The organism is Streptomyces tauricus (assembly GCF_014650955.1).
GTDB lineage: Bacteria > Actinomycetota > Actinomycetes > Streptomycetales > Streptomycetaceae > Streptomyces > Streptomyces tauricus.
Window position 1 is genome coordinate 1 of sequence record NZ_BMVY01000005.1, and the last position, 57,671, is coordinate 57,671.

The 57,671-nt window shown below is 71.8% G+C and carries 45 protein-coding genes, 1 tRNA gene and 2 pseudogenes; 24 read left to right on the forward strand and 24 right to left on the reverse strand.

The annotated features are described in order from the left end of the window. Positions 1–302 precede the first annotated feature (302 nt). The 7 genes from IE278_RS10470 to IE278_RS10500 all read left to right on the forward strand — a co-directional run bounded on the left by IE278_RS10470 (position 303) and on the right by IE278_RS10500 (position 9,650). Positions 303–860 carry a phage tail protein gene (locus tag IE278_RS10470; protein ID WP_189771033.1) on the forward strand — a complete coding sequence of 186 codons (558 nt, stop codon included), beginning with the start codon at positions 303–305 and terminating at the stop codon, positions 858–860. Then, positions 857–2,482 (forward strand): NADase-type glycan-binding domain-containing protein, encoded by a 1,626-nt coding sequence (locus tag IE278_RS10475; RefSeq protein WP_189771035.1) that lies wholly within the window; start codon positions 857–859, stop codon positions 2,480–2,482. The genes IE278_RS10470 and IE278_RS10475 overlap by 4 nt, the downstream gene beginning before the upstream one ends. Before the next feature lie 242 nt (positions 2,483–2,724). Continuing rightward, positions 2,725–4,032 carry an FG-GAP repeat domain-containing protein gene (locus IE278_RS10480; protein WP_189771037.1) on the forward strand — a complete coding sequence of 436 codons (1,308 nt, stop codon included), beginning with the start codon at positions 2,725–2,727 and terminating at the stop codon, positions 4,030–4,032. Beyond that, positions 4,032–5,510: an FG-GAP and VCBS repeat-containing protein gene (locus IE278_RS10485; RefSeq protein WP_189771039.1), complete on the forward strand. Its 1,479-nt coding sequence runs from the start codon at positions 4,032–4,034 to the stop codon at positions 5,508–5,510. The genes IE278_RS10480 and IE278_RS10485 overlap by 1 nt, the downstream gene beginning before the upstream one ends. Positions 5,511–5,789: 279 nt before the next feature. Beyond that, the gene (locus tag IE278_RS10490; protein WP_246570241.1) at positions 5,790–7,253 is read left to right on the forward strand and encodes an FG-GAP-like repeat-containing protein; all 1,464 of its coding nucleotides are present in this window, start codon (positions 5,790–5,792) and stop codon (positions 7,251–7,253) included. A 27-nt stretch (positions 7,254–7,280) separates the two neighbouring features. Next, entirely contained in the window at positions 7,281–8,303 is a 1,023-nt protein-coding gene (locus IE278_RS10495; RefSeq protein WP_189771043.1) for a Yip1 family protein, read from the forward strand. A gap of 192 nt (positions 8,304–8,495) precedes the next feature. After that, positions 8,496–9,650 carry a sulfite oxidase gene (locus IE278_RS10500; RefSeq protein WP_189771045.1) on the forward strand — a complete coding sequence of 385 codons (1,155 nt, stop codon included), beginning with the start codon at positions 8,496–8,498 and terminating at the stop codon, positions 9,648–9,650. Between the two features lie 84 nt (positions 9,651–9,734). Here the strand turns inward: IE278_RS10500 and IE278_RS10505 are convergent, their stop codons facing one another. Next, positions 9,735–10,385, reverse strand: a complete 651-nt coding sequence (locus IE278_RS10505) for a hypothetical protein (protein ID WP_189771047.1) — start codon at positions 10,383–10,385, stop codon at positions 9,735–9,737. 19 nt (positions 10,386–10,404) lie between these two features. Continuing rightward, positions 10,405–11,340, reverse strand: coding sequence for a DMT family protein (locus IE278_RS10510; protein ID WP_189771049.1), 936 nt, complete (start codon positions 11,338–11,340; stop codon positions 10,405–10,407). Between the two features lie 229 nt (positions 11,341–11,569). Here IE278_RS10510 and IE278_RS10515 point away from each other — a divergent pair, with 229 nt between their 5' ends. Next, positions 11,570–12,466, forward strand: coding sequence for an AraC family transcriptional regulator (locus tag IE278_RS10515; protein ID WP_189771051.1), 897 nt, complete (start codon positions 11,570–11,572; stop codon positions 12,464–12,466). Between the two features lie 23 nt (positions 12,467–12,489). Here the strand turns inward: IE278_RS10515 and IE278_RS10520 are convergent, their stop codons facing one another. Together IE278_RS10520 and dcd are read right to left on the reverse strand one after the other, a co-directional pair. Continuing rightward, complete coding sequence (locus IE278_RS10520) at positions 12,490–12,987, reverse strand: phosphoribosyltransferase (RefSeq protein WP_189771514.1); 498 nt, start codon at positions 12,985–12,987, stop codon at positions 12,490–12,492. 38 nt (positions 12,988–13,025) lie between these two features. Beyond that, positions 13,026–13,601 (reverse strand): dCTP deaminase, encoded by a 576-nt coding sequence (gene dcd / locus IE278_RS10525; protein ID WP_189771053.1) that lies wholly within the window; start codon positions 13,599–13,601, stop codon positions 13,026–13,028. A 604-nt stretch (positions 13,602–14,205) separates the two neighbouring features. Between dcd and IE278_RS10530 the strand changes: the two genes are divergently transcribed. Further along, positions 14,206–14,279, forward strand: a tRNA-Gly gene (locus tag IE278_RS10530). Positions 14,280–14,432: 153 nt separating this feature from the next. Here the strand turns inward: IE278_RS10530 and IE278_RS10535 are convergent. Together IE278_RS10535 and IE278_RS10540 are read right to left on the reverse strand one after the other, a co-directional pair. Continuing rightward, positions 14,433–14,831: a PIN domain-containing protein gene (locus IE278_RS10535; RefSeq protein ID WP_189771055.1), complete on the reverse strand. Its 399-nt coding sequence runs from the start codon at positions 14,829–14,831 to the stop codon at positions 14,433–14,435. After that, on the reverse strand, positions 14,828–15,109 hold the full coding sequence (locus IE278_RS10540; protein WP_189771057.1) for a hypothetical protein: 282 nt from the start codon (positions 15,107–15,109) through the stop codon (positions 14,828–14,830). The genes IE278_RS10535 and IE278_RS10540 overlap by 4 nt, the downstream gene beginning before the upstream one ends. A gap of 454 nt (positions 15,110–15,563) precedes the next feature. Between IE278_RS10540 and IE278_RS10545 the strand changes: the two genes are divergently transcribed. Next, entirely contained in the window at positions 15,564–16,184 is a 621-nt protein-coding gene (locus IE278_RS10545) for a hypothetical protein (protein ID WP_246570242.1), read from the forward strand. 384 nt (positions 16,185–16,568) lie between these two features. On the opposite strand, the gene IE278_RS10550 is transcribed toward IE278_RS10545, so the two are convergent. Next, complete coding sequence (locus tag IE278_RS10550; protein ID WP_189771059.1) at positions 16,569–18,623, reverse strand: PA14 domain-containing protein; 2,055 nt, start codon at positions 18,621–18,623, stop codon at positions 16,569–16,571. A gap of 184 nt (positions 18,624–18,807) precedes the next feature. Here IE278_RS10550 and IE278_RS10555 point away from each other — a divergent pair, with 184 nt between their 5' ends. Beyond that, entirely contained in the window at positions 18,808–19,890 is a 1,083-nt protein-coding gene (locus tag IE278_RS10555) for a DUF6215 domain-containing protein (RefSeq protein WP_189771061.1), read from the forward strand. A gap of 53 nt (positions 19,891–19,943) precedes the next feature. Here IE278_RS10555 and IE278_RS10560 read toward each other — a convergent pair whose 3' ends face one another. Together IE278_RS10560 and IE278_RS10565 are read right to left on the reverse strand one after the other, a co-directional pair. Next, positions 19,944–20,558 (reverse strand): hypothetical protein, encoded by a 615-nt coding sequence (locus tag IE278_RS10560; RefSeq protein ID WP_189771063.1) that lies wholly within the window; start codon positions 20,556–20,558, stop codon positions 19,944–19,946. Between the two features lie 60 nt (positions 20,559–20,618). Next, positions 20,619–21,365 (reverse strand): hypothetical protein, encoded by a 747-nt coding sequence (locus IE278_RS10565; protein WP_189771065.1) that lies wholly within the window; start codon positions 21,363–21,365, stop codon positions 20,619–20,621. Between the two features lie 502 nt (positions 21,366–21,867). On the opposite strand from IE278_RS10565, the gene IE278_RS10570 reads away from it, so the two are divergent. Then, positions 21,868–22,629 (forward strand): polysaccharide deacetylase family protein, encoded by a 762-nt coding sequence (locus IE278_RS10570; RefSeq protein ID WP_189771067.1) that lies wholly within the window; start codon positions 21,868–21,870, stop codon positions 22,627–22,629. Between the two features lie 64 nt (positions 22,630–22,693). Here IE278_RS10570 and IE278_RS42175 read toward each other — a convergent pair whose 3' ends face one another. Next, positions 22,694–25,381 (reverse strand): hypothetical protein, encoded by a 2,688-nt coding sequence (locus tag IE278_RS42175; protein WP_246570243.1) that lies wholly within the window; start codon positions 25,379–25,381, stop codon positions 22,694–22,696. Between the two features lie 262 nt (positions 25,382–25,643). Between IE278_RS42175 and IE278_RS10580 the strand changes: the two genes are divergently transcribed. The 3 genes from IE278_RS10580 to IE278_RS10590 all read left to right on the forward strand — a co-directional run bounded on the left by IE278_RS10580 (position 25,644) and on the right by IE278_RS10590 (position 28,087). Further along, positions 25,644–26,201: a DUF4232 domain-containing protein gene (locus IE278_RS10580; protein ID WP_189771069.1), complete on the forward strand. Its 558-nt coding sequence runs from the start codon at positions 25,644–25,646 to the stop codon at positions 26,199–26,201. Positions 26,202–26,390: 189 nt separating this feature from the next. Beyond that, positions 26,391–27,074 (forward strand): DUF4232 domain-containing protein, encoded by a 684-nt coding sequence (locus IE278_RS10585; protein ID WP_189771070.1) that lies wholly within the window; start codon positions 26,391–26,393, stop codon positions 27,072–27,074. Positions 27,075–27,178: 104 nt separating this feature from the next. Beyond that, positions 27,179–28,087 (forward strand): peptidoglycan-binding protein, encoded by a 909-nt coding sequence (locus IE278_RS10590; RefSeq protein ID WP_189771071.1) that lies wholly within the window; start codon positions 27,179–27,181, stop codon positions 28,085–28,087. 32 nt (positions 28,088–28,119) lie between these two features. On the opposite strand, the gene IE278_RS10595 is transcribed toward IE278_RS10590, so the two are convergent. From IE278_RS10595 to IE278_RS10620, 6 genes are all read right to left on the reverse strand, one after another. Continuing rightward, on the reverse strand, positions 28,120–29,439 hold the full coding sequence (locus IE278_RS10595) for a phosphatase PAP2 family protein (protein ID WP_220451675.1): 1,320 nt from the start codon (positions 29,437–29,439) through the stop codon (positions 28,120–28,122). 179 nt (positions 29,440–29,618) lie between these two features. Continuing rightward, complete coding sequence (locus IE278_RS10600; protein ID WP_213089716.1) at positions 29,619–29,993, reverse strand: hypothetical protein; 375 nt, start codon at positions 29,991–29,993, stop codon at positions 29,619–29,621. A gap of 186 nt (positions 29,994–30,179) precedes the next feature. Then, positions 30,180–32,135, reverse strand: a complete 1,956-nt coding sequence (locus IE278_RS10605) for an NHL repeat-containing protein (protein ID WP_246570244.1) — start codon at positions 32,133–32,135, stop codon at positions 30,180–30,182. A 201-nt stretch (positions 32,136–32,336) separates the two neighbouring features. After that, positions 32,337–33,353, reverse strand: coding sequence for a TAXI family TRAP transporter solute-binding subunit (locus IE278_RS10610; RefSeq protein ID WP_189771073.1), 1,017 nt, complete (start codon positions 33,351–33,353; stop codon positions 32,337–32,339). Then, positions 33,350–34,804 carry a sensor histidine kinase gene (locus IE278_RS10615; protein WP_189771074.1) on the reverse strand — a complete coding sequence of 485 codons (1,455 nt, stop codon included), beginning with the start codon at positions 34,802–34,804 and terminating at the stop codon, positions 33,350–33,352. The genes IE278_RS10610 and IE278_RS10615 overlap by 4 nt, the downstream gene beginning before the upstream one ends. Before the next feature lie 10 nt (positions 34,805–34,814). Further along, positions 34,815–35,504 (reverse strand): response regulator transcription factor, encoded by a 690-nt coding sequence (locus IE278_RS10620; protein ID WP_189771076.1) that lies wholly within the window; start codon positions 35,502–35,504, stop codon positions 34,815–34,817. Positions 35,505–35,748: 244 nt separating this feature from the next. Here IE278_RS10620 and IE278_RS10625 point away from each other — a divergent pair, with 244 nt between their 5' ends. Genes IE278_RS10625 through IE278_RS10635 form a run of 3 tightly spaced genes read left to right on the forward strand, consistent with a single transcriptional unit; the run spans position 35,749 to position 39,084 of the window. Next, on the forward strand, positions 35,749–36,780 hold the full coding sequence (locus tag IE278_RS10625) for an amidohydrolase family protein (protein ID WP_189771078.1): 1,032 nt from the start codon (positions 35,749–35,751) through the stop codon (positions 36,778–36,780). Between the two features lie 5 nt (positions 36,781–36,785). Further along, complete coding sequence (locus tag IE278_RS10630; protein ID WP_189771080.1) at positions 36,786–37,724, forward strand: amidohydrolase family protein; 939 nt, start codon at positions 36,786–36,788, stop codon at positions 37,722–37,724. Position 37,725: 1 nt separating this feature from the next. Continuing rightward, on the forward strand, positions 37,726–39,084 hold the full coding sequence (locus tag IE278_RS10635; protein WP_189771082.1) for an MFS transporter: 1,359 nt from the start codon (positions 37,726–37,728) through the stop codon (positions 39,082–39,084). Positions 39,085–39,323: 239 nt separating this feature from the next. On the opposite strand, the gene IE278_RS10640 is transcribed toward IE278_RS10635, so the two are convergent. The 4 genes from IE278_RS10640 to IE278_RS42180 form a co-directional block, all read right to left on the reverse strand. Beyond that, positions 39,324–41,267 carry a glycoside hydrolase family 5 protein gene (locus IE278_RS10640; RefSeq protein WP_189771084.1) on the reverse strand — a complete coding sequence of 648 codons (1,944 nt, stop codon included), beginning with the start codon at positions 41,265–41,267 and terminating at the stop codon, positions 39,324–39,326. A gap of 72 nt (positions 41,268–41,339) precedes the next feature. Then, positions 41,340–41,681, reverse strand: a complete 342-nt coding sequence (locus IE278_RS10645) for an SCO4225 family membrane protein (protein ID WP_189771086.1) — start codon at positions 41,679–41,681, stop codon at positions 41,340–41,342. Next, complete coding sequence (locus tag IE278_RS10650; RefSeq protein ID WP_189771088.1) at positions 41,678–42,376, reverse strand: response regulator; 699 nt, start codon at positions 42,374–42,376, stop codon at positions 41,678–41,680. The genes IE278_RS10645 and IE278_RS10650 overlap by 4 nt, the downstream gene beginning before the upstream one ends. After that, positions 42,373–44,982: a sensor histidine kinase gene (locus IE278_RS42180; protein WP_246570245.1), complete on the reverse strand. Its 2,610-nt coding sequence runs from the start codon at positions 44,980–44,982 to the stop codon at positions 42,373–42,375. The genes IE278_RS10650 and IE278_RS42180 overlap by 4 nt, the downstream gene beginning before the upstream one ends. Positions 44,983–45,255: 273 nt before the next feature. Here IE278_RS42180 and IE278_RS10665 point away from each other — a divergent pair, with 273 nt between their 5' ends. Then, positions 45,256–45,705 carry a DUF5707 domain-containing protein gene (locus IE278_RS10665; RefSeq protein ID WP_189771090.1) on the forward strand — a complete coding sequence of 150 codons (450 nt, stop codon included), beginning with the start codon at positions 45,256–45,258 and terminating at the stop codon, positions 45,703–45,705. A 34-nt stretch (positions 45,706–45,739) separates the two neighbouring features. Here the strand turns inward: IE278_RS10665 and IE278_RS10670 are convergent, their stop codons facing one another. Beyond that, positions 45,740–47,047 (reverse strand): PucR family transcriptional regulator, encoded by a 1,308-nt coding sequence (locus tag IE278_RS10670; protein WP_189771092.1) that lies wholly within the window; start codon positions 47,045–47,047, stop codon positions 45,740–45,742. 255 nt (positions 47,048–47,302) lie between these two features. Here IE278_RS10670 and IE278_RS10675 point away from each other — a divergent pair, with 255 nt between their 5' ends. Then, complete coding sequence (locus IE278_RS10675; RefSeq protein WP_189771094.1) at positions 47,303–48,178, forward strand: DUF4394 domain-containing protein; 876 nt, start codon at positions 47,303–47,305, stop codon at positions 48,176–48,178. 88 nt (positions 48,179–48,266) lie between these two features. On the opposite strand, the gene IE278_RS10680 is transcribed toward IE278_RS10675, so the two are convergent. The 3 genes and pseudogenes from IE278_RS10680 to IE278_RS10690 form a co-directional block, all read right to left on the reverse strand. Beyond that, complete coding sequence (locus IE278_RS10680) at positions 48,267–48,947, reverse strand: response regulator transcription factor (protein ID WP_189771096.1); 681 nt, start codon at positions 48,945–48,947, stop codon at positions 48,267–48,269. 251 nt (positions 48,948–49,198) lie between these two features. Then, a pseudogene (locus IE278_RS10685) lies at positions 49,199–50,458 on the reverse strand (sensor histidine kinase); the annotation flags it as partial. Positions 50,459–50,586: 128 nt separating this feature from the next. Further along, positions 50,587–52,797, reverse strand: a complete 2,211-nt coding sequence (locus tag IE278_RS10690; RefSeq protein WP_189771099.1) for an MMPL family transporter — start codon at positions 52,795–52,797, stop codon at positions 50,587–50,589. A gap of 392 nt (positions 52,798–53,189) precedes the next feature. Here IE278_RS10690 and IE278_RS10695 point away from each other — a divergent pair, with 392 nt between their 5' ends. The 4 genes and pseudogenes from IE278_RS10695 to IE278_RS10710 all read left to right on the forward strand — a co-directional run. Continuing rightward, entirely contained in the window at positions 53,190–54,515 is a 1,326-nt protein-coding gene (locus tag IE278_RS10695; RefSeq protein WP_189771101.1) for a lipase family protein, read from the forward strand. Between the two features lie 399 nt (positions 54,516–54,914). Beyond that, entirely contained in the window at positions 54,915–55,118 is a 204-nt protein-coding gene (locus IE278_RS10700; RefSeq protein ID WP_107017975.1) for a cold-shock protein, read from the forward strand. A 337-nt stretch (positions 55,119–55,455) separates the two neighbouring features. Beyond that, positions 55,456–56,979, forward strand: coding sequence for a DEAD/DEAH box helicase (locus IE278_RS10705; protein ID WP_189771103.1), 1,524 nt, complete (start codon positions 55,456–55,458; stop codon positions 56,977–56,979). 207 nt (positions 56,980–57,186) lie between these two features. Continuing rightward, positions 57,187–57,483 (forward strand): annotated as a pseudogene (locus tag IE278_RS10710) (SCO5918 family protein); the annotation flags it as partial. Positions 57,484–57,671 lie beyond the last annotated feature (188 nt).

Genomic DNA, 57,671 nt, shown 5'->3' on the forward strand with positions numbered 1-57,671 from the left:
GCGACCGCCTGGTCGATCCGGGCGGTTGGGCGGACCGGGGCGAGGAGCGCCGCCGCGCGGGCAGCCGTGGCACGGAGCGCCCGGATGCGGGACGCCCAGATGCGGGGAACCCGGCTGCGGACCGCGCCCGCCGGGATCCGCCGCCCCGGCACCGCCCCGACGCGCCCCACGGGCCGTACGGCTCGTCCCGGGTGCCCGGATCATCCCGCCCGCGCGGTCCGCCCCACCGGGGCCGGCGCGCGGGCTGTCGTCGGGGCCTCCGGTGTCTGCGGCCGTCCCGCGCAGGTGAGGGGGGACCGGTCATGAGGGGGTCCATCGACGGGCTGGGATCGTCCGCGCCCATCGGGATGACGCTGCCCGCCGTGTTCGCCGACGACGATCTGGCGCAGCGGTTCGTCGGCGGGCTCGACGACGTGCTCGCGCCGATCCTGGCCGTCCTCGACAACCTGGACTCCTACTTCACGCCGTCCCTGGCACCGGTGGACTTCACGCGGTGGCTGGCCGGCTGGGTCGGCGCCGAGACCGACGGCAGCGAGCCCGAGGACCGGCTGCGCGCCGCCGTCGCCGCCGCCGCGTTCCTGCACCGGGTACGGGGCACCAGCCGCGGCCTGTCCGAGGCCGTGCGCCTGGTGTTCGGCGTGGCCCCGGAGATCACCGAGAGCGGCGGCGCCTCCTGGGACGCCCGGCCGCTCGGCCCGGTCCCCGGCGACCCCCGCCCGCGCCTGCACGTCGCGCTACGGCTGCCCAACCCGACCCAGGCGGACGAACACCGCCTCGACAGCCTGGTGGCAGCCGCCCGTCCCGCCCACATGCCCTACACGGTCCAGGTGACCGCCGCCGAAAGGACGATCGAGAGATGACCAGCCAGAACTCCGGCACGGGACAGGAGCCGGCGCGCAGCTGTGCCGAGTGCGGCACCCGCGCGGAGCCCGGCCAGTCCTTCTGCGATGCCTGCGGTGCGGTACTCGGCTGGGGGACCGGCCGCAACGCCGCGGCCCCGGTGGCCGCGGGAGCCGCCACCCCCGCGCGGGACTCCGCGACCGGCCGCGGGTCCGACAACGACCCGGGCGGCGCATCGGGCAGCACGCCGGGCAGCGGCACGGCCAACGGTCAGGGCGGCACCGCGGGCAGCGACCCGCGCAACGCCCCCGGGCGGGACGCGTTCGCCGTGTCCGGTGCGGGTGCGGGTGCGGGTGCCGGTACGGGTACGGGTACGGCCCGAGCCGCCCATGACACCCCGGCCACGGCTGCCGGTTCGGCCTCGGGCCGGATCCCGGGTCACCCCGCCGGCGACGAGACCCACCGACGCGACGGCGGCGGGCACGCCTCCGGCGCCGGGTCCACCCCGGCCGCGGCCACCCCGCCGAACGCCTCCGCCTCCGCCGCCCCCCGCCCCGGCGCGGGCACCTCCATCCCCGAGCAGCGGAACGCCGCCCCGGCCCCCGCGGCCGCCGACCCGGCCGCCCCCGACGTCTTCTCCGCCCTCGCCCCCCGGACGGCCAACGGCGGCCACGCGGACGACACCGACACCGAGCCGAGGGTGGCCCTCGGCCACGGCGCCCCGCCCCCGGCCACCACCGACACCGCGGGCGAGCGGGCCAGGTCCCTCCTCATCCCCGTGAACGACCCCGAACCGCGGGCTCCCGTCACCCCCGCCGTCGCCCCCGTGCTGCCGGGCGTCCCGATGGCGGACCGCCCCCAGGTCCGCGCCCCGGGCCCCGAGTCCGGCCCGATGGACGGCCCGCCGTGCCCGTGGTGCTCCACCCCGAACCGGCCCGACCGGCACTTCTGCGCCCGCTGCGCCATGCCCATGGAAGGCGGCCCGCGTCCGCCGGAGCGGCAGACCTGGTGGCGCCGGCTGCTGAGCTTCGGCAACGGGCAGACCCCGTGGGCGGGCGAACGCCCCCGGCTGCGCCGCGGCTTCGGACGCATCATGAACTGGGTCGTCGGCGCCGCCGTACTGGGCCTGATCATCGCCCTCATCGTCAACATCGGCGACGGCGTCGACGCGACCCGCGACCACTTCGCCAAGCGCGCCCCGGTCGGCCCGGACAGCGTCAGGGCGTCCCGCTCGTACCCCGGGCACAGCGCGCAGCTCGCCTTCGACGGCCTCAGCAACACCTGGTGGGGTCCGGGGGTCTCGCAGTCCGGTGAGGGCGAGTGGGTGGAGGCCCGTTTCGACACGCCGACCCGGCTGCTGGACGTGGTGTTCACCTCCGGCGTCTCGGCCAAGCAGGAACACCTCCAGGAGTCGGCCCTCCCGAAGCGCATCGAGGCGCAGATCACCACCGCCGACGGAAAGAAGAGCACCCGGTTCATCACCCTGGACCGGAGCGCGGGCGGCCAGGCCCGCAAGTTCCGGGTGGGCGAGGTCGTCGCGGTGCGGTTCACCCTGCGTTCGGCCTACGCGGCCGACGCCAAGAAGCAGGTGTCGATCGCGGAGATCGAGTTCTTCGGCCGCTCGAACAGCAGCAGGTCATGACGAGCGACAAACGACACGATGCCGACCCGGGCGCTTCGTACCGTTGCGCCCGGATCACCCACGTACTGACCGCGTACTGATCGCATACTGACCGCGCACTGACCACGTACTGATCGCCCACTGACCGCGTACTCACAGCGTGATGAAGTCCCGAAGGCGACCATCCCTGATGACTTATGACCACTCCCCACCGCATCATGTGCAGGTTGTTGTCTCGCGATGCGGTCGGGGTTGACGTGGCCATGGGGAAGAACGGAATACGTGCGGCAAGTGCTGTGGCGGGGTGCGCCCTGCTGCTCACCGGCTGCGGCGGGTCGGACGGCGGGAACGGGGCGGACGCCGCCGGCCGCGAGCCCGTCACGGTCGCCAAGGCCCCCGCCCGGCTCCCCGTACCGCTGGGCAAGGGCAGCGAGGTCGACAGCGACTTCAACGGCGACGGGCACCGCGACCTCGTACTGAACGACCTCGTGAAGCGTGACACGCACGGGGACGACGCCGGTATCGGGATCGTGTACGGCTCGGCCCGCGGACTCGTCCCCGGCGCACGGCAGTTGCTGAGCCCGGCGCAGCACGCGGCCACCACCAAGGGCCAGTCGCCCGCCGTCTTCGACGCCGAGGCGAGCTGCGACCTCGACGGGGACGGCTTCACCGACCTCGTCGTGTCGACCGATCCGCCGTACGACGGACAGGGGCAGCCGCCGGTGCCGCTGCAGATCCTCTTCGGTTCGGCCCGGGGCCTGTCCGGCAAGGCGGTGAAGCTGGCAATCCCCGCGCAGGCACGTTTCGGCAACGACTGGCCGGACCAGCCGGTGTGCGGCGACTTCAACGGCGACGAGGCGGCCGACCTCGTCGTGCACGCCTCCGACGGCCGCCTCAGCTATCTGCGCGGCCCCTTCACCCACAAGGGCGCCCCGAAGGCGGCCGGCGCGCCGCTCGCCTCGCCCGGCAACGCCCCGGCGTCCCCCGCCGTGGACGTCGACGGCGACGGCTACGACGACCTGCTGGTGCGTACGGCCGAGGGGTCGGGCGCCTCCGACTCCGCCCTCCTCCTGGGCGGACCGACGGGCCCCGCCGGTACCGCGGTCGCCCTCCCGAAGGGCGTCGACGTCGCCTTCGGCCAGTTCGGCAAGGGCAAGGGGCTCGACGCGGCGATCGGCACGATGCGCGCCACGGCCCTGCGGTACGAGGTCCCGGGCACCCTGCGCGGTGAACTCGGCGTCGCCGGTACGGTCCTGGACGCCGGGGACTTCGACGGCGACGGGGTGAGCGAACTGGTCTCCAGCGGTTCGCAGTTGAGGATTCTCAGGAGCCGCGCGGGCGGGCTGTCCACGTCCGGCATGGTGACCGTGCAGCCGCCCGCCGGAGGAACCACCCGGGTCCTGACGGTGGCCGACTTCGACGGCGACAAGCGGGCGGACCTGGTGGTGCGCGCCTACCGCGGGGACACCGAGGACACGATCGCCGTGTATCCGGGAGCCAAGAAGGACCTGCTCGCACGCAAGCCCGGACTCACCTTCTCCACCTCGGAGTTCCTCGGCGCGGAAAGCTGATGCGCCGCCCGGACCCCCGGTCGGCCGCCGTCGCGCTGCTCGTCGCCGGCTGCTGCCTGTCCGCGGGATACGGGGTCACGGGATGCGGGACCGCTTCCCCCGACCGACCCGCCACCGCCCCCACGAAACCCAGTGCCGGAAAGCCCGCCGAGAACCCCCGCCCCGGCGACTTCAACGGCGACGGCTACGACGACTTCACCACCGTCCTCACCTCGCAGTCGAAGGACAGGTCCCGGTCCGAGGAGAACCTGGTCGTGGTCTACGGCTCCCGCGACGGCCTCGCCCCGGCCACCGCGCAGCGGACGTCACCCGGCAAGAAGTACGCGTACTTCACCTCCCCCCTGCGCACCGACCTCGACGGCGACGGCTACACCGACCTGGTCGTCGGCCGCGGCAGGGGCGACTCCCGTCTGACGACCCTCGCCTTCTTCGGCGGCGCCCGCGGCCTGGGCCCCGCCACCGAACTCACCGCCCTGCCCGAAGGGTTCCGGCCGCTCGCCGCGGCCGACTTCGACGGCGACGGCTCGACCGACCTGCTCGACGGCGGCCACGGCGGCAAGGGGTACGCCTTCGAGGCGGGGGCCGCCCCCGACGGGCTGCTCCTGCACGGCCCCTTCGACCGCGAGGGCACCCCGAAGCGCCGAGCCCCGCTGGACCTGGACCAGCAGGGGTACGCGGCCCCCTCCTCGGCCACCACCGGCGACTTCGACGCCGACGGGAAGGCGGAGGTCGTGTTCACGTACGACTTCGACACGGAGGAGGACGAGAGCGCGCCCGAAGGTCTGCACATGGTCGGCTACTACGAGGGCGGCCGGGACGGACTGGTCCGGGACACCGCCCGCGAGCCGGCCATCGGCGAGGCCGTGAGCACCTTCGACGGGCCCCGCACCCCGGCCGCCGGCGACGCGGACGGCGACGGCGTCGACGACCTGCTCCTGCCCACGCAGCTGAAGGTGGCCCCGGCCGACATGCCGGCGGAGGGCGGCGCGCTCACCATCCTGTACGGCGACAGGTCGGGCCTGGGCAACGGCCGTGCGAAGTCCGTGATCGAGGGCGAGGGCGGCGCGAAACGGCGTATCGACTACGGGAGTTCACCGGCCGTCGGCGACGTCGACGGTGACGGCAGACCGGACATCGTCGTCAACACCCCGGACTTCCGGCGCCACGACGGCAAGGTCACGCTGCTGCCCGGCGGACCCGGGGGCGTACCGTCGGCGGCCGGCGAGCAGACCGTCGACGCCGAGACCGACGGCCTGCCCGGCACCCCGAACCCGCACTACTGGAACGCCTTCGGCCACCAGCCGCCACTGCTGGACGTGAACGGCGACGACCACGCCGACGCCGTCGTCTTCGCCCCGCTCTACGAGAAACGCAAGGGCGCGTTCCTGGTACTACCGGGCACGGACAACGGCTTCGCCCCGAAGAGAACCCAACTCCTCACACCGAACGACCTGGGCGTGCCCTTGCGTCTCAAGTGACGGCGGTGGGGTGGGTGAGTCCAGGTACACCGTGACCGGCCACGCCCACGCATCACCTGATACGTGCCCGGTCGCGCCCATGGATCAGGGGCGCACCGGGAAGCGATGGGCCGGGCGCGAACCGTCGGCGGGCACGGCCCCGCTGCCCCGCAGCTCACCACCGCCCCGCACAACCCCACCCCTACTCCAGATGTCACACAGGTGAACCGAACCGAACCACCCGGTCTCGGCCACCCGGCCGTCCCTTTAAGGCCGGCCACCCCACCACCTGGAGCCCCCGTGCGCATACGGACGTACGCCGCCGCAGCCGCCACCGTCGCCGCAGCGGCCACCTCGGCCCTGACCCTCGCCCCCGCCGCGGCCGCGGCACCCGCGCCCCAACCCTCCCCCTCCACCAGCGACTTCAACGGCGACGGCTACCCGGACCTCGCCGTGGGCGTGCCGGACGGCGCCGTCAGCGGCAAGGCGAGAGCCGGGTACGTCAACGTCCTCTGGGGCGGCAAGAAGGGCATCGGCGCCCACGGCGGCATCCGCGTCACCCAGGCCACCACCGAAGTACCCGGCACCCCGGAGGCGGGCGACCGCTTCGGCGCCTCCGTGGCCCTGGAGGACCTCAACGGCGACGGCATCGCGGAACTGCTCGCCGGCGCCCCCGGCGAGGACATCACCGGGCGCGGCACGGACGCCGGCGTGGTCGTCGTCGTGGGCGGCGCGAAGGGCGGCCCGAGCCACGGCTCCAACGTCACCACCGGCCCCGCCGCCTCCGCCGCGTACGGCCTGTCGGTCGCCGCGGCCGACCTGACCGGCGACGGCAGCAGGGACATCGTGGTCGGCGGCAAGGACAAGGTGGTCCTGCGCACCGCCGACGGCCTCGCCGCCACCGTCGTCGGCGCCCCCATGGGCGGCCGGGCCCCGATCCTGACCACCGGCGACTTCACCGGCGACGGCGCGGCGGACCTTGCGGTGGGGTACTGGACGAACGACCCGTTCACCCAGTCCCACGTACGGATCTGGGCGTGGGAGAAGGCCGGGCAGTCCCTGGCCAACGTGTGGAACACGGACAACGCCGGTGTCTCCGCCCTCGCCTCCGGCGACTTCGACGGCGACGGCCACGAGGACCTGGCCCTCGGCGAGTGCCGCGAGATCGCCGACGAGAACATCGACGACCCGTGCGGCCCCGAGGAGTACGCGCAGGGCGGCGGTGTCCACATCCACTACGGCGCCGCCTCCGACGGCTCCTTCGGCTTCCGCAAGCAGACCCTGAACCAGGACACGGTCGGCGTACCGGGCCGCGCGGAGTCCGGGGACCGCTTCGGCGCGGCCCTCGCCGCCGCCGACCTGAACGGCGACGGCCGCGACGACCTGGTCGCGGGCGCCCCCGGCGAGGCGATCGGCACCCGGGCGGGCGCGGGCGCGGCCACCGTGCTGTTCGGCATGAAGAACGGCCTGGTCGACGAGTTCGGCGAGAGCAACGCGGTCGCGTACAACCAGGGCACCCCGCGCGTACCGGGCGCCGCGGAGGCGGGGGACGCCTTCGGCGCGGCCGTCGCGAGCGGCGACTACGATCACGACGGCAGGCCGGACCTGACCGTCGGCTCCCCCGGCGAGAACGTCAACTCCGGTGGCCTGTGGGTGTTCCCGCACACGAGCCCCGACGGCTCCTACGCCCTCACCCCCGCCCGGCTGGGCCTGCCCGCCCCGACGAGCGCGCTCACCTACGGCAAAACCCTGAGCAGCCTCTGACGAAACCTCTGACGGACCCCCTAGGGGATGTCACAGGTCGGCCGCAAAGCCGGGTCCGATGCCCCGGGCCCGGCACGTGACTCTGTGGGACCAGGTACGTTCGATTACGTGGCTGGATTCAGGATCGGACGCGGCCGGGACAACCGCACGCAGCAGGCGCCTCCGCAACAACAGCGGCAGCAGCCGTACGGACAGCAGGCCCCCCAGGGCGGCCCGTCGTACGGCTATCCCCCCGCGCCCGGGGCCCACCCTCAGCAGCCCCAGTACGGCGGGGGCGGCGGCAACGGCCCGCAGCAGTGGCCGCAGGGGAACGGACACGGTGAGCCGGAGTACTTCGGCGACCCGGGCCATCCCCCGCAGGGCCACCACCCGCAGGGCCGGCAACCGCAGGGTCATGACCCGTACGCGGCCAACCAGCCGGGCCACACGACGGCGTTCTCCGTCGGCGAGGACCCGTACAGCCAGGGCGACACCTACCGTGCGGGCAGCACGCCCGCACCGCCCGTCGGCCCGCCCCTGCACTGGAAGCAGCTGCTGAGCGGCGTCGTCATGCGCCCGAACCAGACCTTCCTGCACATGCGGGACTACACGATGTGGGGCCCCGCCCTCATCGTGACGTTCCTCTACGGTCTGCTGGCCGTCTTCGGCTTCGACGGCGCCCGCGCGGACGCCATAAACGCCACCCTGTCGAACGCGGTCCCCATCGTCCTGGTGACGGCGGTCGCGATCGTGCTCAGCGCGTTCATCCTGGGCGTGGTCACGCACACCCTGGCCCGCCAGCTCGGCGGTGACGGCGCCTGGCAGCCCACGGTCGGCCTCTCCATGCTGATCATGTCGCTCACGGACGCGCCGCGCCTGGTCGTCGCGATGTTCGCGAGCGGCGACGCGCCGTTCGTACGGATCCTCGGCTGGGCGACCTGGGTGGCGGCCGGCGCGCTGTTCACGCTGATGGTCGGCAAGTCGCACGACCTGCCGTGGCCCAAGGCCCTGGGAGCGTCGGCGATCCAGCTGATCGCCCTGCTGTCGATCATCAAGCTGGGCACGTTCTAGCAGCCCCCGCGCGCATCCCGCGTACTGCCCGCGCACATCCCGCGTACTGGAGGCCGGCCGCTCGCGGTCCGGCCTCCAGGCCGTTCGGGGTCGAAGGCCGTTCAGGGCTCCGCCTCCGGCTCCGAGTGCGGCTCCGGCCCCGCTGAGACGGACAGGTGCCAGGACCGGCCGCCGGGGAGCACCATGGGGGCCATGGACGTCACCGATGCCACCGCCGTCACCGCTGCCGCTGCCGATACCGCTGCCGCCGCCGCTCCGGTCAGCGCACCCGGCCGCGTGGCCGCCCCCGACGAGGGGATCAGCCACGAGGAACTCGCCCTCGCGGCCCGCAACCACGGCCTCCCCCTGGAGGCCCTGCGCTACGACGTGACCCCGCCAGGACTGCACTACATCCTCGTCCACTACGACATACCGGCCGCCGACGCCGACACCTGGACCCTGCGGATCCACGGCCGCGTCCGTACGCCCCTGACCCTGGACCTGGCCGCCCTGCGCGCCCTCCCGCCGGTCACCCACCGCGTGACGATGGAGTGCGCGGGCAACGGCCGCGCCCGGCTCGACCCGCGCCCCGTGAGCCAGCCCTGGCTGGTCGAGGCGGTCGGCACGGCGGACTGGACGGGCGTACCCCTGCGGACGCTGCTCGCCGAGGCGGGAGTGGAGCCGGACGCCGTCGAGGCGGTCTTCACGGGGGCCGACCACGGAGTGGAACGCGGCGTCGAACAGGACTACGGCCGCAGCCTCACCGTCGCGGACGCGACCGCCGCCGACCCCGAGGTCCTGGTGGCGTACGAGATGAACGGCGCCCCGCTGCCACCGCAGCACGGCTATCCGCTGCGCCTGATCGTCCCCGGCTGGTACGGCATGGCCCATGTGAAGTGGCTGACCGACATCGAGCTGACCGACACCCCGTTCACCGGTTTCCAGCAGGCGGTGGCGTACCGCTTCCGCCAGTCCCCCGACGACCCCGGGGAACCGGTCACCCGTATCGCCCCGCGCGCGCTGATGATCCCGCCCGGCTTCCCCGACTTCATGTCCCGCACCCGGGTCGTACGCCCCGGTCCCGTGCGGTTGGAGGGCCGGGCCTGGTCGGGCCGCGCGCCGGTCACGAAGGTCGAGGTCAGCGCGGACGACGGCGTGTCCTGGCGGACCGCCGAACTCGCCGCGCCCGAGGGCGGTCCGTGGGCCTGGCGCCACTGGCACGCGCCCTGGACGGCGACCCCCGGCCGCCACGTCCTGACGGTCCGCGCCACGGACGCCGAGGGCACGGCCCAGCCCCTCACCCAGCCATGGAACCGGGGAGGCTTCGCCAACAACGAGGTCCAGCGCATCCCGGTGGTCTGCCAGTAACCGGGGCCAGGAGCCGGGGCCGGTGGCCGGGGCCGGCCTGGGCGCGACTGCGAGCGCGCCCAGGCCGCGCGTCTACGACCGCGCTCAGGCGGCGGCCTCCACCAACGCATGCCGGGTCGTGAGCCACACGCTCGCGCCCGGCGCGACGCTCGCCTGCCGCGGCCCGCGGAACCCGAGGTGGCGCAGTTGGTCCCCGTGCCGTGCGGACAGCGTGACCGCGACGGCGGTGGCGTCCTGCTCGTCGACGGCCCGCAGCCCGGGAGCCAGCAGAGTGTCGACCACCGTACGGTCCCAGGCATCCGTCTCGTCCGGGGCGCAGACGGCGACCAGCGTCCAGTACGACATCGACCGACCGGGCACGGCCGCCTGCAGCACGGTCGACAGGAACCCGTGCCGCGGCAGGCAGAAGGCGGGTTCGGCGGCGGAACGGCCGGTGGCGAGTTCGCGGGAGAGGACGCTCCTGAGGTGCGGTCCGGGAGGGTCGGTGCCGGTTCCGGGCGGCAGCCAGATGGCGGCGGCCAGCAGCGTGCCGTCGTCGTCCCGTTCGGCCACCCACACCTGCCCCTGCTCCAGGGCGTGATGGGCCAGCACGAGCCGCATGGCGCGCTGGGCCTGCTCCGAGTGCCCGGCGGAGCTCTGCGTGATCAGCCGCACCACGGCGGGTACGTCCACGAGTCCGGCGGCGCGCACGGCGGCCCGTACGGGAATCTCAAGGGCGGTCATGGTCATGGTCATGTTCTACGTTCTCCATCTTTCAGAGGGTGGCCCGGCTCATGCCGGTGAGGTTGACGATGTCGGTCAGTTTGCCGACGCTCCCGCTCCCGTTCCCGCTCCCGGTCTCCTGGACCGGGACTTCCCGCTCCGCTTCGGCCCGGGGCAGGCTGAGCAGGACGACACCACGGGTGGCCGCGGCGGCACCGGCCAGGGCCAGCAGGCCCCCGAGGCCGCCGAACCCTCCGTACTGGACACCCTCGCCGAGCAGGGTGACGCCGATGGCGGACGCGGCGACGGGATTGACCAGGGTGAGCACGGCGAGCGGCCCGCCGAGGCCGCTGCGGTACGCCTGCTGCGAGAGCAGCACCCCCGCCGTCGCGAAGCCCACGGTCAGGACCGCGACCGCCGCGACGCCCCAGGTCGGCGCGGGGCCGACGGCGAGCTTCTGCGCCAGCGTGGAGCCGACCCCGGAGGCGATGCCCGAGGCCGCCGCGAAGGCGAGACCGCCGCCCGGGGTGGCGGATCGCCGGCCGGAGGCGAGACGAACGAGCGCCACGACACCACCGGCGGCGACGAGCGCGACGAGCAGCACCTCGCCGGTCCCCAGGGTGTCGACCGGCGCGGCGCCCGACGCGGTGGCGGCGAGCAGCGCGGCGAGCCCGACAAGGGTGAAGGCGGTGCCGCGCCACTGCGTTCCGGAGGTCCGTCGCCGCGTGACCAGCGACCCGAGTGGCACCGCCACGACCAGACTCAGCGCGCCGAGCGGCTGTACGAGGGTCAGCGGCCCGTACCGCAGGGCCACCACGTGCAGCAGGGCCCCGCCGCCGTTGAGGGCGACGGATCCCCACCAGGACGGGCGGGCGAGCGTGGAGCGCAGACGCGCGTCACCGGCGGCGGTCCGTTCCTGGACGACGGCGGCGGTGGCGTAACAGAGGGCGGAGATGAGGGAGAGGGCGACGGCCAGCAGTACGGTCACGGCGCCCCTCCCCTCTTCTCTGATCTTCTGTGAGCTGATCGCGGATCCCGGATCGCGGATCGATACGAAACGGTTTCGTACACCCAAACTACGGAAGCCGAAAACGAAACGCAAGCGTTTCTCTAACTGGCCGACGGGCGCGGTGCCCCCGACCGAACCGGGCACGAACTGTCGGGTCCGGCACGGTAGGACGTTCCTAACGTGGAGGACGCAAAGGAAGGAGGCCGAGTTGCTGGAGCGACTGAACGAGGCTCTGGAACACATCGAGTCGCGTCTCGATCAGCCGATCGAGGTGACCGAACTGGCGCGGATCGCGATGACGTCGGAGTACCACTTCCGCCGGCTGTTCTCCGCGCTGGCGGGGCTCCCGCTGTCCGAGTACATCCGGCGCAGACGGCTCACCGTGGCGGGCGCCGAGGTGCTGGCCGGGGACCGGACGCTGCTGGAGATCGCGGTGCGGTACGGCTACGGCTCGGGGGAGGCGTTCGCGCGGGCGTTCCGCGCGGTGCACGGCGTGGGCCCGGGAGAGGCCCGCCGGACCGGCGCCGCCCTGACCTCCCAGCCCCGGCTGTCCTTCCGCCTGGTCGTAGAGGGGAGCAGCAGCATGCGATACAAGATCGTACAAAAAGAGGAATTCCGGGTGGTCGGGAAGAGAATCCGGGTCCCGCTGGTCCACGAGGGGATGAACCCGGAGATCGCGGGGTTCATCCGGGGCCTGGCCCCGGACACGGTGGCGCGGATCGCCGCCCTGTCCGACCAGGAGCCGCGGGGGATCGTGGGGGTGAGCGACAACCTCGACCCGAGCAGGGCGGAGGGAACGGAACTGGACTACTACCACGCGGTGGTGACCGGTACCGGCACCACGCCCCCCGCCGACCTGGACCTGGACACCCTCACCGTGCCGCCGGGCACATGGGCGGTCTTCGAGAGCTCGGGCCCGTTCCCGCTGGCACTCCAGCACATGTGGCGGGACGTGTTCACACAGTGGTTCCCGTCCAACCCGTACCAGAGCAGGCCGGGCCCGGAGATCCTGCGCACCCACCTGACCCGGGACGGGAAGGAGGCGGACGCGGAACTGTGGATCCCGGTGGAAGGGCTGGACCGGGCGGCCCGGGTCGAGACATAAGGGGAGGCGAGGCCCGTCGAGGCCTAGGCGTCGAGCACCTGTCCGTCCCGCTTCACGACGGGCGGCTCGACGCTCCACGGGAAGTTGATCCACTCGTCGGTGCGCTTCCACACGTACTCGCACTTCACCAGTGACTGCGACTTCTCGTAGATGACGGCGGAACGCACCTCGGCGACGGCGTCGACGCAGAAGTCGTGCACGAGCTTCAGCGTCTTGCCGGTGTCGGCCACGTCGTCCGTGATCAGCACCTTCTTGTCGGAGAAGTCGATGGCGTTGGGCACGGGCGCGAGCATGACCGGCATGTCGAGGGTGGTGCCGACGCCGGTGTAGAACTCGACGTTCACGAGGTGGATGTTCTTGCAGTCGAGGGCGTAGGCGAGGCCGCCGGCCACGAAGACACCGCCGCGCGCGATGCTCAGCACGATGTCGGGCTCGTACCCGTCGTCGGCGATGGTCTGGGCAAGCTCACGAACGGCGGTGCCGAACCCCTCGTACGTCAGATTCTCGCGCACGTCGCTCATGCCCTGGTCGCTCCCGCTCATGTCCTGGTCGCTCCCGCTCACACCTGGGTCCGATGGAAGTTGAGGAAGGAGCGGGAGGCGGTCGGACCGCGCTGCCCCTGGTAGCGGGACCCGTACCGGTCGCTGCCGTACGGGAACTGGGCCGCCGAGCTGAGCTGGAACATGCACAGCTGCCCGATCTTCATCCCCGGCCAGAGCTTGATGGGCAGGGTCGCGAGGTTGGACAGCTCAAGGGTCACGTGCCCGGAGAACCCGGGATCGATGAACCCGGCGGTGGAGTGGGTCACGAGCCCGAGCCGCCCGAGCGAACTCTTGCCCTCGAGCCGGGAGGCGAGATCATCGGGCAGGCTGATGACCTCGTACGTACTGGCCAGCACGAACTCCCCGGGATGCAGGATGAACGGCTCGTCCCCCTCGGGCTCGACGAGCCGCGTCAGATCGGCCTGCTCGACGGAGGGGTCGATATGGGGGTACCGGTGGTTCTCGAACACCCGGAAGTAGCGGTCGAGCCGCACATCGATGCTTGAGGGCTGCACCATGGATTCGTCGTAGGGATCGATCCGCACACGCCCGGCGTCGATCTCGGCCCGGATGTCCTTGTCAGAGAGAAGCACGCCCCGAGGATACGCAGAGCGAACGGGCCCGCCACAATCGGTTGATCGTGACGGACCCGCGAGCTACTGAACCACCGACTGCTGAACCACCGACCTACTGACTGCCTGGCTGCCTGGCTGCCTGGCTGCCTGGCTGCCTGCATGCTTACTTGCCCGACCGCTTCGTCGCGGTCAGCGCTTCTCGAACTCCACCGGTACGACATTGCGGAGCCGGGTGCAACGGGGGCAACGGATCAGCCGGCCGGGACCGAGCCGATCGGCTTGCTGCATCGGAAGCGATGCGGTGCTGAACACGTGCCCCTCGGCACAACGGACGACGGTGCTGCGTTCCATCAAGTCCTCAGAGTCCCTTCCCCAAGAGCCGCGTCTGACTGAAGAGGAAGCCACATTACGGGATGAAAGGGACGGCCTTCCAGGCGGCACTCCGATCCCGCCTGACCCCTCTCCAGCGCCCCCACCGTACGCCTCAACTCCCGCGCCTCGCAGCCCCGTCCATCCCCCGAAACGCTCCCGGGCCCCACGGCTTCAGCACCGGGGGCCTGGCATGGGGTATGGTGAATCCGCGTTTCCGACCCGGCACGACAACTCGTATCCGGCGTCTTACGCGGGTGTAGTTTAGTGGTAGAACATCAGCTTCCCAAGCTGAGAGTGCGAGTTCGATTCTCGTCACCCGCTCCACGAAGAAGGCCCAGGTCATCGACCCGGGCCTTTTTGCTGTCCTCGCGGATCACTCGTCGCGTGCCGGATCCGTGCCGGATGGTTGGGTAAGTAGGGCTCACCACTTCATGGCGGCCGCCCACAGCGAGCGCCGTCTCTGCAAGGCTCCTTGACTCACACCTTCTCCGCGCTCAGGCGTGGATGCTCGGCAGTGAGCAACCCGATGTCTTCCACGTCCGAAGTCAGGATGGTCACCCGGCCGGGGTGCTGCAGGGCGGTCGCGCACACCATCGCGTCGATGGCGTACTTGTGGCCGTGCAGCCCCGCCGCACGCAGCAAAGCGGCAGCGGATTGCGCAACGGCTTGGGTGACCGGCTCAACGCTCAGGCGGGACAGGGTCCACTTCAGTGCCGCGTCGTTCATCTGCGGGTGGATCACCTCGACCAGCACGGCGGCCGAGGTGAACACCGACAGGTCCGCGTCGCGAGCCGCCGTCAGCCACTCATGAATTTCCCGATCACGCTGTACGGCCTTTGCCAGGCCCTCGCTGTCCAGGACCAGGACACCGCTCACGCGGACTTTCCAGCACTGGAGGCGTCTCCGAGCAGCCGGGCGCGCTTGGCCGCCACGGCCTCGGGGTCGGCCGGGCCGTGCACCTCGTCGAAGTCCGCGACCAGCTCGTCCAAGTTGTCCCGCTCGATCTGGCGCTGGGCCGCCTTCTCCAGGTAGGCCGAGACGCCTCGCTTGCCGACCCGCTCGCGGATCGCATGCAGAGTTCCGGCGGTCAGAGTGACGGAGATACCACTGGTGGGGCCATCGCCGGGTGGGAAGTCCACGTCGTCATCAGTCACACGTCGAGCATGCCATTGAATATGGCATAGCGTGCCGCGGGGCACGATTCCGTGCCCTTCGCCTGCCCGGCTACCGTGGAGCAGAGAGCTTGGGTACGGCGCTGGCCTTCGGGGCCGGTGGACGCGGGTGAGGGGTAGCCAGTGACGAACGGCATTCACCCGGACTGGGGTACCGCCTCCTCGTTGACATCGACCCGGTACCGGGTCCGCGAGGACCGGACTGCTTCACCGGCCTCCGCCAGCCGGTCCGTGCCGGCTCGGCAGCCGAGACGCCGGACGCGGTCGAGGCCCGGCGCCGCAGTCGTCCGGAGCAGTACTCCAAACCTCTGGGGCGGGTCCCATGACGCATGCCTGCGACTCTTCGCCGAGCGGTCTTCCCGACCCTCGTCGCACACTGGCGACCACCGACTGGGCTGCGCTGGAGCACGCTTACGGGTCTGCCACTGACGCGCCCGTGGAGCTGGCCGCGCTTTCGGATCCCGATCAGGGCGTGCGAACCAAGGCGCTCGACTATCTGTACGGCACCCTGCACCACCAGAACACCCTCTACAGCGCAACCGTGCCCACGGCTCTCTACGTGGCCGCGCTCCTTGCGGACCCGCGAACGGCCTGGAGTATCGACAAGGAACGCGGTTCTTTCCCCGGGCCCATGCGCGCCGAACTGCTGGCCTGGATCGCTTCCGTCGCGAACGAGGTCACCGATGAGGCGGAGAAGGCCAGCCGGCGGTTCGGTTTCCCGCTCGACGGCTACCCGCCGGCTCTGGGCATCCTTGAGATACGCCCCCTGCTGTTCACCGCCGTGCTTGATGCGACAGACGACGCCGATCTTCACGTACGCGAGGCGGCGATCGCAGCCTGCGTCCCGCTCCTCGACGATCCTCGGCTGCTGCACCATCGGCAGGACCTGACACCCCTGATCCGGGAGGTGTTGGGCACGAGCGAGCTGTGGCAGCACCGCGAACGAGCGATCGATGCGCTGGACGCATGGGGCGAGGACTCCTCAGGACTCGAAGGGCAGCGAAACCCCTTCGCGTTCTGCGACACCGACCTGCCACTCAGCGACTCGTCACCGTAGGCGGCTCGTTCCGTAATCGGCTGGTCCGGGACGTCTCGGTGCCCGCACGATGAGCGCATGGACCGACTGCAGTGCAGCGCTTGGCAGTACGTGGCGGAAGTACTCCCTCCCGAGGAGCTCCCGATGCTCGCCGCGCATGCGCTTGCCGACGGGCGTGATTCGCCGGCCCTGCGCGAGCTGGCCCATCGAAGACCTCGCTTCGCAGACGCTCGTAATCCGAGCCCCAGGTCGACAGCCTGGGGCTTGTTTGCTGGTAGGTCGTTTCGGTGTTTTGGCCACACCCCGCGCCGGAAGGCTGGGCACGCGGCTGGGCCTGACCCGGGGGTCCTGGGCGCCGTCCTTCGCGTGCCCAGGACCCCGTGGCCCGACGGACTCCCCGTTCCGCTAGACGCGGTCCTGGAACACGCAGTGCCATACGTGCGTACCCACGACGCTGCCGTCGGGGCGTATTGCTTGCAGGGTGTAGAAGTGCGTGCTTCCGCGGGTGGCCGTGGTGTCCGTGTAGGTCTCGGTCCGTGCCGGGAGGAGTCCGGTGTGCAGGGGCTCGTACGCCTTCGTGGTCGGGTTCCAGCGGCTGATCCGGTAGCCCGCGACGGTGTCGCACGCCGCTGTCGCCGTGCACCTCCAGCCGATGGACGGGCCGTCCTCGTCGGGGCCGCCGATCACCGTTCCGTGGGCGACGGTGCCGAGGTTCCAGTCCCGGGTGACCGTCGCGGACGGCCGGATGTCCAGTTCGGTGGCCTCGACGGCGGTGACCTTCGGGTCGCTCGGGTGCAGCGCGTTGTTCCAGCGGTCCCTGGCGACGACCGCGTACACGTGCGTCTCGCCGTCCGGCAGGTCGCCACAGAGGACCGCCAGCGGGTCGCTCGTACCCTCCCTGCACTCGGCGGAACCCAGCCACTTGACCGTGCCGTCGGCCTGGCGGGTGCCCGTCCAGGCCACGTAACGCTCCACGTCGTCCTCGGTCGAGGCCGCCCAGTTCAGCAGGATGCCGTCGGCCCGCGGGGTGGTCCGCAGACCGGTGACCGGGCCGGGCGCGACGCGGTCGCCGGTGCGGACGACGAGCGGGGCCGAGAGCGCCGACTCGTTGCCGGCCGGGTCGACCGCCGCGACCGCGTACGTCACGTACGTGCCCGCGGGCATGTCCAGGTCCCGGCAGATGCCGCCGGTACCGGTCTCGTCGCTCTCCTCCGCGCAGGTCACCCGGGTGAGCGCGGCCGGGTCGAGGGTCTTGCCGGGCGAACGGTAGACGCGGTACGTCCCGCCGTTGTTGAAGTCCTCGAAGAAGCCGTCGGGCTGCTTCCAGTACACCTCGGTGTGGCCCACGCGGACGACGGAGCCGAGGGAGGTGGGCGACTTCGGCGGGGTCCGGTCCACGCCGTCGCCCGTGACGGTGGTGTACGGCGACGGGTTGCCGAGCGAGTCGAGCGCGCGGACCCGGTAGTAACGGGCGGTGTTCACGGGCGCGTTGGCCCGGTACGACGTCGTGGTCGTCGTGCCCAGGAGTTCGAACGGGCCGGTGGCCGCGGGGGCCGCGTACACCTCGTACGTCGCGGCGTCGGCGCCTGCCTGCCAGGCCAGGTCGGCCCACCAGGCGTCTCCCGTGACCTTGAGACCGGTCGGCGCCGCGGGGCCCGTACGGTCCACGGTCGCGGCGGAGGCGTCGGAGCTGCCCGCGGACTCGCGGCCCGCCTTGTCGACGGCGCGCACCTCGTACAGGAACGTCTGGCCCGTGGCGGGCGTCGCGTCCACGAAGGAGAGGGAGGTGAGCGGCGACGTACCGCTGACCTTCGCCCATGGGGCGGTGCCCTGCCGGCGGTACACGCGGTAACCGGCGAGGTCCATCTCCTTGTTCGCCGTCCAGCGCAGGGTCGTCTTCGTGGTGTCCTGGTCGTACGTGCCCTTGAAGCCGGTCGGAGCGAGCGGCTTTACGGTGTCGACGGCGGCCTGGGTGCGCGGGGTGTACGTGAACGCGGCCTGGGCCGCGCCGGTCCAGGCGACGTAGTCCACGCGGAGCGTGTGCTTGCCGGCCGGGACGGTCAGGTCGACGGTCTTGCGGGCGGTGGTGGAGACGTTCTTCCACAGGTTGATCTTCCGCACACCGTCGACGTAGACGCGCATGCCGTCCTGGGTGGCGGCGGAGAGCCGGAAGGGGCCGCCGGAGCCGAAGTCCCGGGTGAGGGACCAGCGGACGGAGAAGTTGTCCTTCGGCAGCGTGACGCCGGGCGGGTCGCCGTGCCCGTAGTTCTCGGCGATGGCGGAGTCGCATGCGGTCAGCTTCGGTGTGCCGCTGAAAGCGGAGTTGCCGAAGTACTGCGCCTTCCAGAGAGGGGAGGCGCAGGTGACGGCCGCGGAGGCGGGCGTGGCGGTGATCAGGCCGCCGGTGGCGACGAGGGCGGCCGTCGCGGCCACCGCGGTCAGCCGGGTACGAGTCTGCACGGGGAGTGGGGCCCTTTCCGGACCAGGGGAACTGGGTGACGAGACAGATGGTGGGTGAGAGGTGACGAATGGCGTCTGTGTGACTCGTGAGGTGGGGGGAGGGTTGCCCCCGCTGCCTGGTGTTTTTCCCGGAACTGTGGCTTCCGTCACAGCGGATGTGATCTTGTCCTGATGAGATCGCCCGATGCTCGGTTTCCTCCTCCGTCTCCTGCCGTTCTGGGTCCGTGAGCCCCTGCTCATCGTGGTCGGTTCGGTCCTGGGCGTACGGATCATGTATCTCGCCGTCCACGATCACGATCGGGTCGCGGCGGGCCTCGGCACGGTGTTCCTCGTGTTCACCGCGATACGTGTCCATGTGGTGATCCGGGCCCTGCGTGCGCGCCGGAATCCGAGTCCGGCGGGCTCCGGGGATGCGGGAGGGAGCGCGGGAGGGGGTGCGGGCCTGGTGGCAGGCGGAGTTGTCGCCCAGCCGCAGGCTCAGGCCCAGCCGCAGCCGCAGCCGCAGGCCCCGGCTCAGGCTCAGGCTCAGGTCGGGATCCTGCCGCGGCCGAGTCCGGCTGTTCCTGAGAAGGAGCCGAACGCCTGGGGGCAGGCCGCCGCGGCCTTGGCCCTGTTCGGGGCGCTCGCGGTCGCGCTGTGGGCGGGCCCGCGCTTCATGCCGTCCGAGGACAACACCCCGCAGCCTCCCTCGTGTTCGGACGGGTCGCACGAGGAGCTTCCGAAGGTCTACCAGGACACGCCCCGCCCCGTGACCGGCGAAGAACTGTGCAAGGTACTCAACCGGGCGGATCTGGCCGCACTGCTCGGTACGCCCGGAGAGACCGCGAGCACCGTTTCCAGCACCAACAACACCGCTCCCCTGACGGACGAGAAGGTCGCCCAGCCGGAGGCCTCGGTCACGTTCGACACGTACACCGTGAATGTCTCGGCCACGTACAACGAGCTGACGATCGACCAATACGTGCAGCTGATGAAGTTCGGGGAGGAGACGGACGTCAAGCGGCTCAAGGTTCTCGGCCGGCCCGCGGTCCTCTCCTCCGCTCACACCATGAGGTTCGAGATCGACCTCGGAAGCAGCGGATCCGGCGGGCCGGTCGAAGAGGGCCCCCTGGCCAGGTCCGTGTCCGTGGCGCTGGACCGCGGAGACCGGGGCGGCTACTGCGACATCTCCGTGTGGAGCACGTCAGGGACCCTGCCGAACGACAGCGTTCTCCTCGAACTCGTCGAGAAGGTTCTTCCGGGGATTCCCGAACGGCCCGCGCGCTGAGGCGACGCCGAGGTGACGCCGAGGTGACGCCGAGGTGACGCCGTGGGCGTGGTTCACACCGTGCGCTCGGCCGCGAGTTTGCGGTGGAGGTCGAGGAGCCAGTCGGGTGGGCTGTGGAAGAGGGCGGCGAGGTCGCCGACGGTCCTCACGTGCAGGTGTTGCTTCACGCTCGTGGCGTGGGCGATCTGGAGGGCCTTGGTGATCTGGCCGGGCTCCAACGGCTGATCGTGCGGCCGGGTGAGCAGCCGTTCCACCCGGGTCGAGATCAGCATGTGTGGATGCGGGGGCTCGCACTGGGTCTGGGCTTGGTTTCGGGGCTGGGGCCGGGGTTCCGGGTGGGCGGGGGTGGCCGGATGAGCCTCGTGCTCGGTGGTCGCCGCTTCCGCCGACCTGCGCGCCTGGCCGGCTGCCCGCTGGGCCGCGAGGGCGCGGTGGGCGTCCTTCAGCCACTCGGGCGGCGAGGCGAAGGCGACCCGGAGTTCCCGCACGTTGGTGATCACGAGTCCGCGGCACTCGAAGGTCCCCGGCGCCAGCTGCAGTGCCTTGCCGACCTGGGTGGTGGTCAGCCGCTGCTCCGGAGGCCGTGACTTCAGCGCCTTCGCCTTCGACGAGACCAGCAGTTCGGGGTGCGGCGGCGGGGGCGGCGACGGGGACGGCGGCGGCGACATCCGCTGGACCGGTACCGGAGGTGGCTCGGGCCTCGGCCTCCGGGATACCGCCCTTGGCCGTCAGCACGTCCAGCAGGCGGCCCTCCGGAGTGTCCGGGCACCGCTCGCACTCCGCGCAGAGCCGCCATACGCGCCCCCGGATCTCCAGCTCGGCGGTGTCCGGCCGGGCCGGGCCGCCGCAGTACGCGCTCCCCATACCGAGTGCGCGGCGACCGTGGCACGGACGGTACGTGGCAGCGGGACGACCGGGGGCAGCTCCCGCAACAGGCCCTCCAGGACGGCGAGTTCGGCGGCGAGGGGCTCGTCGGGGGTCGGTTTCCGGGCGGGGAACGCCTGTTGGAGCAAGGGCTGGGGAGCCAGGGGAGGCAGTCCCAGCGCGGCACGCAGCGCGTCGACGCGGGCCTCGTCGGCGACGGGATGCCCCGCCGCCGTGCCGTAGACCTGGGGGCGCCGTTCGGCGACGCAGAGCGCGTCGGTCGCCTCGGCCAGGAACCTGGGCGGGATCCGGTGCTTCGCCGCCGCCGCGGTGACCAGCGGCAGGACCTTGCGGATCTCCAGGCCGTCCAGGGCCAGGAGGATGCGGTGCGCGGCGAGCACTCCCTGGTCGCCGACCTGTTCCCGGCCGGGCCAGCCGCGCAGGGAACCGCACGTCGTCGCCAGGTACTTGAACGCCTCGCGCCGGCACTGGGCGGCGTAGCGGACGCTAGCGGCCTTCTCCGCCGGGCCCGCCTCACGGACCCGCCGCCGGGTGTCGTCCACCCGCGCGGCCCACTGCTCCAGGCCCGCCTGGATCTCCTTCGTCAGCATCCCGGGCGGGGGGCGGCAGGAGGGTGGGTGACGGGAGCGGGGGCCGACGCGGAACCAGACGCAAACGCAAACGCAGACTCAGACTCAAACGCAGACTCAAACGCAGACTCAGGCATCGCGGAACAAGGCTCCCTGGTCGGGGACATGGGCGGCGGGCGGCGGGCGGCCCCATGCTGGACCACACCGCACCCACCGTGATGGCCGCACGCGACCTGGACCACCCGTACGAGTGGCGGTGGATCCGGCGGAGACGCCGGCCCTGTTGGGCGGCCGAGGCCTTCCCGCATCACGCGTCCCCGTAGCGACAGCACAGCACGCGCACCCCCACCACCCCAGGCGTCGCAGCAAATCCCGTGCCCCGAGGCCCAGTTGTCCGGGAACCTCTTCGGGATTGTCCTTGATCCGTAACGGGGCCGTTCGAGCGGTGTCGGTGCTCGTACTGTTCTGGCTGTCACCGGGGGACCGGGGAGTTGGCGGGCAACTGCGGGGGAGCGGGGCGGATATGGCGCGGCACAGTGGCGGACGCGGTTGGTACGGCAAGGTGCTCGGCGCGGCGCTCGGAGTGGCGCTGGCCGCCACCGGTGCCTCGATCTGGACCGCGCAGGCCGAGAACGTGAGCGGTTCCTCGAAGCCGGCCGCCTCGGAGAGCGCCGTCAAGCCGGTCTCGGCGACCATCGTGCACGCCTCCGACAAGGGCGCTCGCGGCGTCAACATCACCATCGACGACGGCCCCGACCCCGTATGGACTCCGCAGATGCTCGACGTGCTGCGGGAGAACGGGGTGAAGGCCACGTTCTGCATGGTGGGGACGCAGGCGCAGGCCCACCCCGACCTCGTCAAGGAGGTCGTCGCGGCGGGGCACCGGCTGTGCGACCACTCGGTGTCGCACGACACGGCCATGGACAAGCAGTCCCAGGCCTACCAGAAGGACCAGATCCTCGACGCCGAGCGCATGATCATCAAGGCGTCCGGGGGCGTACGGCCGATGTACTACCGGGCGCCGGGCGGCGCGTTCACCCCGTACAGCCGCAAGCTGGCCGCCTCTCACGGTATGCGCCCGCTGGGCTGGAACGTGGACACCAAGGACTTCGAGAAGCCCGGCACGGACGCCATCGTCGCGACCGTCGAGGAGCAACTGCCCGAGGGGCCGACGCTCCTCTTCCACGACGCGGGCGGCGACCGCGCCCAGACCGTCGAGGCCCTGCGCCGGATCCTCCCCCAGCTCAAGCAGGAGGGTTACTCCTTCGGGTTCCCGGTGCGCTGACCGCCGCACCTCCCCTTGTCGGACCGAACACCCCTTGCCGGGCCGGGCCCGGCAAGGGGTGACTTCAGCGGACGTCCACGTAGTCGCCCGTCGCGTTGACGGACGCCGTGGTCGACGTGGCGGCGAAGCTGTACCGCCAGTAGCCGTCCGTGGACGCCTTCGCCGTCGTCTTCAGGTTTCCGGAGCCGTCCGTGGTGACCGTCTTCACGGTCGTGTACGCGGACGTCCCCTTCTTGCGGAACTGCAGTGTGGCCTTCTGGCCGGTGAAGGCGTGATAGCCGCCGCGCGTCTCCCAGTCCACGCGGGTGAGCTTGCCCGTGATGGTGAGGGTCTTGCCCTTGGTCACCGGCTCGGGAGCCGCGTTGGCCGTCAGCTTCGCGTCACGCAGCACCGGGACCGTCCTGGCCGCGTGTACGTCGACGTGGCCCTTGCCGTCCGCCGACTCCGCCCACGCCGCCAGCTTCCACGTACCGGCGAGTGCGTTGCGCCCCAGGGTCCAGCGCGGCTGGATGTAGGCGAACTGCGTCTCGCAGGTGGACGTGGTCGCGTTGACCTTGGTGCAGGTCGCGGACCACGAGCCGTGGAGGACGGCGTCGGGGGTGTCGTACGAGCCCTTGTACAGGTACATGTCTCCGCCCGCGATCCCCGACGGGTCGGTGGCGGTGAACTTCGCCGTGAACTCCTGCAGCGGCGCGTCGGTCAGTTCGACCGCCTTGCCTCCGTTGACCACGACGTTCGAGATGCGGGTCGCACCCACCGTCTCGTCGCCCTGCGGGGCCGGGCCCGCGAAGGCCCGCGTGATGGTGCGGCGCAGCACGCCGCCCTGATCGTCGGCGGCGGTGACGCGCAGGGAGACGAAGGAGGCCGTCGCGGGGACGTCGACCGTCGCCGAGCCGTCCGCCGCGACCGTCGCGTCCGTCCAGGTCGCGCCGTCGTCGGTGGAGTGGGCGAGCCCGGTGACGCGGGTGTTCGCCACCGTCGCGTCCGTGCCCCGGGTCGTCGCGCCCGCCTCGATCCGTACGGAACCCGCGGCGGTGACGCGGCCGAAGCCGTTCAGCGCCGGGACGCTCAACCGGGTGTCGATGAGCGGGAGTTCGCGGCCCTCCGCGTACTCCGAGCGGAACGTCCACTCGTTGCGCACGTCCGTGGACAGCCGGGAGTACGGGACACGGCGGTGGACGCGCTGGTCGAGGGTGTACGTCCTCGTCAGCGACTGCAGGTTCGGCGTCGAGAGCGTGTCGTAGGCGTCGAGGCCGTCGGCCTGGGCGTGGGTGACACCGTCCGAGGAGGTGAGCTTGTACGAGTACGTCGCGCGGCTGTCGGTTCCGGGGTGGCCGGCCGCGTCGCTGAAGGTGTTCGGCTCGTACAGCCAGATCTTGTCGAAGTTGCGCTGTGAGCCGCCTCCCTCGCGGCGGAGCGGCTGCGCGGGCGCGGTGCCCAGGGTCTCGCCCGCGCCGGTCCCGGCGGAGAGCCTGCGGTCCGGGAGGCTCAGGCTCGCCTCGCCCGTGCCGTACGACAGCAGGCGGCTGTAGGTGATTCCGGCGGTGGCGTACTCGGTGACCGAACCGGCGACGGGCACCGCGGAACCGATGTAGACACCCGTCCACTCGCCGAAGGACGGCACGCTCTGCAGGGAGGCGGTCGTCCGCGTGCCCGGGGCCGCCACCTTCGTGACGGTCTTCGCCAGGGAGGACGCGCCGACCGTCTTCACCGGGGAGGCGGGCACGCTGCCGGTGAAGCTGTGCGTGAGGTCGTAGCGGTAGGGGCTCGGCACGCTCGCCGAGGCGCCCTTCTTGCCCAGCACCTCGTGCACGCGCAGCGAGACACCGCTGCGCGTGAACGGGGTGACGTACACCTTGTCGGCCCCCGAGCCCGCGAAGCCCGCCAGGTCGCCGCCCGGGACGCTGATCCACACGGCGGACGCCTCACGGGTGGCCGTGGTGTCGTCGGTGCGGATCGCGGTCTCCTTGGCGGCCCGCTCGTCGAAGCTGACCGTCTTCGCCGCCGAACCGACCGTGAAACTGCTCGTGAGCAGGTAGCTCGGCTCCATCCACTCGTTGTGCAGCGCGACCGCGAAGTAGTCGCCCGGCGGCAGCTTCACGGTCGCCGAGTCGCCGGGGTCGCCGAGGGGCACGGAGTACGACGTCCAGGTCTTGCGGTCCCAGACGTAGAACTGCTTGGACCGTACGTCGGCGTTCGTGATGCGCAGCTTGACCGTGTACGACGCCGCGGCCGCCTTCGCCGATGTGGCGGCAGCAGTCGTGGCCCTGGTCGTGGTCCCGGTCGCGGCAGCGGTCGTGGCGGCACGCCGGGTGCCACCGGCTTCCTTCGGCAGCGGAAGCGTCGCGGTCGCAGCGTCGGAGGCCGGCTTCCCGGCCGGCCGTACGGACACCGTGCCGTTCAGTGACGCCACGGAGTAGCGGGCACCCCGGGCGTCGCCCCGTGCGTCCGCCGTCACCCGGACGTCCCGTCCGTCGACGAGCTCGACGCGGCCGTCGTCACCCATCTCGGCGCTCTGTCCGGTGCGGAGTCCACCGCCCCGGCCCTCGCTCTCACCCTGGTTCTCCGCCGGCGAGACCACTCCCACCGTGGCCCGCCCACCGTCCGACGCGGACGCCGTCGCCGTCGCCGTCGCCGTCGCCGTCGCCGCGAGCGTCGGTGTGGGCGCGAGCAACGCCGAGGCGGTCAGCGCCGCCCCGCACAGTCCCGCCGCCGTGCATCTTCGAAACCGCCGCGCGTGAAAAACGGACATCAATTGCCCCCCTGCTGTTCCCACTTGACTGTCCCCTGGGACCGCCCCCGGCACATCTGTCACGGGCGACGGTCAGCACACTCTAAATGGTGGTGTGCGGGCGTTCCGTCGGGCGTTCCAGGCAGGTCAAGTTTCCGCAGGTCAGGGCCCGTTTGAGCATTCCAGCGTCCCGTAATTCCGGCAGGAGTGGCGGCTGGGACGGAGGGCGGCACAAGGTGGGGCCGTCCACAGCACGGCACCTCGCCCAGAAAGCAGTCCACTCATGCGTAAGAGCACTCGTTCCGTCTCCCGTACCGCCGCCTCCTCCCTCGCCGTCGCCGCCCTCGCGCTCGTCGGGTTCCAGGCCACCGGGCAGACCGCCTCCGCCGCGACCACGGCCGCGACCGCCAAGGCGTCCTCCGTCGCCACCTGCACGACGGCGAACACCAAGGTGACCGTCAGCCCGGTGTCCCGCCCGATCAACCACCTGCTGCTCAAGGCCACCAACACGGGCACCAAGCCCTGCTACGCCTACAGCGCCCCCTTCCTGCGGGCCGGTGCCGACGCCCAGGCCCCGCTGGCGTGGGTCGACGAGAGCACTCCGCAGTCGGTGCTGATGCTGGAGCCCGGCGGGACCGCGTACGCCGGCATCTCGACGTACTCCCCCGACGGCGAGGGCGGCAGCCAGGTGAAGACCCTCGGTGTGCTGTTCACCGACAGGAACGGCAACGCGACCGCCACGGAGAAGAGCGTGAAGCTGCCGGGCGGCGGTGTCTTCTTCAACAGCGCGGCAGCCGTCACGTACTGGCAGGACAACGCGGCGGACGCCCTCGTCTGGTAGTCCTGCCCGGCCCGGGTCTCCCGTGATCCGCCGTGATCATGTCACCGGTCCGTGACAGCGCTGTCCTGGAACGACGGCGGCGGGATCCCTTCGCCTCCCGGCCCCCTCATAGTGATCAAGCGAGCACCGCGAGGCCGATGCACACCGGCCTCCGCGGCGGCTCAACTCCGTCCCACACAAAGGAATTCCATGTCTGGCATCCGTCGTAAGGCCTTCCTCGTCTCCGCCGTCGTCGTGGGCAGCGCCCTGCTGATGACCGCGTGCCAGGAAACGGACGACAAGGCCAAGGACAGCCGTTCCGGGAGCAGTTCCTCCTCCGCGGGTAAGGCCGACGGCGGGGCCACGCCGTCCGGCTCGTCGAGCACGGGCGGCGGCCAGGCCGCCGGCAAGGGGACGGGCTCCGACGCGAGCAAGGGGACCGGGAACACGGACGGCTCCGGCGTCGACACCGGCGACGGTACGCGGGAGAAGGTCGAACAGGGCTGCGGCGCCAACGACATCACCTGGAGCACCAGGTCCGAGAGCCAGGCCGGCGGTTACATCCTGATCATGGCGAAGGCCAAGTCGGGGATCAGCTGCTATCTGCCCGCCGAGCTGCCGACCGTGGCGTTCGGGTCCGACGGCACCGAGGCGGGCCCCGCGGAGCAGAGCGTCGGCGAGCAGATCAAGCTGAGCGGGAGCACCGTCGCCTACGCGGGCGTGAACCCCAAGACCACCGACACCGACGGTGGCAAGGAGCTGGAGAACATCATCGTGGCCGTCGGCAACGAGGACCCCAATCCGGTCACCCTGCCGGTCGACACCATCACGGTCGACAAGCCGATCGTCACCAACTGGCACACCTCCCCCACCGATGCCGTTCCCTTCAGCTAGGTGGACCGCTCACGCCGTGCGGCCCTGACCGGGTTCTGAGTCGATGTGCCGTCGTGGGCCGTTCTTCAAGGATGTGCAGGACGTACTCGACCCAGGAGTCTGTGATGAGCACCAAGACAGGACCCCAGCGTTACCCCTCCGCGAGCCGGGCCAACTGGTACCAGGACGATTTCGGCGGTGACCCGATGCAGGTCAACGTCGTCGTCCTGCACACCACCGAGGGTTCCACCCTGCCCGGCTACGGCGGCGGCTCCTCCGCACCGAACCTGACCGCGGTACCCGACCTCGCCGCCAAGAAGCTGAAGTGGTACCAGCACTTCGACGTCGAGACCTCCTCCCGGGCCCTGGTCAATCTGGCCGGCGGTGTCGAGACGAACACCATGAACGTGTGCCAGGTCGAGCTGGTCGGCACCTGCGATCCGAAGACGCACGCGAAGTGGAAGTCCGCGGGCCGGGCGCACGTCTACTGGCCGGACGCGCCCGACTGGGCCCTGCGGGAGATCGCCCGCTTCCTGGCCTGGATGCACGAGGAGCACGGCGTACCGCTGTCGGGGCCGAAGGCGTGGCCCGCGTACCCCTCGTCGTACGCGAACGGCGGCGGTCAGCGGATGTCGGGTGCGAAGTGGACGGCCTTCAAGGGGGTCTGCGGGCACATGCACGTGCCGGAGAACGTCCACGGCGACCCCGGCGCGCTCGACTTCGCCAGGATCCTCAAGTACGCGAAGGCCGACCTGGACGTGGACGACGACAGCCCGGGGACGACCACGCCCACGGTCCCCGCGTTCCCCGGCCGCAAGTACTTCGTGGCCGGGGCGTCGAACGCGTACGTGCTGCAGCTCGGCAAGCAGTTGGTCAAGCGCGGCTTCGGCGACCACTACAAGGTCGGCCCGAGCAGGAACTGGGGCGAGGCGGACCGGCTGAACGTGCGCGACTTCCAGAAGTCACGCAAGGAACTGCGCGGCGACGCCGACGGCATGCCCGGCCCGCTGACCTGGCGCCTGCTGTTCTCCTGAACGGTCCTGAACCGTCCCGCTGCCCGGGAGGTTCAGGCCGGTTCGGGCTGGGGGTCCAGTTGGGGTGCCGGCGCGGGCTTCGGTTCCCACGCGGTCGTGGTCCGTACGTAGCCGTAGATCACCGAGGCCATCGCCAGGACGACCAGTGGCCCGTAGACCCACGGGTGCCGGGCCATCTCCGACGGCAGGAAGCGGTAGGCCAGCAGGAGCGCGGCGAAGACGGTCGCGCCATGGGCGGCCAGCCGGAGCCCCGCCCGGTCCCAGCCGCGGTCGTACGCGCGCAGGGCCGCCTCTATCGTGAGGACGAACACCACACCGGCGACGAGGTCCGCCCCGTAGTGGTAGCCGAATCCGAGCGTCGCGGCCAGTGTCGCGACCAGCCAGAACGCACCCGCGAAACGTAGGAACCGCGGGCCCTTGCGGGAGTGGATGAAGATCGTGACGGCCCACGCCGTGTGCAGGCTCGGCATGCAGTTGCGCGGGGTTATCCCGTCGAAGCCCATGGGCTGCGGGGCGCCGATCGGCGGCGGCGTGCGCGGCCACAGATCGCCCACCGCCCATGGCGCGCTGGGCGGGGCGGCGTCGGCCCACAGGCTGACGCCCGCCCAGTGCTCGGCGCCCCTGCCGAAGGCGAAGACCGGACCGACCACCGGGAAGATCATGTAGACGGCCGGGCCGAGGAGACCGACCAGCAGGAAGGTGCGCACCAGGTGATGGACCGGGAAGCGGCGTTCGGTCGCCACGTTGCGCAGCTGGTACAGCGCGACGAGGACCGCGGCCACCGCGAGCTGGCCGTAGACGAAGTCGAGAAGGTTGAAGCCGACCGGGCCGGAGGCGGTGACGAGCCTGCCCACCGGCCAGGAGAGATTGCCCAGCGCGTGGTCGGCGGACGCCATGTACTGGTCGAGCACCATCGGGCGGGTCTTCGAGGTGATGAGCAGCCAGGTGTCTCCGGTCTTGCGGCCGACCACCAGCAGCAGGCCCAGCCCGACGCCCTTCAGCAGCAGCACACGTTCCTGGCCGGTGCGACGGGTGAAGGCCATGACCGCACAGCCGAGGATCACCCACAACGCGCCGGTCCCGAAGGGGTGGCCGTCGGTCGCCCTGGCGTCGGCCGCCCACCGGACCAGCCAGATGACGGCGTCGACACCGATCGCGGCACCGACCGCGACGAACCGTTGCCGCCAGGGGAGCACCACCAGCATCAGCGCCATGCTCGCGTACAGCAGGCCCCCCGATTTCGGGGCGAACACCACCTCGCGCACCTGGTTGGTGATCGGGCCCGGCAGGCCGTAGTGACGCGCGGCGATCTCCAGCGAGATCATGAACCCGAGGGCCGCCGCGCCCACCACTGCCCAGAGTCTCGCCCGCCGCCGACGCCACAAGGGGGGCGCGACGGCAGGGTCGATCAGGGCGGGGACCTGCGATTTTATGTGTTTCAAGTCTTCAGTCGATTTGCTAGGTGGCGGGCAGGCCCGGGCAGGGCCCCTCGGCAGAGGAAGACGGGGAGATCACCGTTCGGGTTCCGGCCTCACCCCGGGGCCCTGTGGCGCAGCTGTGCCATCAGCAGGGCCGCGCCCGCCGCGCCGACCGCTCCCACCGCCAGGAACCCGCCGTTCGAGCGCCACGACAGCACCGACCACCGTGACTGCGCGGAGAGCAGCGATCCCGTACTCAGCCAGGAGCCGGTGGATATCAGCGACAGGGACGAGCCGATCGAGCCGACCGACAGGGCGCTGCCGATCGAGGCGACCGACAGGGCCGAGCCGACGGACCCCACGGACAGCACCGAGCCCACCGAGCCGATCGACAGCACGGAGTCCTGCGACCACAGCGACAGCACCGATCCGGTGGAGCCGGCGTCGGAGCGGTCGCGACCGGCTGATCGTACGGACAGCTTTTTCATAGGGACATCTTGCCTGCCCGGCACCCCTGCCCGGGAGATCCCGTACGCGCTTACGTGCAGGGCGCATCCTTGCGGATCGAGTTGGGCAAGGACGGTCGGCGAGGACGCGCACACGGCGTGGGAGCACCTGGCGGCGTCACTGCCCGACGCCTGACCGGCACCGCGGTCAGGCGTCGGGCGAGCCACCTAATTCGTGAAGGTGATGTACTTCCAGGCGCCGTGGGTCGTGGAGTTGACCGTGTCGCCGGACGAGCTGTTGATGTACGACGAGCGGATCCGGGCCCGGATTCCGGACTCGCCCGGCGCCTCCAGGGTCACGACCGAGACGCCGCTGGTGCCGAGGGCGAAGTACTCGGAGCCCGTCGTGTACCAGGAGCCCTGGTGGTACACCTGCACCTCGAAACGCTGCTTGCGGCCCGTGTAGTAGTTCATCGTGGTGGTGAACTTCGGGTCGGTGTTCTTGCGGAACCACTGGTACGTCGTGGAGCCGATCTTCGCCGTCTTGTAGTGCTTGGAGACGGTGGTGGAGACCTTCGCCTTGGCGTACGCCGTCGACTTCACGGTCTTGGAGGCGTAGCGCGCGTCGCCCGCGAAGACCGCGCTGACCGTGGTGTCACGGGTCATGTCGACGGTTGCCGACAGGTTGCCGCTGGAGTTGACCTTGGCCGTCTTCAGCAGCTTCTTCGGCTTGTCGGAGCCGTAGGGGTCCGCGTAGATCGCGACCGTACGGTTCTTGTACGTCGTCCCGAGGTGCGCGGTGAAACTGACGTCCTTGCCGTACGCGTACAGCTTGCCGTTGTTGTTGAGGGTCAGCGTGGTCGCCTTGCGCGAGACCTCCACCGCGTCGGAACCGGAGACGGCGCCGTGCGTGGCGTCGCCCGCGTAGGACACCTTGTAGGTGACCTTGCCGCCGGCCGGCGGGGTGTCCGTGAAGGAGAAGCTGCCGTCCGCCTTCGTCTTGACGGCGGCCAGCGCCTTGCCGCTCGGGGACTCGACGTCCGTACGGGTCACGCTCAGGGAGGTGCCCGCCGGGACGGCCGACTTCGAGGTCAGCTTGCCGGTGACGGTGAGCTTCTTGGCGCGGTCCGACTTGGTGGGGGCCGACACCTTGAGGGTGGGCAGCTCCTTGGTCGGGTCGGACAGGCCGCGCAGCGTGTACGTGCCGTAGGTGTTCACGGAGACCGCGAAGACCTGGCTCGCGTCCGGCGCCCAGGCGAGGGCCCCGTCCACGAGGGTGTCGGCGCCGCTGCTGTTGCCGGTGTTGGGGAAGTCGTACTCCCGCACCGGTGTCCGGTCGCCCGGCCGGTGGATGTGGACGTCCGGCTCGTACCAGGAGTCGCTGCCGCCCGCGACGCTGCCGTCGGGCGCGACCCGCACCGCGTTCGGGTAGGCGTCGGTGGGGTAACCGGTCTGCTCGGCCAGGTCGGTGGCCGCGTAGGCGCCGATGCCGTAGCCGTGGCCCGGGGAGGCCCACGAGGTGAGGACCTGGGCGCCGTCGGGCGTCAGGTCGATCTGCCGTACGGCGGTGTCCATGTCGCCCTTGACCCGCAGCGCGGCCCCGTCGGCGGACACGTCGTACACGGCGAGGTCGCCGCCGTTGCCTGCCACCAGGACGCCGGGGACGGCCGGGTCGGAGGCCAGGAACATGCCGTAGCCGCCGGAGAAGCCGACGTCCCCCCGCTGGGCGAGGTGCACGACGGGCTCGGCGCCCGAGACGTCGAGCGAACCGAAGTCGGTGCCGTGGGCGAACCAGACGCGGCCGTCCACCACCTCAAGGTCGCCGGGGGCCGCGCCCACCGGGTAGCTGGCGGTCTGGGTGTACGTGCCGGTCTCCACAGAGACGATGCGGTTGCCGTTCTTGACGGCCGCGTACACCTGGCCGGAGTCGGCGGACAGCGCGAGGCCGCTCACGCCGGACAGCCCGGTCAGGGTCGCCCGTACGGCGCCCGTGTAGTCGGTGACGACGATCTTGCCGCCGGTGGGATCGGAGACGTACACCCGCTGGTGGGCGCCGTCCACGACGATGTCCCCCACGGACGCCACCGGAAGAACCTTGGCGGAATCGGCCGAGGCCGGACCCGCCGCTCCCGCGGCCAGTGCCGCGGAACTGAGGACGACCGCGAGTGTCGTCGCGATCGACATGCTGCGCCTGCGCACAGTGATGTGACCCCCCACAAAGAAGCCCGGTACTCGCCGGGCGTGCTCGAAACCGGCCGCGTGTTCCCCTCGCACCGTCGACGGTGCGTACATGCGGCCGGAGACGCAGCGTATGGCATGCCAGTGACAAAGGTGACCGGGTTAATTCCCGGCACCCGCCCGAACGGGGTTGTCGGGGGCCGCCGGTCAGCCGTGCAGGGCCCGGTACGCCTCCGCCGCCCCGGGGTGCAGGGCGATACCGCCGGTGCCGATCAGGCTGCCGACGTCGAGGAACTGGGTGCCGACGGCGTTGTCGGGGACGAGGGCGCTCGCCCGCAGGACCAGCAGCCGGGTCAGCGCCTCGGCGACGGCGTGCGGCAGGTCGGGGCGGCACACCAGCAGGTTGGACACCCCGATGGTCGCGACCCCGCCCGCCGACCGGTACGCGCCCTGCGGCAGCGACACCTCCTCCAGACCGGAACCGGCCCGGCCCTCACGCCCGTCCAGCCGGGGCAGCAGGCCGGCCAGCGGCAGGAACCGCAGCCCCGGCCGCTCGTCGAGGCCGGACAGCGCGGGCAGGGGCACCCCGCCCGCGACGATCAGGCCGTCGACCGAGCCCGCCCGCATCGCGTCGGCCGCGTCGGCCAGCGGGAGATGGAGTACGGGGACGTCGGTGCCCGGGGTGAGGCCCGCGGCGTGCAGGATCCGGGTGCCGAGCACGGCCGCGCCTGACCCGGTCGCGCCCAGCGAGACGGGGTGCCCGGCCAGGTCGGCCACCTCGCGGACGGGGGAGTCTGCGCGCACCACGAACTGCAGGTAGGTCTCGTACACCCGGCCGATCGCGCGCAGCGGCACCGGCCGCGAGAAGAGGTCGGTGCCCTGCGCTGCCAGCGCCGTGTCGGTGAGGACCAGTCCGAGGTCGGCGCGGCGGTCGCGGAGCAGCTCGATGTTGGTGAGGCTGCCCGCGGTGGTGCGGACGCGGCAGTGCAGCCGGGGGTACGCCGACTCCAGTTCCGCGGTGAGGAGGCGGCCGAACGCCTCGTAGAAGGCGGTCGGTTCACCGGTCGCGATACGCAGGACACCGCTCGGTCCGGGCCGCTGCCCGGAGGCGTCGGCCGTGAGCGCCCCGCCGAGCACGGCGACGGCGGCGGTGCCGAGGGCGGCGTGGAGGAGGGTACGGCGGTCGAGAGGGCGGGGGCGCGATCCAGGGCGGGGCCGGTTCACCGGGCATCACCGGTACCGCCCGCGCCGCCCGAGCCGCCCGAGCCGCCCACTCCGCCGGCAACCGCGCGCGGTACCAGCGCCCGCGCCCGCAGCCCCCGCGGGCGCGCCGCCGTCAGTTCCAGTCGGCCGGCCCGGCCCGACAGCAGTTGTTCGGCGATGGCCAGGCCCAGGCCCGTACCCGCCGTGCGGTTCTCGCGTTGGCGGCCCGAGCGCCAGAACCGCGTGGTGGCCAGGGCGAGTTCGTCGATGCCGAGGCCGGGGCCGTCGTCCGTCACCGTGAGGACCGCCGCGCCGGACGCGCCGGAGCAGTCGAGGGAGATTGCCGCGCCCTCGCCCGCGTACTTGATGGCGTTGTCCAGGAGGATGTCCGCGATCTGGGCGAGTTCGCGGTCCGTGCAGGCGGCCGGGACCGGGGGCGCGGCCGAGGTGAGGGTCAGCCGGGCTCCGGCGCGTTCGGCGACCGGTTCCCACAGGCGGTACCGGTCGGCCGCCACCGCCGCCGCGTCGCAGTGGACGCCCGAGCCGTCGGTCACCGTCAGCTCCCCGGCCCGGTGTTCCGCCGTGGCGAGGGCGAGCAGGTCGTCGAGGAGGGTCTCAAGCCGGTCGAGTTCGGTGGTGACCCCGGTGTACGTGCGCTCGCCCGTCGGGGCCAGATGCGTGTGCAGGGCGTCGACGCGCAGCCGGAGCGCCGCCATCGGGTTGCGCATCTGGTGGGAGGTGTCGGCGACGAGCCTGCGCTGCTGCTCCAGGGCGGCCGTGACGGTACGCGCCATGCGGTTGAAGCCGATCGCTAGCTGGCGCAGTTCGGGCGGGCCGCCCGCCCGGGTCTGTTCCGGCGGGAGTCCGGCGGCGAGCTGGCCCACGGCCCGGTCGAGCCGGCGCAGCGGACTGACCACCCAGCCCGTCGCGGCCCGCGCGAGGACCGCACAGGCGACGGCGACCAGCGCGGCCCCGGCGAGGACGGCGGCCCAGCGCCGGGTGATCTCGTCGGCGGCGGTGCCGACGGAGGCCCGCAGTACGACGGCCCCGGAGACGCGGGTCCCGGTGCCGGCGGGCTCGGCGAACATCCGGTACCCCCGTGACCAGGGACGCAGCGCCCCCGAGGGATGCTCGGTCTGGTTGCGCAGCGCCGCGTCGAGCAGCCGGGCGACGGCGGGGTCGGCGGCCCGCATGCCCCCGGTCTGCACGACGGTCCTGCGGCGGGTGTCGGTGACGACGAGCGGTTCGCCGTACAGCGCGGTGTAGCGCCGGGCCTCGGCGGTGACGGCGGAGGTGTCGCCGGTCGCCGCGGCCTGGTCCATGAGGGCCGCGAACCGGTCGAGGTCGGCGCTGCGGGCGAGGACGAGCTGCTGGGTGCGGTCGGACGCGGTGAACAGCAGCAGCGGTACGGCGAACGCGGCCACCGCGATCACGACGAACAGCAGCAGTGCGGCCTGGACCCTCGTGCGCACGCCTCGCCCCTCAGTCCTCGCCGGCCGTCGCCGAGGTCCCGAAGCGGTAGCCGAAGCCCCGGATCGTGGTGAGCAGGTCGGGGCGGCGCAGCTTGGCGCGCAGCTGGGTGAGATGGACGTCCAGGGAGCGGGACACGCCGTGGTGGGCGTCGCCCCACACCTCGTCGAGAAGCTGCTCGCGGCTGACCGCCGTGCCCGCGCGCCCGGCCAGTACGGCGAGGATGTCGAACTCCTTGGTGGTCAGCTCGACCTCCGCCCCGCCGACCCGGACCCGGCGCGCGTCCAGCTCGATCTCGACGTCGGCGGCGCGGACGGTCCGTACGGCGGGGGCGGCGGGCGCGTTCCTGGCGGCGTTACGGCGGGTGACGGTGTCGATGCGGGCGAGCAGTTCGGCGAGGCGTACCGGCTTGACGAGGTAGTCGTCGGCGCCGAGCCGCAGGCCGCGCACCACCGAGCGTTCGTCGCCGCGCGCGGTGAGCACGACCACCGGCAGGTCGCTCACCGCCCGCAGGGCGCGCAGCACGTCCAGGCCGTCGGTGTCGGGCAGTCCCAGGTCGAGAAGGAGCAGGTCGGAGCTGCGGTGGTAGGTGAGCACGTCCCGGCCGTAGCGGACCCGCCGGGTGACATGGCCGTGGTCGTACAGGGCCTCCACGAGCGCCGCGGCCACGCCGTCGTCGTCCTCGGCCAGCAGTACCTGCACCCCGTCACCGCCTCCCTCGACCGCTGTCGTGCGTGTCCCCGGTCGCGGCCACTCCCTGTAGCCACGCGACCGAATGTAGACCACACCGGCCGCGGACCCGCCGGAGTGTTAAGGGGACGTTAGTTCTGTGTCAGGTCCTCTCGTGCGGCGGCGCGGACCGGGGCGAGGCTGCACGGCACCCAGCAGAGCAGCCCGCGACCTGCGGGGCAGAGCGAGCCCGCGACCTGCGAGAAGGACGCCGTAAATGATCATCGACTGTCACGGTCACTACACGACCGCTCCACCGGCCCTGGCGGCCTGGCGCGACCGGCAGACCGCCGCCCTCGCCGACCCGTCGGCCGTGCCCGCCCCCGACCGCGCGGATCTGCGCATCGGCGACGACGAGCTGCGCGAGAGCATCGAGCCGAACCAGTTGCGGCTGATGGACGACCGCGGCATCGACGTCACGGTCTTCTCGCCCCGCGCGTCGTTCATGGCCCACCACGTCGGTGACTTCGACACCTCCGCCGCCTGGGCGGCGATCTGCAACGAACTCTGCTTCCGCGTAGCCCAGTTGTACCCGGAGCGCTTCGTGCCGGCCGCGATGCTCCCGCAGTCGCCGGGCGTCGACCCCGCGACCTGCGTCCCCGAACTCACCCGCTGCGTGGAGGAGTACGGCGCCGTAGCGGTGAACCTCAACCCCGACCCGTCGGGCGGCCACTGGACCGCTCCGCCGCTCACCGACCGCTCGTGGTACCCGCTCTACGAGAAGATGGCCGAGTACGACATCCCGGCGATGATCCACGTCAGTACGAGCGTCAACCCGGCCTTCCACACCACCGGCGCGCACTACCTCAACGCCGACACCACGGCGTTCATGCAGCTCGTCCAGGGAGACCTGTTCGCCGACTTCCCGACCCTGCGCTTCGTCATCCCGCACGGCGGCGGAGCCGTCCCCTACCACTGGGGCCGCTTCCGGGGCCTGGCGATGGCACTGGGCAAACCACCGCTCGAAGAGCACGTCCTGGGCAACGTCTATTTCGACACCTGCGTCTACCACCAGGCCGGCTCGGACCTCCTGTACGACGTGATCCCGGCCCGCAACCTCCTCTTCGCCTCGGAGATGATCGGCGCGGTCCGCGACATCGACCCGTGCACGGGTTTCCACTTCGACGACACGCGCCGGTACGCGGAGGCCGCGGACCTCTCCCCGGACGACCTGGCGGCGGTCCAGGAGCACAACGCCCGAGCGGTGTACCCGCGCCTGGACGCCCTCCTGAAGCGCCAGGGGCGGTGAGCCGCGTGAGCACCCCTTCCCCCGCGGCCCCCCTCGCTCCCAGGACGCCCGGCTGGCTGGACTGGTACGAGAATCCGTCCGCGCCCGCCTTCCGGCTGCCGCCGGGGACCGTCGACACGCACTGCCATGTCTTCGGCCCGCAGGCCGAGTTCCCCTTCGCGCCGGAACGGAAGTACACGCCCTGCGACGGCGGCAAGGAGGACCTGTACGCGCTCCGCGACCACCTGGGCGTCGCCCGTAACGTCATCGTGCAGGCCACCTGCCACGGCGCCGACAACGCCGCCATGGTCGACGCCGTCCGGTCGGCGGGCGGCCGGGCGCGCGGCATCGCGACGGTCCGCCCGGACATCGCGGAGAGCGAACTCCATGCCCTGGACGCGGCGGGTGTGCGCGGGGTGCGCTTCAACTTCGTACGCCGTCTCGTGGACACCTCGCCCGCCGACGACCTGCTCACCATCGCCGAGAAGGTCGCCCCGCTGGGCTGGCACGTCGTCCTCTACTTCGAGTCCGTCGACCTGCCGGAGCTGGAGGGCTTCTTCGCCTCGCTCCCCGTCCCCCTGGTGGTGGACCACATGGGCCGGCCGGACGTGACGCAACCGGTGGGGGGCCCGGAGTTCACCCGCTTCCTGCGCTTCGTCGACGCCAACGACGTGTGGGTGAAGGTGAGTTGCCCCGAGCGCCTGACCGTCACGGGCCCGGCCGCCCTGCACGGCGAACGCCACGCCTACACGGACGTCGTCCCCTTCGGCCGCCGCGTCGTGGCGGAGTTCCCCGACCGGGTGCTGTGGGGCACGGACTGGCCGCACCCCAACCTCACCGACCACATGCCGGACGACGGCCTGCTCGTCGACCACGTGCCGCACGTGGCGGTCACCGCCGAGCAGCGGCACAAGCTCCTGGTCGCCAACCCGATGGGCCTGTACTGGCCCGGCGAGGACTACTGACATGCAACAGGCCAACGCGCTGAACCGGCTGGACAGGCTGCCGGTCTCCCGGTTCCACAAGGTCACGCTGCTCGCCGTCGCCTTCGCGTACTTCTTCGAGTTCGCGGACATCAACAGCTTCGCCACCACCGCGCCGAAACTGATCAAACTGTGGGGCCTGACCGTCGACCAGGTCGCCTACGTCACCTCGCTCTCCTTCGTCGGCATGTTCATCGGGGCGATCGTCGCCGGATCCATAGCCGACCGGTGGGGCCGCAAACGGGCCCTGATCTGGACCACGCTGTTCTTCGGCATCTCCTCGTTCGCGGCGGTGTTCTCCTGGGACCTGGTCTCGCTCGGCGTCTTCCGCGTCCTGACCTCGGCGGGCCTGTCGGCGATGACCGTCGTCGGCGTCGTCTACGTCAACGAGATGTACCCGTCGGCGATCCGCGGCAAGTACCAGGCGTACGCCATCGCCATCGGCATCTGCGGCACGCCCGTCACCAACCTCATCGCCAGCGCGGTCGTCCCGCTCAACGACTGGTCGTGGCGGCTGGTCTACCTGTGGGGTTCGCTGGGTGTCCTGCTCGTCCTGTTCTCCGGCCGCCTCAAGGAGTCGCCGCGCTGGCTGGAGAGCCGGGGCGAGCACGCGGCGGCGGACGCGGTCCTGACGGAGATCGAGACGAGCGTCGCGGCCGAGAAGGGGCCGCTGCCCGAGCCCGCGCCACCGGTCGCCGAGACACCGTCGACGAAGGCGCCGCTGCGGCTTCTGCTGCAGAGGAAGTACCTGCTCCCGACCCTCCTGCTGTCCGTCCTGTGGATGACGCAGACCATCGGCTTCTTCGGCTATTCGAGCTGGGCGCCGACCCTGCTGGCCAAGGAGGGGTTCAGCGTCGAGAAGTCCGTCTTCTACGTGGCGCTCACCACGGTCGGAGCACCGCTCGGCTGCTATCTGGCGTCGCTGGTCACCGACCGCTTCGAGCGCAAGTGGTGCCTGGTGGCGTTCGGCACGGTGATCGCGGTGTGCGGGCTGCTGTACGGGCTCACCTTCAACCCGGTGCTCATCATCGTGTTCGGCTTCCTGGTGAACCTCTTCGAGCGCGGGTACACGGCGCTGGCGTACGCGTACTCGCCCGAGCTGTTCGACACGCGGGCGCGGTCGTTGGGCACGAGTGTGTCCTACGGGCTGGGGCGGTTGTCGAACGCGGCCGGGCCGCTGATCGTGGCGGCGCTGTACACCGGGCACGGGTATCGGAGCGTCTTCTACTTCATCGCGGGGACGTGGGTGGTGGGGGCGGTGGCGCTGGCCGCGTTCGGCACGAGGACGCGGTCGGCGCGGCTGGCGGAGACGGAGTCCCAGCGGGTCCGCGTCCCGGTGTGACGCCCTCCCGACGGCCTGCGCAGTTCCCCGCGCCCCTAAAAGACTGCGCAGTTCCCCGCGCCCCCAAGGGATTGCGCCGTTCCCCGCGCCCCCAAGGGATTGCGCCGTTCCCCGCGCCCCTAAAAAGATTGCGCCGTTCCCCGCGCCCCTAAAGAGATTGCGCCGTTCCCCGCGCCCCTGACGGGGCGCCCCATAGGGGCGCGGGGAACTGCGTGGGCAAGCCCCATCCGGGCGCGTCGTCAGTGGAGGTTTCGGCAGTACAGTGCGTCCGGGGTTCGGGACGAGCCCACTCGGCCCGTGTACGCGACACCCGCCACGTACTCGTCGTCCGCACACTGCCCCTTGTAGCGACCGTTCGCGAAGTCGCCCCCCTTGGGCGCGGAACCCCGGTTGTCCCCCCGGTCGAACCACACCGTACGACCACCGGTCCCAGTGATGACCCCGCCGGGGGCAGCCGTGCACAGCGCACCGGAGACCGCAGCGCCCCGCACGCTGTACCCCGACACGAACTGCCCGTCCGCGCACTGCACCTTCGTGTACCCGGACGCCCAGTCCCCGCCCGGCGCCACGTACCGCTCGTCCTTGACGACCTCGTACCGGCCGCCGTCCGGGGCGGACAGCGGCCCCGTGGTCACGTCGGAGCACAGGCCCCGGTTGCCCGTGTGCCCGAGTCCGAGAAGCCGTTGCCCGTCGGGGCAGACGGCCTTGCGGGCCCCGGCGTCCCAGTCGGGCAGCACCCGCATCCGCCGCGAGGCGATGAAGTCCCCGTGGTCGGGGCTGAGCATGGACCACTCCGCCACCGGGGCGACCGGACCCGTGCGCCCCGCGGCCCCGACGAGCCGGGTCCACGCGGCGGCCCGCCAGTCGTCACCGTCGTACACGCCCATGCGGTGGCCCGCGGAGTCCCAGTGCAGCAGGGCCCAGCCGTTGCCGGTGCGGTTCTCGTGCCAGCCGACGAGCGGCCAGTACGCGAAGTCGGCGTCGGTGCGGACGAGGTGGTCGACGAAGTTCTCGAACCAGGCCCGCGCCTCGGGGTTCGTCTCCGACCGCCCGCCGGCCCCGAACTCGCTGATCCAGACGGGCGCGGTGAAGTGCCGGTCCTGTTCGGCGGTGACGAAGAATGCCTGGCGGTTCAGTACGTCGATCAGTTCGGCGGGGCCGAAGTCGCGGTAACGGGGGTCGGTGGTCTCGCCCGTACCCGTCGCGCCGCTGTGGTTCGGGCCGGTGTAGTCGTAGAAGTGGGCGGAGTACACGAGCTTGCCGGAGTCGACGAGGGTGTGCGAGAGGTTCCGTACGGGCTCCAGGGTGGGGCGGCCGTGGGCGAAGCCGTCGACGGGGATGCCGGTCCAGTTGATGCCCTCGACGACGATGAGGAGGTCGGCGTTGGCCTCCGTGAGGATGCGGTCGCCGACGCGCTGGGACGCGGCGAACCAGTCGTGATCGTCGCCCAGGCCCCAGTTGGGGTCGTCCCAGACATTGCGGCGCACCTCGTTGTAGAGGTCCGCGCCGACGACCCGCTTGTCGTCCTTGTAGCGGCGGGCCATGAAGAGCCAGTCGTCCTCCCAGCTCTGCACGGACCGGCTGGCGTTCCAGCGTTCGTTGCCGTCGACCCCGCAGCACCAACGGGTCGTGTTGGTGTGGTTGTTGAGGATCACGGCGAGCCCGGCGCCGGTGAGTTCGGCGACCACGGCGTCGTACACCTGGAGCGGGGTCTTTCCGCGGAGTACGGGATTGGCGGCGACGGCGTCGTCGGTGACGGGGCGGCTGTCGTGGACCATCTCGTTGGAGAAGGGCAGCCGGACGCTGTTGATCCCGATCTCCTGGAATCCGGCGACGATCTCGGCCATGGGCGCCCGGTCGAGGCCGAGGGGTATGCGCCCGGAGTTCTCGCCCGCGTGATGACTGGCGTCGTCGTCCACATTGCCGCTGCCGTTCCACGTGCCGCTGGCGCCGTGCCAGTTGCCGGAGCGCAGCTTGAACCGGTCGCCGTCCGCGTCGACGATCCAGCGGCCCCGCGTACTGAGCGGGGCCGTCCAGTCCGCCGCGGCCGTGACGGCCGCACCGGCGGCGGCCTCCGGACCGGCCGAGGCCGCGTGCGCGGGATCGGCAGCCGGCGCGAAGGGCACCAGGAGAAGAACGGCGGCCAGGGTCGCCCGACCGAAGGATCCGCGCACGGTCACCATCCCGAGGCTACGTTGTCATGGCAGCGTCATCATGCGGGACGGGCCGGTGTCGGTCCAGGCCTGCGCGGGCAATCAGGACACCGAGTCGTCGTGACTGCGTCCGCGACGCAGCGCACGGGCACACCAGCCGATGACGAGCGCGTTGACGAGCGCCCCGAACACGATGGCGACGAGGAACAGCGCGGCGCCCTCCGGCAGCAGCACCAACGGCACGAAACTGGCCGGCGCGGTGGCCAGCAGCGGGATGACCCCCGCCATGGACGCGTCCGATCCGTCGCTCGCGCTCACCACGTACGCCCACACGACCAGACCGGCACAGACCACCAGGTAGCCGAGGGCGAAGACGTCCTTGAGCGCGTGTCCCAGACGTCGGGCGGGGGCGGTCGGCCCGGGGCCGAGGCTCTTACCGGTCACAGGGCCGTACTCCTCGGGTCGGTGCCGGGCGGATTCGGCCGGGCGAGCCCGAGGTCGTACGCGAGGATCGTCGCCTGGACGCGGTCCCGCAGACCGAGCTTGCGCAGCAGCGCGTTGACATGGGACTTGACCGTGCCGACGGTGATGCCGAGTTCGTCGGCGATCTCCGCGTTGTTGAGTCCGGACGCGATCAGGGCGAGGACGTTGCGCTGGCTGCCGGTGAGGCTGTCCAGCCCGTTCGGCCCGCTGCCCGGCGGTGTCACGGAACCCGCGCCCGACGCGTAGTGGCCGATGAGCCGGCGGGTCGCGGACGGGGCGAGCACGCTCTCCCCGGTGGCCACCACCCGGATGCCCTGCAGCAGTTCGGCGGCGTGCACGTCCTTGAGCAGGAACCCGGACGCTCCGGCCCGCAGCGCGTCGAAGACGTACGAGTCGAGGTCGAAGGTGGTCAGCACCAGGACCCGGGGCGCGTCCGGGCGGCCGGTGATGACGCGGGTGGCGGCGATGCCGTCGAGCACGGGCATCCGGACGTCCATGACGACGACGTCGGGGGCCAGTTCCTCGGCGAGACGCACCGCGGCGGCGCCGTCGGCGGCCTCGCCGACGACCGTCATGTCCTCCTCGGCGTCGATCACGGCGGCGAACCCCGCCCGCACGATGCCCTGGTCGTCGACGACCAGCACCTTGAGACTCATCGCTCCCTCTCCTCGGTCCTCTCGGCCGGCACGACGTCGTCCTCCCGCGGAACCGGTGCGAGGGGCAGCCGGAGCAGGACCGTGCCCGGCCGGTCGGTGGCCACGGTGCCGCCGAGCGCGGCGGCACGCGCCGCCAGCAGCTCCCGTACGGCGGGGCGGGCGGCACGGGGGACCCCGGTGGCCGTGAGCGTCAAGGTATCCCCGTCCGCGTCGAACTCCAGCACCGCGGCCTCCTCGCCGCCGGCCGCGAGCACCGTCTCCGCGGCGTGGTAGGCGGCCAGATCCACCGCGGTGGGCAGCCGTTCCGGTACGCGGTCGGTGAGCCGTATCCCGACGTCACGGCCGCCGGCCCGGCACTGCTGGGCCAGCAGGTCGAGGGCCTGGAGGGTCGGCTGCGGTCGGAGTTCGGGCACCCGCTCCCCTTCCCCGTCGGCCTCGCCGTCGCGGACCGTGTCGAGGAGGGCGCGCATCGCGGCGAGTGCCTCGCGGGCGCGTTCGGCGGTCGCGTCGAGGCGGCCCGCCTCCGCCTGGGCGACCATGTCGGCGGTGCGGGCCAGCACGGTGGTCTCCAGCCCGGCGGCGATCCGGCGCCGCTCGGCCCACGCGTCCCGGACGGCCTCCCCCGTCCAGGCGGCGAGCCGCTCGTCCCGCACATCCCGGGCCCGCCCTTCCCGCCGCCCCCACAGAACCCCACCCCAGAACACCCCACCGACCACCACCCCCACCCCACCAACACCCCAACCCCCCACCCCAGCCCCGAAAACCCCCAGAACATGCACCCCCACAGCACCAAGAACAAGCCCCAAGGGGGCGCGGGGAACGGCGCGATCTTTTGCCGTCGGGGGCGCGGCGAACGGCGCAGCCTTTCGCCTCTGGGGGCGCGGGGAACGGCGCAGTCTTTCGTCTTTCAGCGGCGCGGGGAACGGCGCGGTCTCGTGCCCTGCGAGGGGCGCGGGGAACGGCGCAGTCTCGTGTCCTTCGGGGGCGCGGCGAACGGCGCGACCTTTTGCCGTCGGGGGCGCGGGGAACGGCGCAGTCTTTTCGCTTTCAGGGGCGCGGGGAACGGCGCAGTCCTTGAGGGGCGCGGGGAACGGCGCAACCACCCCGCGACCACCGAAGGACGCGGCCACACGAAACACCCCCACACACGTGGCGAGCAAGCTCGCCCCCACCGGCACCAGTACCGGCCCCCCGTACACCCCCACCCGCATCGCCACAGGCCAGAGAAGCACCAGCCCGAACAACGCGCCCCAGGCGACCCGCGGCGCCCGCCGCAGCCACAGCAGCGCGACCACCTGCGCCGCGGCCAGCAGCGCGAACAGCAGCCCCGCGGACCCACCCCCGCCGGTCTGCGTCCCGCTCTCCTCCCGGATGACCAGCACGGGGAGCAGCGGCTGCAGAACGAGCCCGGCGGCGGCCACCACCTGCGCCACCCGGTAGCTCCGCGGTACGCCCCGTCCCACCGGCCCGGCGACCCGCCCGGGCAGCAGCGCACGTACCTCCCAGCCACCCTCCTCCGTCGGCCCACTGGTCAGCGTCCCGCCCGCCTCCCGCGCCCGGGACCGCAGGAAGCCCTGCCCGCGTCCCCCGCCGAGCCCCGCGCCGTGCGCCGCCGCGGCCGTCGCGCCGGCGGGCGGCGCCGCGCTGGTCACCACGGCCTCCGTGCGCGTGTCGCCGTACCGGCACCGCACCACGGTCCGGGCGCCGGGAGCGTGCCGGGCCACGTTGGTCAGCGCCTCGCGCACGATGCCGAAGACCGCGTCCGCGACGGCGCCGTCCGGCAGGGGGCCGATCTCGCAGTCCACGGGCAGGCCGAGACGCCGGAATCCCGCGACGAGCTCCCGCAGTCGGTCCTCGGGCGAGGGCAGTTCCTCCCGCGAGGGCGCGGGCGCCCGTACCGCGCCGAGCGCCCGGGTGACCTCGCGCCCGGTCTCGACCGCGAACCCGAGCGCTTCCGCGGCCAGTTCGGGGCGGCGTTCGCGCAGCCCGAGGGCCGCCCCCGCGGTGACGACCACGGCCGTCAGATGGTGGGCGCTGACGTCGTGCAACTCCCGCTCCATACGGCGCCGTTCGACGGCGGGAAGCCGGTGCCGCTCGGCCTCGGCCCGTTTCAGCAGGTGTCCGGCCGCCCGCCGGGCACGACGGGCCCGGCGTACGAGGAGGCCGGCGCCGAACGTGACGGCGTACAGCAGGGTGGTCAGGACGAGGTCGAGTCCGTCGCGGTCGCTGAGGCCGTGCAGGCTGAGGTTCTGCAGCGACTGCCAGAGGGCGAGCGCCACCACGCACAGCACGGCGGTGAAGGTGTCCCGTTCGGCCGCCACGGTGAACAGGGCGAGCCCGATGCCCGCGGTCCCGAGTACCGCCGTCGCCCCGGTGGGCAGCGGCCCCGCGCCCAGCGCGCAGGCGGCGGCCACCAGGACGAGGGTGAGGACCGGGCGGGCGCGGCGCAGGGCGAGCGCGGCGGTCACCGACCCGGCGACCAGGACCGCCACGAGGAGCGCGGACGCGTCCGGCGCGGGCCCGCGTACGAGCGCCGCGCCGGGCCACACCAGGGCCTGGACGCAGAGCAGCAGGGCCGGAGGCAGCCGGTCGTCGACGCGGTTCATGGCGAGTCTCATTGCGGATCAAGGCTAGGGGCGCGACCGGGCGGCCCGACTCCCGCGGAGGGTGGATTCCCGTCTCTTACCAGGGTTGGAGATGCGCGGGCACGGCAATCATCCGGCAGCCGGACGACCACGGGGCGCCCCCGGACCTAATCTCGAACACATCGAGAGAGCGGCGGTCCGGCGAAGGAAATTCGCGTCCCGCTCCGACTCGACCCGGCGCAATGCATTCCAGTTCGCTCCAGTTCGATTCAGTTCAATTCAGGGGGAAATTCCATGTCCAAGCGCATTCTCGTCTCGTCGCTCATCGGTGTCGCCGTCGTAGGCGGAATCGCCGTCGGCGGTTTCGCCATGGCCTCGTCCTCCTCGGAACCGGCCCTGAGCGACAGCTCGGCCCGTTACAAGGCTCCGGCCGGCGGCGGCGCGGGTTCGCTGACCTTCACCACGGACGTGCGGGACGACTCGGGCGTCAAGGGCCTCAAGGTCATCGCGTGGCCCGCGAGTTCGAAGCTCGACCCTAGCGAGGAGGAGCTGCGGTCCGTGGACGACGCCGAGTGCCGTCGCGTCTCGGACGAGACGTCCCGCTGCACCTACACGCTGAAGGTCACGGAGAAGGAGGAGGCCGAGCTGGACCGGGGCACCTGGCACATCTCCGCGCTGGCGACGGCCGAGGACGGCGGCACGGCGTTCGTGCCCCGCGCCGCCGCCTTCGACGTCACCGGCTGACGGGTCACGTACCGGCCGATCACGGACCGGCCGGTCACCGCCACGCTCCCGACAGGCTCCGGTTGACGGCCGAGCTGAGGATCCGTACGCCCCGCGTCGAGCCCGGGTCGATGTCCGTGAGCTCGCGGACCCGGCGCAGGCGGTAGTCCAGGGTGCGCGGGTGGACGTTGAGGGCGTCCGCCGTGGCACCGCGGTTCATGTCGTGGCGGTAGTACGCGTCGAGGGTGAGGAGGAGGTCCGGGCCGGGTTCGAGGCGGCGGGCCACCGCGCGCAGCCAGTCGTCGACGAACGGCAGGTCGGCGACGGTCAGTTCGACGAAGACGTCCGCCAGGGTGTGCGCCCGCAACCGCGCGGACGTACGCCGCAGGGGTGCGGCCCGGCTGATCCGCCGGGCCCGGTCGAGCGCCCCGGCCAACTCACCCCGCGGCGCGCCGGCACTCCCGACGGCACAGAACCGCCCGAGCCCCTGGACAAAGTCCCGCAGGAGCCCGTCCACGGCCGGTCCGGGGGCGCCCGCGCCAGGCGCGACCGAGCCGGTGGCGGCCACGCCCGCCGCGGCCCCGCCCACTCCAGCTGAGCCGGGTGTCGGCACCGGGTCGGCAGGGGCCGGGGGCGGCGCCTGCCCGCCCCCGCCGTCCCCCGGTATCAGAGCGATCAGCTCACCGCCCCTGCCCCCGCGCTCCGCGCACCACGTGACCGGTACCCGGTGGGTCTTCACCAGGGTCTCGACGGCGCTCTCCAGGTCTCGGTCGCCGACGGGGCAGTCCGGCACCCGGATCACCGTCACCTCGTAGTGCCCGGCCAGTTCCAGGCCCGTGAGCAGCGCGAGTTCCGCCGCCATGGCGTCCTCGGTCAGCAACGACCTGGCCAGCAGGCCGACCTGTTCGACATACGGCAGCCGGCGCCGCATCGATGTCACGAAGCCCTGCCGGTAGGCGCCGATACCGCGCTCGCCCTGCGGGGCGAACCAGCTCATGATCCGCATGAGTTCGTCGACATCGCCGCCGCGCTGGGCCTCGGTGGCCTCGTTGATCTCCCGCAGCATGAGTTGGGTGTGCACGCGCAGGACCCGTTGCCGTGAGTCGAGTGACATTCCCGCCCCGGCCCGCGCCTCGCCCATCGACGCGATGTAGCCGAGGTCGGCGTCGGTCAGCATGCCGTTGTCCGGGGCCAGTTCGAGCGTGCGGCGCCTGAACCACACCGAGTACTCCAGCGTCTCGTCCCTGGCCCGGGAGTTCATGTCCAGCGACCCGAGTTCCGGTATCTCGCGCACATACGTCTCGACCTCGCGGCGCGCGTTGGCCGACGCCTGCCGGGCCAGCTCGGCGAAAAGGCTCCCCATAGGCGTGAGCATGTCATCAAACGCGAGGGCCCCGCCAGATGAAATCCGGACGGGCGCTTATCACTCCGGGTGAATCGATGAAGGATTTACAGACAGCGCATTTGTCACTGTGCGCAAAGTTCCTTGATCCGGCCCCACTTGTGGGCCGATCCGCTTGTCGGGCCGTTCCTGCCTGGGCTTAATGGAAACCGCGCGGCCGACTCGAAACGCCGTGCCCGCCAGAAAGTGGATTTATTTCAAACGGGAGGGAAAACAATGAAAGCAGCGTTCAAGAAGAGAATCGCGGCGGCGGTAGCGGTCGTGTCCGCGGCAACCGCGCTCACCCTGAGCGCACCCGGCTCCAGCTCCGCCGCCCCCGCCGCCACTCCCAGCCTGCGGGCGTACGGGATCTTCGGCACGGGCACCACGATGGCCACGTTCCTGACCGACGAACCCGAGACCCTCAACTGGGTCAAGGCCATCAAGGGCCTCGTCGGCGACACCAAGCTGATCGGCATCGACTTCCGCGTGCAGAACGGCCTGCTGTACGGCGTCGGCGACAAGGGCGGTATCTACACGATCACGTTCCCGCCGACCACCCCCGACGTGGTCGTCACCAAGGTCTCCCAGCTCACGGTCGCGCTCTACGGCACCGTCTTCGACATCGACTTCAACCCGGCGGCCGACCGCCTGCGGGTGATCAGCAACTACGGCCAGAACCTGCGGCACAACCTGAACGACGGCACCACGGCCACGGACAGCGCGCTGAACCTCCCGCCGGCCACCACGGCGGCCCAGGGCGTGACCGCGGCGGCCTACACGAACAACGACAAGGTCGGGTCCACCGCGACCACCCTGTTCGACGTCGACACGTTCAACGACCAGGTCGTCATCCAGTCGCCGCCCAACGCCGGCAACCTCGTCCCGACCGGCCTCCTCGGCTTCGACGCCGGCACCGACGCGGGCCTGGACATCTACAGCTACCTGACCAACGGCAAGACGACCTCGAACGCCGCCTTCGCCTCGCTCACCCCGTACGGCGACGACGTGCCCTCGTTCTACGAGGTCAACGTCCTCACCGGGGAGCCGTCGGTCGTCGGCCAGTTCCCGCTGAACGTCACGGACATCGCCGTCAGCCTGACCGGAACCTGAGCACCGGCCCCGTTCCCGACAGGCCCCACCGAAGCCCGACGACCCGCCGCGGTCCGTACGTTGTGGACCGCGGCGGGTCCGACGGCTATCACAGCGCGGTCGGGCCCGCCTGCACCAGACCCGTCTGATACGCGATGACGACCAACTGGGCCCGGTCCCGGGCACCCAGCTTCGTCATGGCCCGGTGGATGTGGGTACGTACGGTCAGCGGGCTGACCGTGAGGTCCTCGGCGATCTCGGTGTTGGACTTGCCCTCCGCCGCCAGGGCCATCACCTCGCGTTCGCGGACGGTGAGTTCGGCCAGGCGTTCCGGGGGCGCCAGGTGACTCCCCGGCGCGGGGGACGTGAGGAAGCGGGTGATGAGCGTACGGGTGGCGCCCGGCGAGAGCAGTGCCTCACCGGACGCCACGGTTCTCAGCCCGTCCAGCAGGGTGTCGGCCGTGACGTCCTTGCCGAGGAACCCGCTGGCACCCGCGCGCAGCGCCTGGGCCACGTAGTCCTCGGTCTCGAACGTGGTGAGGATGAGGACGCGGGTGGCGGACAGTTTCGGGTCCGCGCAGATCTCGGACGTGGCCGTGAGACCGTCCGCACCCGGCATCCGGATGTCCATGAGCACGATGTCGGGGTGGTGGGCGCGGGTCAGGTCCACCGCCTCCACACCGTCGGAGGCCTCACCGACCACGGTCATGTCGGCGCAGGAGTCGATCAGGATCCGGAAGGTGGCCCGCAGCAGGGCCTGGTCGTCGGCGAGCAGCACCCTGATGCTCATGGCTTCTCTCCTTCTGCGGACTCGGGGGAAGGGGGGGAATAGCGGGAATGGGGGGAGTCGGCGGAGCCGGGCCGGTTCGCGGGTGTGAAGGAGGTCAGCGAGGTGAGGGAGGCGAAACAGCTGGAGCACAGGGTGGACATGGTGGACATCGTGGGCTTCTCCGCGGCGGAGGTCCCGGAGGCCGCGGCGGTGTCGGGCGCCGCGGCGGCCTCCCCGGCCGCCCCGGCGGCATCGGTCACGCCCGTCACCAGCGGCTGCAGCGGCAGCGCCGTCGCGACCTCGAAACCGCCTTCCGGGCGGGGGCCCGCTCGCAGCTCCCCGCCGATCGACCGGGCCCGTTCGTGCATACCCATGACCCCGAAGCCCCGGCCCGGTTCGGTGGACGGGGCGGCCGGGGCGGCCCTGGACGCCGTAACGGCTGTGCGAGCCGTGGCGGCCATGGCGGCCATCGCCGCGGGACCGTCGTTGGTGACCGTGATCAGCAGCCGCGAGTCGGCGTAGCCGAGCCGCACGTGCGCGTGCTCCGCGGCGGCGTGCTTGGTCACGTTGGTCAGCGCCTCCTGCACGATCCGGAACGCCGTGAGGTCCACCCCCGGGGAGAGCGGCTGGGGCACGCCCTCCGTGGTCACCGCGACGGCGACCCCCGCGGACGCGCACGCCGCCACCAGATCGGGCAGGCAGTGCAGACCCGGGGACGGCTCCAGCGACGGGGAGGCCGGGTCGTCGCTCTGGCGCAGCAGCCCCAGCGTGGCCTTCAGCTCGCGCAGCGCCGACGACGTGGTCCCGGTCAGATCGGTGAGGATCTTCCGCGACTGCTCGGGGTTGCTGAGCGCGAGGTGGGCGGCGGTGCCGGCCTGCGCGTTGGCCAGGGCCAGATGGTGGGCGACGACGTCGTGCAGTTCGCGGGCGATCCGCATGCGCTCCTCGGTGACGCGCAGCCGCGCCTCCTCCTCCCGGGTGCGCTCGGCGTGTTCGGCGCGGGCCTGTACGGCCGTGAGGTAGGCGCGCCGCAGCCGGGTCATGTTGCCCGCGGCGAGCGGCAGCAGCAGCCAGAAGAAGGGCCCGATGGTCCTGAGCAGCAGGGAGTGCTCGTCCATCGAGTCGGACAGCACCGAGCCGGCCGTCAGCGCCACCATGACGGTGGCGCCGTAGACGCGCGTGGTCTTGCGGTCGCTGAGGACGGCCAGCCAGTAGAGCGCCGCCATGACCGGTGCCAGCAGCAGCGGGGTGACCAGATAGCCGAGTTTGATCGCGATCACCGTGCAGACCGTGATCACGGTGACGGTGATCCGCGGGTACTTGCGGTACCGCAGCAGGGCGAGGCAGGACACCCCCATCAGGACGGTCCCGGCGCTGTCGTGGTCGGGCGGGACGGCGCCGGGCAGGGTGATCGAGCTTCCGAGGGTCGCCGAGCCCATCAGCCCCGCGGCCAGGGCCACGTCGATGACACGGGGATGGCGGTCCGCGTACTGCTCGAAGCGGTCCGTGTAGCGCTCCAGGCTGCTGGACATCGGGTTCTCCGGTGGGTGGACTGCGTCCATCGTGGACGCTTCCGGGTGCGACGGCCGACGGGGCCGCCCGTGTCGTTCACCACGGGCGGCCCCGTCCGGGGGAGGGAGGCGGTCGCCTCAGGGGTGTCTCAGGTGCGGGCCACTTCCAGGTCGGCCGTGTCGGCGGGGGCCGGCTGCGTCTCGGACCTGCGGCTGAGCGCCTCGCCCTCCACGTCGACACGGGGCAGCAGCCGGTCGAGCCAGCCCGGCAGCCACCAGGCCTTGTGGCCGAGCAGGGCCAGGACCGCGGGCACGATCGCCATCCGTACGACGAAGGCGTCGAAGAGAACGGCGGTGGCCAGCCCGAAGCCGATCATCTTGATCATGGACTCGCTCTCGCCGATGAAGCCGGCGAACACCGCGATCATGATCAGCGCGGCGGCCACGACGACCCGGGCGCTGTGCCGGAACCCGCTGGTCACCGCCTGGGCGGGCGACTCCCCGTGGACGTACGCCTCGCGCATCCGGGAGACCAGGAACACCTCGTAGTCCATGGCCAGGCCGAAGACGATGCCCACCAGGAAGATCGGCATCAGGCTCATGATCGGGCCGGTCTGCTCCACCCCCATGAGTTCGGCGCCATGGCCCTGCTGGAAGACCAGGACGACCACACCGAGGGACGCCAGGACCGACAGGAGGAAGCCGAGGGCAGCCTTGAGCGGGACGAGCAGGGACCGGAAGACCACCATCAGCAGGATGATCGCCAGGCCGACCACGACGATCAGGTACGGGACCAGGGCGCCCGAGACCTTGTCGGAGATGTCGATGTTCAGCGCGGTGGTGCCGGTGACCTCGAAGGTCGCGCCGGTCTCGGCCTCGACCCCGGTCCGCTCACCCCGGATGGTATTGACCAGGTCCGTGGTCTTCTGGTCGGTCGGAGCGGTGGAGGGCACGACGGAGAAGACGGCGGTGTCGCCGCTCTCGTTGAAGCGTGCCGGGGAGACGGACACGACGCCCTCGGTGCCGCCGATCTCCTTGGATATGGCCTCCACGGCGCCCTTGGCGTCTGAGTCGCCCTTGGCGTCCACGACGACGGTCAGCGGACCGTTGAAGCCCGGTCCGAAGCCCTCGGCGAGCGCGTCGTAGGCCCGGCGCTCGGTGGTGGAGGTCGACTTCGCCTCGTCGCCGGGCATGCCCAGCTGCAGGTCGGCCATCGGTACGGCGAGGGCTCCCAGGCCCACCACGCCGAGGAGCAGCACGGGCACGGGGCGGCGCAGGACGAACCGCGCCCAGCGGGTGCCGCCGTTGTCCCGGGCCTCCTTCTCGACCCGGCCGCTCTTGCGGGCCCGCCGCGTGAGGACGGCGTTCGGCCAGAAACCGAGCAGTGCCGGTACGAGGGTCAGCGCGATCAGGACGCCCACGACGACCGCGCCGGCCGCGGCGAGGCCCATCTTGGTGAGCATCGGGATGCCGACGACCGCGAGTCCGGCCAGCGCGATGACGACGGTGAGTCCGGCGAAGACGACCGCGGAACCTGCGGTGCCGGCCGCGAGCCCGGCGGCCTCCTCGGGCGTACGGCCCTTGGCGCGTTCCTCCCGGTAGCGGGAGACCACGAACAGGGCGTAGTCGATGCCGACCGCGAGGCCCAGCATCATCGCCAGGGTGCCGGTCGTCGTGGACAGGCCGAGGGTGCTGGCCAGGGTGAGGATCGTGGCCATGCTGACGCCGACGCCGATGATGGCGGTCAGCAGCGGCAGCCCGGCAGCGGCGAGGGAGCCGAAGGTGACCAGCAGGACGACCGCGGCGATCGCGACGCCGATCAGCTCGGCCGCTCCGCCCGGTCCGCCGTTCTCCTCCATGGCGGTCCCGCCGGCCTCGACGGTCAGCCCGGAGTCCTGGGCCTCGTCGAGGGCCTTCACCAGCTGCGACCTGCTGGCGTCCGTCAGGTCCTCGGGCCCGACCTTGTAGGTGACGGTCGCGTACGCCGTCGTGCCGTCCTCGCTGACCGCCCGCGCCTTGAAGGGGTCGGCGGCGCTCGCCACCTGTGAGCCGTCGGCCAGCTCGGACACCGTCTTCTCGACGGCCTTCCTGTTGTCGGCGGCGGTGACCTTCTCACCGTCCGGCGCGACGAAGACGACCCGGGCGGTCGCGCCGTCCGCCGACGTTCCGGGGAAGCGCTCCTCCATGAGGTCGAACGCCTTCTGGGACTCGATGCCCGGCATGGAGAACGCCTCCTCGGCCGCCGCCGGTGCCTTCATCGCGCCCAGTCCGACCGCGGCCAGGACGGCCGCCCAGACCAGGGCGACGTACCAGCGACGCCGGAAGGCCAGACGGCCCAATCGGTACAGGAAAGTAGCCACGGCAGAAGGTCTCCACATCTGGTGCCGAATGTCCCTCCAGGCTGTCCGGTGGAGACCCGTCCTGTCGTCGTGCGTCTGCCGACACATTTCGCTACTCGGTACGCAGTAGGAACAGGCCGCCGGCTCCGTCTGCGGGACGACGGGGCGGGCCGCCCTGTCAGCCTCTGGTCTGGCTCCCGTCAGCTTCGGGAGAGCGGAACGGGCCCGTTATTAGACAGCCCGTCAAGTTACCGAACCGTAACCTTCCTACTGCTACCACGAGTAACTTACTCATAGGTAAGTTCCAGGCGAACCACTTCACCGCGGTACGGCCAGACCCGTGGGACGCGTCTGCGACTCCGTGCCGCCGCACCCGTGCACCTCTCTGCCGGCCGCTCCACAGGAGGTTCGCCATGCCCGCACGCAGAAGACTGCTGGCCGCGGCAGTCACCGCCGCCGCCTGCCTCGCCACCCAGGCACTCACGGCCACCGCCGCCACCGCGACGGACGAGGTCGTGTCCCGGGGCGTCACGATCCCCGCCTTCTACAACCCGCCGACCACCCTGCCCGCCGCGAACGGCACGATCGTCCGCAGCGAACCGCTCCCGCTGGCCCTCAGCCTGCCCAGCCTCCACGGACCCCTGCCGGGCACCGCGACCAGGCTCATGTACAAGTCCACCGACTCGAACGGGAAACCGGTCGCCGTCACCGGGGCGTACATCGAACCGACGGCCCGGTGGAAGGGCGGCGGACCGCGGCCCCTGGTCGCGCTGGCGCCCGGCACCCTGGGCCAGGGCGACCAGTGCGCCGCGTCCATGGGCCTCGAACACCCGCTGTCGTTCAACGGCGAGACGGTGTCCGTCGGCTACGAGGACCTGTCGATCTACCGGCTCCTCGCCAAGGGCGCCGCCGTGGTCGTCACCGACTACGCCGGCCTGGGCGCGACCGACCGCCTGCACACCTACGTCGACCGGGTCGACGAGGCGCACGCGGTCCTCGACGCCGTCCGCGCGGCCCGCTCACTGGGCGGCGCCTCGGTCACCACGGCCTCCCCGGTCGGGCTGTTCGGCTACAGCCAGGGCGGCGGGGCGACGGCCGCCGCCGCCGAACTGCAGTCCTCGTACGCCCCCGACGTGACCCTCGCCGGCACCTACGCGGGCGCGCCGCCCGCCGATCTGGCCGAGGTGACGAAGGCCATCGACGGCAGTGAGCTGGCGGGCGCGCTGGGCTGGTCCCTCAACGGCTTCCTCCAGTCCGACCCGGAGCTGAGGCCGATCGCCGAGGCGCATCTGAACGCGGCAGGGAAGGCGGCCCTCGCCGATCTGTCCACCATGTGCGTCGGCGACGCCCTCTTCGGCTACGGCTACGCCAAGAGCACCAAGTGGACGACCGACGGCCGCTCCATCAGCGAGATCCTCGCCGCCACGCCCGAACTCAAGACGTATCTCGACGGCCAGCGCATCGGCCGACTGAAGCCCTCGGGCCCGGTCCGGCTCGCGACGGGCGTCAGCGACAACCTCGTCCCCCACGGCCAGTCCCGGGACCTCGCGGTCGACTGGTGCCGCAAGGGGGCCGACGTCACGTACAAGCCCGTCGTCCTGCCGAACGTGGGCAGCGCGCTGCTCAACCACTTCGCCCCGCTGCTCACCGATCAGGGGGACGCCATCGACTGGCTGACGGACCGCCTCTCCGGCGAACGCGCCACATCCAACTGCTGGTCCCTGCCGGTCCAGCCCTGACGGAATCCTCTGAAGGGGCGGGCGGCTGCGGGCCGCCCGCCCCTCAGAGGCGCTGGGAACCGCGCGCTCGGCCCTCACCGGCCCGCAACCGAAAAACCCTCCCGGCGGTGCCCACCAATACCTGTGCCCGTCACATGAGAATTGGGATCGGTGCGCGATGAATATTACTTACTCGACAGGCTGAGCGAAATCATTCATCATGCACCGCCGATCTCGGCGTGCTAGTCTCGATCTCAGTTGCATGTTGTGGTTCCCGAAAATCTTGACAGGCATCCCCACCAGTTCGTTACGGGTGGGGATCCTTTATGGCTCCGGTTTCATTTCCGGTGGGGTGATCATCACGGCGACACGGAGCGCACACGGTGTGCGCCCCGACGCACCGCCCCGAAGGAGATAAACATGGCTTCCGGTACCGTGAAGTGGTTCAACGCAGAAAAGGGCTTCGGCTTCATCGAGCAGGACGGTGGCGGCGCTGACGTCTTCGCCCACTACTCGAACATCGCCGCCCAGGGCTTCCGCGAGCTGAACGAGGGCCAGAAGGTCACGTTCGACATCGCGCAGGGTCAGAAGGGCCCGACGGCCGAGAACATCGTTCCCGCCTGACGTCGGCACGCACTTCGCAGCTGGGGCCCGCACCTTGGGGTGCGGGCCCCAGCTCGCTGCATTCCAGGGGATTCGCGACCCGCTCGACGGGGTCCTCCGTCCAAGCTCCGGATGAAAATCCTTCGGAGCCACCCGCACGGAACGACCGACCCCGTCCCAGGAAACGCGCAACGCGCTCCGGCGAGGCCCTCCGCGAATATTCCCCGCCGTTTCGGTCCTCCGACCGATACGGCCGATACGGCTCATATATTTTTCTCCGGCTCGTTCTTGCAATTCTCTGCGCTGCTCGTTTTCCGCGGGAATTCCTTGATACGCGCCATGTCAAGGAAGGTTCCACGTGAACCGCATGCGCACGAACGACCGCTACTCCCGTACCCGCAGCGCCGGAGCTCCGAGCGCCGGCCGCAGCAGTGGCGGTAGCCGCTCCAGCTCCCCGCGCCGCCCCGACAGCGGCTACGGCCGCCGACAGAGCTCCCCCCAGGGCGAGTTCGCGCTGCCGAAGACGGTCACCCCGGCCCTGCCCGCCGTCGAGGCGTTCGCCGATCTCGACATGCCGGCGCAGCTGCTGGACGCGCTCGGTCACGAGGGCGTGACCGTGCCCTTCCCGATCCAGGGCGCGACCCTCCCGAACTCCCTCGCGGGCCGTGACGTACTCGGCCGCGGCCGCACCGGCTCGGGCAAGACCCTCGCCTTCGGCCTCGCGATGCTCGCCCGCACGGCGGGCCAGCGCGCCGAGCCGAGGCAGCCCCTGGCGCTCGTCCTCGTCCCCACCCGCGAGCTGGCCCAGCAGGTCACCGACGCGCTCACCCCGTACGCCCGCTCCCTGCGGCTGCGGCTGACCACCGTCGTCGGCGGCATGTCGATCGGCAAGCAGGCCGGTGCGCTGCGCGCCGGCGCCGAGGTCGTCGTCGCCACACCGGGCCGCCTCAAGGACCTCATCGACCGCGGCGACTGCCGGCTGAACCAGGTCGCCATCACGGTCCTCGACGAGGCCGACCAGATGACCGACATGGGCTTCATGCCGCAGGTCACCGCGCTGCTCGACCAGGTGCGCCCCGAGGGTCAGCGGATGCTGTTCTCGGCCACCCTCGACCGCAACGTCGACCTGCTGGTCCGCCGCTACCTGACCGACCCGGTGGTCCACTCCGTCGACCCGTCCGCGGGCGCCGTGACCACCATGGAGCACCACGTCCTGCACGTGCACGGCGCGGACAAGCAGCGCACGACCACCGAGATCGCGGCCCGCGAAGGCCGCGTGATCATGTTCCTGGACACCAAGCACGCGGTGGACCGGCTGACCGACCACCTGCTGAGCAGCGGTGTACGGGCCGCGGCCCTGCACGGCGGCAAGTCCCAGCCGCAGCGCACCCGGACCCTGTCCCGCTTCAAGTCCGGGCATGTGACGGTGCTGGTGGCGACCAACGTCGCGGCGCGCGGCATCCACGTCGACAACCTCGACCTGGTCGTCAACGTCGACCCGCCCACCGACCACAAGGACTACCTGCACCGCGGCGGCCGTACGGCCCGCGCGGGCGAGTCCGGCAGCGTCGTCACGCTGGTGACGCCCAACCAGCGCCGCGACATGAGCCGTCTGATGGCCGCCGCGGGCATCAACCCGCAGACCACCCAGGTCCGTTCGGGCGAAGCCGAGCTGAGCCGCATCACCGGCGCCCAGACCCCCTCGGGCGTCCCGGTCACCATCACCACGCCCGCCTCCGAGCGGCCCCGGCGCAGCGCCTCCTCCTCCGCACCCTCCGCGGCCTCCCGCGGCCGGCGCGGGCGCGGCAGCCGCAGCCGTTCCACCGGTGACGCGGCCCGCCGTTCGGCGCCCCGCCCGTCCGCCGTCGACGCGGCTGCCTGACCGCTCCGCCGGGCGAGGTGACGCGTGCGCGGGCCGGCGGGGGCCGACCCGGGCACGTGACGCGGTCGCGGCCCGCCGCCCCGCGCGGTGGCCGCGGCGAGTACCGTCCAGGACCGGACGTCCTCGCCCGCCCGGCCGATCCACCCCGCCCCATCCCGCCCCCGTCCCGGGTCGGCCCTCCTTCTCCCTCTCTGTCTGTGAGGCATCATGCGCTGTGTCATCGCCCGGTTCCCGTTCGACCTCACCAAGAGCGGGGTGCTGGACTCGATGAAGGGTGTCAAGCCCGAGGCCATCACGGGTGAGTCCGTACTCATCGGCCGCCGCCAGTACCCGGTCAAGCAGGTCGGCGAGATCATCACCCGGCAGGACCGCCGCGACTTCACCGGCGCGGAGGTCACCCGGGCCATGGCCCGTCTCGGCTTCACCTGCCGCAGCGTCCAGGAGCCCGCGCCCGTCGCACCGCGCGCCCTGACCCCGCTCCAGAACGCCTCGGCGATGCTCGGCGAGGCCGAGCCCACCGCGGCCGTGGCCCCCGACACGACCGCCGAAGTGAACGCGGACAGGAACGCGGCCATGAACGCGGACGCGGCCGTCGCCGGCTGACACCCGGGACCATGCCGAAGGGCCCTGCCGACGCGCGTCGGCAGGGCCCTTCGACGTGTGGACGTGGATGGCCGGAGATGTACCGGTAG

What these genes read in the sequence shown, in the direction of transcription:
- IE278_RS10470 (WP_189771033.1), top strand. Translation starts at nt 303, where the DNA reads ATGAGGGGGTCCATCGACGGGCTGGGATCGTCCGCGCCCATCGGGATG.
- IE278_RS10475 (WP_189771035.1), top strand. Translation starts at nt 857, where the DNA reads ATGACCAGCCAGAACTCCGGCACGGGACAGGAGCCGGCGCGCAGCTGT.
- IE278_RS10480 (WP_189771037.1), top strand. Translation starts at nt 2,725, where the DNA reads ATGGGGAAGAACGGAATACGTGCGGCAAGTGCTGTGGCGGGGTGCGCC.
- IE278_RS10485 (WP_189771039.1), top strand. Translation starts at nt 4,032, where the DNA reads ATGCGCCGCCCGGACCCCCGGTCGGCCGCCGTCGCGCTGCTCGTCGCC.
- IE278_RS10495 (WP_189771043.1), top strand. Translation starts at nt 7,281, where the DNA reads ATGTCACAGGTCGGCCGCAAAGCCGGGTCCGATGCCCCGGGCCCGGCA.
- IE278_RS10500 (WP_189771045.1), top strand. Translation starts at nt 8,496, where the DNA reads ATGGACGTCACCGATGCCACCGCCGTCACCGCTGCCGCTGCCGATACC.
- IE278_RS10505 (WP_189771047.1), bottom strand. Translation starts at nt 10,385, where the DNA reads ATGACCATGACCATGACCGCCCTTGAGATTCCCGTACGGGCCGCCGTG.
- IE278_RS10520 (WP_189771514.1), bottom strand. Translation starts at nt 12,987, where the DNA reads ATGAGCGACGTGCGCGAGAATCTGACGTACGAGGGGTTCGGCACCGCC.
- IE278_RS10555 (WP_189771061.1), top strand. Translation starts at nt 18,808, where the DNA reads ATGCTCGGTTTCCTCCTCCGTCTCCTGCCGTTCTGGGTCCGTGAGCCC.
- IE278_RS10560 (WP_189771063.1), bottom strand. Translation starts at nt 20,558, where the DNA reads ATGTCGCCGCCGCCGTCCCCGTCGCCGCCCCCGCCGCCGCACCCCGAA.
- IE278_RS10565 (WP_189771065.1), bottom strand. Translation starts at nt 21,365, where the DNA reads ATGCTGACGAAGGAGATCCAGGCGGGCCTGGAGCAGTGGGCCGCGCGG.
- IE278_RS10570 (WP_189771067.1), top strand. Translation starts at nt 21,868, where the DNA reads ATGGCGCGGCACAGTGGCGGACGCGGTTGGTACGGCAAGGTGCTCGGC.
- IE278_RS42175 (WP_246570243.1), bottom strand. Translation starts at nt 25,381, where the DNA reads ATGTCCGTTTTTCACGCGCGGCGGTTTCGAAGATGCACGGCGGCGGGA.
- IE278_RS10580 (WP_189771069.1), top strand. Translation starts at nt 25,644, where the DNA reads ATGCGTAAGAGCACTCGTTCCGTCTCCCGTACCGCCGCCTCCTCCCTC.
- IE278_RS10585 (WP_189771070.1), top strand. Translation starts at nt 26,391, where the DNA reads ATGTCTGGCATCCGTCGTAAGGCCTTCCTCGTCTCCGCCGTCGTCGTG.
- IE278_RS10590 (WP_189771071.1), top strand. Translation starts at nt 27,179, where the DNA reads ATGAGCACCAAGACAGGACCCCAGCGTTACCCCTCCGCGAGCCGGGCC.
- IE278_RS10600 (WP_213089716.1), bottom strand. Translation starts at nt 29,993, where the DNA reads ATGAAAAAGCTGTCCGTACGATCAGCCGGTCGCGACCGCTCCGACGCC.
- IE278_RS10605 (WP_246570244.1), bottom strand. Translation starts at nt 32,135, where the DNA reads ATGTCGATCGCGACGACACTCGCGGTCGTCCTCAGTTCCGCGGCACTG.
- IE278_RS10625 (WP_189771078.1), top strand. Translation starts at nt 35,749, where the DNA reads ATGATCATCGACTGTCACGGTCACTACACGACCGCTCCACCGGCCCTG.
- IE278_RS10635 (WP_189771082.1), top strand. Translation starts at nt 37,726, where the DNA reads ATGCAACAGGCCAACGCGCTGAACCGGCTGGACAGGCTGCCGGTCTCC.
- IE278_RS10640 (WP_189771084.1), bottom strand. Translation starts at nt 41,267, where the DNA reads ATGGTGACCGTGCGCGGATCCTTCGGTCGGGCGACCCTGGCCGCCGTT.
- IE278_RS10650 (WP_189771088.1), bottom strand. Translation starts at nt 42,376, where the DNA reads ATGAGTCTCAAGGTGCTGGTCGTCGACGACCAGGGCATCGTGCGGGCG.
- IE278_RS42180 (WP_246570245.1), bottom strand. Translation starts at nt 44,982, where the DNA reads ATGAACCGCGTCGACGACCGGCTGCCTCCGGCCCTGCTGCTCTGCGTC.
- IE278_RS10665 (WP_189771090.1), top strand. Translation starts at nt 45,256, where the DNA reads ATGTCCAAGCGCATTCTCGTCTCGTCGCTCATCGGTGTCGCCGTCGTA.
- IE278_RS10670 (WP_189771092.1), bottom strand. Translation starts at nt 47,047, where the DNA reads ATGGGGAGCCTTTTCGCCGAGCTGGCCCGGCAGGCGTCGGCCAACGCG.
- IE278_RS10675 (WP_189771094.1), top strand. Translation starts at nt 47,303, where the DNA reads ATGAAAGCAGCGTTCAAGAAGAGAATCGCGGCGGCGGTAGCGGTCGTG.
- IE278_RS10680 (WP_189771096.1), bottom strand. Translation starts at nt 48,947, where the DNA reads ATGAGCATCAGGGTGCTGCTCGCCGACGACCAGGCCCTGCTGCGGGCC.
- IE278_RS10695 (WP_189771101.1), top strand. Translation starts at nt 53,190, where the DNA reads ATGCCCGCACGCAGAAGACTGCTGGCCGCGGCAGTCACCGCCGCCGCC.
- IE278_RS10700 (WP_107017975.1), top strand. Translation starts at nt 54,915, where the DNA reads ATGGCTTCCGGTACCGTGAAGTGGTTCAACGCAGAAAAGGGCTTCGGC.